Annotated in this window: 48 protein-coding genes and 1 tRNA gene (2 of these 49 running past the window's edge); 31 read left to right on the top strand and 18 right to left on the bottom strand. The window is 65.8% G+C overall.

Going from position 1 to position 57671, the window contains the following annotated elements:
- On the bottom strand, positions 1 to 372 hold the 5' portion of the coding sequence (locus tag RT456_RS02015) for a WYL domain-containing protein (protein ID WP_313341765.1). It extends 609 nt beyond the left edge of the window; the window shows 372 of its 981 coding nt (coding positions 1–372); its start codon is at positions 370 to 372; its stop codon lies off the left edge, out of view.
- 119 nt (positions 373 to 491) lie between these two features.
- On the opposite strand from RT456_RS02015, the gene RT456_RS02010 reads away from it, so the two are divergent.
- From RT456_RS02010 to RT456_RS01970, 9 genes are all read left to right on the top strand, one after another.
- Entirely contained in the window at positions 492 to 1097 is a 606-nt protein-coding gene (locus RT456_RS02010; RefSeq protein WP_313341762.1) for a glutathione S-transferase family protein, read from the top strand.
- Positions 1098 to 1200: 103 nt separating this feature from the next.
- Positions 1201 to 2646 (top strand): amidohydrolase family protein, encoded by a 1446-nt coding sequence (locus RT456_RS02005; RefSeq protein WP_313341759.1) that lies wholly within the window; start codon positions 1201 to 1203, stop codon positions 2644 to 2646.
- 186 nt (positions 2647 to 2832) lie between these two features.
- The gene (locus tag RT456_RS02000; RefSeq protein ID WP_313341756.1) at positions 2833 to 3003 is read left to right on the top strand and encodes a hypothetical protein; all 171 of its coding nucleotides are present in this window, start codon (positions 2833 to 2835) and stop codon (positions 3001 to 3003) included.
- 141 nt (positions 3004 to 3144) lie between these two features.
- The gene (locus RT456_RS01995) at positions 3145 to 3903 is read left to right on the top strand and encodes a hypothetical protein (RefSeq protein WP_313341753.1); all 759 of its coding nucleotides are present in this window, start codon (positions 3145 to 3147) and stop codon (positions 3901 to 3903) included.
- 58 nt (positions 3904 to 3961) lie between these two features.
- Positions 3962 to 4975: an alpha/beta hydrolase-fold protein gene (locus RT456_RS01990; RefSeq protein WP_313341751.1), complete on the top strand. Its 1014-nt coding sequence runs from the start codon at positions 3962 to 3964 to the stop codon at positions 4973 to 4975.
- 119 nt (positions 4976 to 5094) lie between these two features.
- Positions 5095 to 6477, top strand: a complete 1383-nt coding sequence (locus RT456_RS01985) for an ATP-binding protein (protein WP_313341748.1) — start codon at positions 5095 to 5097, stop codon at positions 6475 to 6477.
- A gap of 52 nt (positions 6478 to 6529) precedes the next feature.
- On the top strand, positions 6530 to 7582 hold the full coding sequence (locus tag RT456_RS01980) for an ABC transporter substrate-binding protein (RefSeq protein ID WP_313341745.1): 1053 nt from the start codon (positions 6530 to 6532) through the stop codon (positions 7580 to 7582).
- A 13-nt stretch (positions 7583 to 7595) separates the two neighbouring features.
- A complete protein-coding gene (locus RT456_RS01975) occupies positions 7596 to 8636 on the top strand; it encodes an iron ABC transporter permease (RefSeq protein WP_313341742.1) in 1041 nt (346 codons plus the stop codon).
- On the top strand, positions 8633 to 9406 hold the full coding sequence (locus RT456_RS01970) for a heme ABC transporter ATP-binding protein (RefSeq protein ID WP_313341739.1): 774 nt from the start codon (positions 8633 to 8635) through the stop codon (positions 9404 to 9406). The genes RT456_RS01975 and RT456_RS01970 overlap by 4 nt, the downstream gene beginning before the upstream one ends.
- Before the next feature lie 281 nt (positions 9407 to 9687).
- On the opposite strand, the gene RT456_RS01965 is transcribed toward RT456_RS01970, so the two are convergent.
- On the bottom strand, positions 9688 to 11889 hold the full coding sequence (locus RT456_RS01965; RefSeq protein WP_313341736.1) for a TonB-dependent siderophore receptor: 2202 nt from the start codon (positions 11887 to 11889) through the stop codon (positions 9688 to 9690).
- A gap of 497 nt (positions 11890 to 12386) precedes the next feature.
- Here RT456_RS01965 and fusA point away from each other — a divergent pair, with 497 nt between their 5' ends.
- The 5 genes from fusA (at position 12387) to RT456_RS01940 (ending at position 20779) form a co-directional block, all read left to right on the top strand.
- The gene (fusA, locus tag RT456_RS01960; protein ID WP_313341733.1) at positions 12387 to 14465 is read left to right on the top strand and encodes an elongation factor G; all 2079 of its coding nucleotides are present in this window, start codon (positions 12387 to 12389) and stop codon (positions 14463 to 14465) included.
- A gap of 595 nt (positions 14466 to 15060) precedes the next feature.
- The gene (locus RT456_RS01955; protein ID WP_313341730.1) at positions 15061 to 15981 is read left to right on the top strand and encodes a M14 family metallocarboxypeptidase; all 921 of its coding nucleotides are present in this window, start codon (positions 15061 to 15063) and stop codon (positions 15979 to 15981) included.
- A 90-nt stretch (positions 15982 to 16071) separates the two neighbouring features.
- Positions 16072 to 17583, top strand: coding sequence for a basic amino acid/polyamine antiporter (locus RT456_RS01950; protein ID WP_313341728.1), 1512 nt, complete (start codon positions 16072 to 16074; stop codon positions 17581 to 17583).
- Between the two features lie 47 nt (positions 17584 to 17630).
- Positions 17631 to 19058: a basic amino acid/polyamine antiporter gene (locus tag RT456_RS01945; protein ID WP_313341725.1), complete on the top strand. Its 1428-nt coding sequence runs from the start codon at positions 17631 to 17633 to the stop codon at positions 19056 to 19058.
- On the top strand, positions 19055 to 20779 hold the full coding sequence (locus tag RT456_RS01940; RefSeq protein ID WP_313341722.1) for an alpha/beta-hydrolase family protein: 1725 nt from the start codon (positions 19055 to 19057) through the stop codon (positions 20777 to 20779). The genes RT456_RS01945 and RT456_RS01940 overlap by 4 nt, the downstream gene beginning before the upstream one ends.
- 7 nt (positions 20780 to 20786) lie before the next feature.
- Here RT456_RS01940 and RT456_RS01935 read toward each other — a convergent pair whose 3' ends face one another.
- From RT456_RS01935 to RT456_RS01925, 3 genes are all read right to left on the bottom strand, one after another.
- Positions 20787 to 21338, bottom strand: a complete 552-nt coding sequence (locus tag RT456_RS01935) for a TIGR00645 family protein (RefSeq protein WP_313341719.1) — start codon at positions 21336 to 21338, stop codon at positions 20787 to 20789.
- A 13-nt stretch (positions 21339 to 21351) separates the two neighbouring features.
- Positions 21352 to 21846 (bottom strand): DUF6491 family protein, encoded by a 495-nt coding sequence (locus RT456_RS01930; protein ID WP_313341716.1) that lies wholly within the window; start codon positions 21844 to 21846, stop codon positions 21352 to 21354.
- Positions 21847 to 21924: 78 nt separating this feature from the next.
- Positions 21925 to 22386, bottom strand: a complete 462-nt coding sequence (locus RT456_RS01925) for a glycine zipper 2TM domain-containing protein (protein ID WP_313341713.1) — start codon at positions 22384 to 22386, stop codon at positions 21925 to 21927.
- 311 nt (positions 22387 to 22697) lie between these two features.
- On the opposite strand from RT456_RS01925, the gene arcA reads away from it, so the two are divergent.
- From arcA to RT456_RS01895, 6 genes are all read left to right on the top strand, one after another.
- Entirely contained in the window at positions 22698 to 23948 is a 1251-nt protein-coding gene (arcA, locus tag RT456_RS01920; protein WP_313341711.1) for an arginine deiminase, read from the top strand.
- Positions 23949 to 24027: 79 nt separating this feature from the next.
- Complete coding sequence (locus RT456_RS01915) at positions 24028 to 25188, top strand: efflux RND transporter periplasmic adaptor subunit (RefSeq protein WP_313341709.1); 1161 nt, start codon at positions 24028 to 24030, stop codon at positions 25186 to 25188.
- Positions 25185 to 28340, top strand: coding sequence for a multidrug efflux RND transporter permease subunit (locus RT456_RS01910; RefSeq protein WP_313341706.1), 3156 nt, complete (start codon positions 25185 to 25187; stop codon positions 28338 to 28340). Before RT456_RS01915 ends, RT456_RS01910 begins: the two co-directional genes overlap by 4 nt.
- The gene (locus tag RT456_RS01905) at positions 28333 to 29751 is read left to right on the top strand and encodes an efflux transporter outer membrane subunit (RefSeq protein WP_313341703.1); all 1419 of its coding nucleotides are present in this window, start codon (positions 28333 to 28335) and stop codon (positions 29749 to 29751) included. Before RT456_RS01910 ends, RT456_RS01905 begins: the two co-directional genes overlap by 8 nt.
- A gap of 40 nt (positions 29752 to 29791) precedes the next feature.
- Complete coding sequence (locus tag RT456_RS01900; protein ID WP_313341701.1) at positions 29792 to 31255, top strand: DcaP family trimeric outer membrane transporter; 1464 nt, start codon at positions 29792 to 29794, stop codon at positions 31253 to 31255.
- A 59-nt stretch (positions 31256 to 31314) separates the two neighbouring features.
- Positions 31315 to 32673: a MipA/OmpV family protein gene (locus RT456_RS01895; RefSeq protein WP_313341699.1), complete on the top strand. Its 1359-nt coding sequence runs from the start codon at positions 31315 to 31317 to the stop codon at positions 32671 to 32673.
- Between the two features lie 14 nt (positions 32674 to 32687).
- On the opposite strand, the gene RT456_RS01890 is transcribed toward RT456_RS01895, so the two are convergent.
- Positions 32688 to 33266, bottom strand: coding sequence for a DUF308 domain-containing protein (locus RT456_RS01890; RefSeq protein WP_313341697.1), 579 nt, complete (start codon positions 33264 to 33266; stop codon positions 32688 to 32690).
- 146 nt (positions 33267 to 33412) lie between these two features.
- On the opposite strand from RT456_RS01890, the gene RT456_RS01885 reads away from it, so the two are divergent.
- A complete protein-coding gene (locus RT456_RS01885) occupies positions 33413 to 34804 on the top strand; it encodes an amidohydrolase family protein (RefSeq protein WP_313341695.1) in 1392 nt (463 codons plus the stop codon).
- A gap of 26 nt (positions 34805 to 34830) precedes the next feature.
- Here RT456_RS01885 and RT456_RS01880 read toward each other — a convergent pair whose 3' ends face one another.
- Positions 34831 to 35184, bottom strand: coding sequence for a hypothetical protein (locus tag RT456_RS01880; protein WP_313341693.1), 354 nt, complete (start codon positions 35182 to 35184; stop codon positions 34831 to 34833).
- A gap of 361 nt (positions 35185 to 35545) precedes the next feature.
- On the opposite strand from RT456_RS01880, the gene RT456_RS01875 reads away from it, so the two are divergent.
- From RT456_RS01875 to RT456_RS01865, 3 genes are all read left to right on the top strand, one after another.
- Positions 35546 to 35956, top strand: a complete 411-nt coding sequence (locus RT456_RS01875; protein WP_313341690.1) for a hypothetical protein — start codon at positions 35546 to 35548, stop codon at positions 35954 to 35956.
- 170 nt (positions 35957 to 36126) lie between these two features.
- Positions 36127 to 36921, top strand: a complete 795-nt coding sequence (locus RT456_RS01870) for a hypothetical protein (protein WP_313341687.1) — start codon at positions 36127 to 36129, stop codon at positions 36919 to 36921.
- A 9-nt stretch (positions 36922 to 36930) separates the two neighbouring features.
- Entirely contained in the window at positions 36931 to 37758 is an 828-nt protein-coding gene (locus tag RT456_RS01865) for a transporter (protein ID WP_313341684.1), read from the top strand.
- Between the two features lie 37 nt (positions 37759 to 37795).
- Here RT456_RS01865 and RT456_RS01860 read toward each other — a convergent pair whose 3' ends face one another.
- Complete coding sequence (locus tag RT456_RS01860; RefSeq protein ID WP_313341681.1) at positions 37796 to 38206, bottom strand: DUF202 domain-containing protein; 411 nt, start codon at positions 38204 to 38206, stop codon at positions 37796 to 37798.
- Positions 38207 to 38547: 341 nt separating this feature from the next.
- On the opposite strand from RT456_RS01860, the gene RT456_RS01855 reads away from it, so the two are divergent.
- From RT456_RS01855 to RT456_RS01840, 4 genes are all read left to right on the top strand, one after another.
- Positions 38548 to 39120 (top strand): sugar dehydrogenase complex small subunit, encoded by a 573-nt coding sequence (locus RT456_RS01855; RefSeq protein WP_313341679.1) that lies wholly within the window; start codon positions 38548 to 38550, stop codon positions 39118 to 39120.
- Positions 39121 to 39183: 63 nt separating this feature from the next.
- Complete coding sequence (locus RT456_RS01850) at positions 39184 to 40824, top strand: GMC family oxidoreductase (RefSeq protein ID WP_313341677.1); 1641 nt, start codon at positions 39184 to 39186, stop codon at positions 40822 to 40824.
- Positions 40821 to 42206 carry a cytochrome c gene (locus tag RT456_RS01845; protein ID WP_313341674.1) on the top strand — a complete coding sequence of 462 codons (1386 nt, stop codon included), beginning with the start codon at positions 40821 to 40823 and terminating at the stop codon, positions 42204 to 42206. Before RT456_RS01850 ends, RT456_RS01845 begins: the two co-directional genes overlap by 4 nt.
- Positions 42206 to 43465, top strand: a complete 1260-nt coding sequence (locus tag RT456_RS01840) for a carbohydrate porin (RefSeq protein WP_313341671.1) — start codon at positions 42206 to 42208, stop codon at positions 43463 to 43465. Before RT456_RS01845 ends, RT456_RS01840 begins: the two co-directional genes overlap by 1 nt.
- Positions 43466 to 43579: 114 nt before the next feature.
- Here the strand turns inward: RT456_RS01840 and RT456_RS01835 are convergent, their stop codons facing one another.
- Positions 43580 to 47083, bottom strand: coding sequence for an autotransporter outer membrane beta-barrel domain-containing protein (locus tag RT456_RS01835; protein WP_313341668.1), 3504 nt, complete (start codon positions 47081 to 47083; stop codon positions 43580 to 43582).
- A 411-nt stretch (positions 47084 to 47494) separates the two neighbouring features.
- Between RT456_RS01835 and RT456_RS01830 the strand changes: the two genes are divergently transcribed.
- Entirely contained in the window at positions 47495 to 47662 is a 168-nt protein-coding gene (locus RT456_RS01830) for a hypothetical protein (protein WP_313341665.1), read from the top strand.
- A 356-nt stretch (positions 47663 to 48018) separates the two neighbouring features.
- Here RT456_RS01830 and RT456_RS01825 read toward each other — a convergent pair whose 3' ends face one another.
- The 5 genes from RT456_RS01825 to RT456_RS01805 all read right to left on the bottom strand — a co-directional run bounded on the left by RT456_RS01825 (position 48019) and on the right by RT456_RS01805 (position 53133).
- A complete protein-coding gene (locus RT456_RS01825; protein ID WP_313341663.1) occupies positions 48019 to 48354 on the bottom strand; it encodes a hypothetical protein in 336 nt (111 codons plus the stop codon).
- A gap of 858 nt (positions 48355 to 49212) precedes the next feature.
- Positions 49213 to 49650, bottom strand: a complete 438-nt coding sequence (locus RT456_RS01820) for a hypothetical protein (RefSeq protein WP_312734925.1) — start codon at positions 49648 to 49650, stop codon at positions 49213 to 49215.
- A gap of 407 nt (positions 49651 to 50057) precedes the next feature.
- The gene (locus RT456_RS01815) at positions 50058 to 51611 is read right to left on the bottom strand and encodes an LA2681 family HEPN domain-containing protein (protein ID WP_312734927.1); all 1554 of its coding nucleotides are present in this window, start codon (positions 51609 to 51611) and stop codon (positions 50058 to 50060) included.
- Positions 51612 to 51663: 52 nt separating this feature from the next.
- The gene (locus tag RT456_RS01810) at positions 51664 to 52395 is read right to left on the bottom strand and encodes a hypothetical protein (protein ID WP_312734930.1); all 732 of its coding nucleotides are present in this window, start codon (positions 52393 to 52395) and stop codon (positions 51664 to 51666) included.
- Between the two features lie 66 nt (positions 52396 to 52461).
- Positions 52462 to 53133, bottom strand: coding sequence for a hypothetical protein (locus tag RT456_RS01805; protein WP_312734932.1), 672 nt, complete (start codon positions 53131 to 53133; stop codon positions 52462 to 52464).
- Between the two features lie 370 nt (positions 53134 to 53503).
- On the opposite strand from RT456_RS01805, the gene RT456_RS01800 reads away from it, so the two are divergent.
- Both RT456_RS01800 and RT456_RS01795 read left to right on the top strand, forming a co-directional pair.
- Entirely contained in the window at positions 53504 to 54055 is a 552-nt protein-coding gene (locus tag RT456_RS01800) for a 3'-5' exoribonuclease (protein ID WP_312734935.1), read from the top strand.
- 92 nt (positions 54056 to 54147) lie between these two features.
- Positions 54148 to 54250: transfer RNA gene (locus RT456_RS01795), tRNA-Ile, on the top strand.
- A 284-nt stretch (positions 54251 to 54534) separates the two neighbouring features.
- Here RT456_RS01795 and qatD read toward each other — a convergent pair.
- The 4 genes from qatD to RT456_RS01775 form a co-directional block, all read right to left on the bottom strand.
- Positions 54535 to 55296 carry a Qat anti-phage system TatD family nuclease QatD gene (gene qatD, locus RT456_RS01790; RefSeq protein ID WP_313341658.1) on the bottom strand — a complete coding sequence of 254 codons (762 nt, stop codon included), beginning with the start codon at positions 55294 to 55296 and terminating at the stop codon, positions 54535 to 54537.
- Positions 55293 to 56654, bottom strand: coding sequence for a Qat anti-phage system QueC-like protein QatC (gene qatC, locus RT456_RS01785; RefSeq protein WP_312734939.1), 1362 nt, complete (start codon positions 56652 to 56654; stop codon positions 55293 to 55295). The genes qatD and qatC overlap by 4 nt, the downstream gene beginning before the upstream one ends.
- Positions 56651 to 57229 carry a Qat anti-phage system associated protein QatB gene (gene qatB, locus RT456_RS01780; RefSeq protein ID WP_313341916.1) on the bottom strand — a complete coding sequence of 193 codons (579 nt, stop codon included), beginning with the start codon at positions 57227 to 57229 and terminating at the stop codon, positions 56651 to 56653. Before qatB ends, qatC begins: the two co-directional genes overlap by 4 nt.
- A gap of 284 nt (positions 57230 to 57513) precedes the next feature.
- Positions 57514 to 57671 carry the 3' end of a P-loop NTPase fold protein gene (locus RT456_RS01775; RefSeq protein ID WP_313341655.1) on the bottom strand. 1702 nt of this gene lie beyond the right edge of the window, so 158 of the gene's 1860 nt are visible here — the last part of the coding sequence; its start codon lies off the right edge, out of view; the stop codon is at positions 57514 to 57516.

The raw sequence follows: 57671 nt of genomic DNA, 5'->3' as shown, positions 1-57671 counted from the left end.
GCGCAGGGCATCCAGTCGACGTCGCAGCCGGGCGGGCATCACCTGTTCCAGCTTGACCATGGCGGTGATGGCGGTCTGCTCGATGCCGCTGATGGTGCCGGTCACCGCCATCCGTAGCGCCAGCGCGGCGGCCAACGCCTCTTCGTCGTCGAGCAGCAGCGGGGGCAGCGCGCGTCCGGCGCGGAAAGCGTAGCCGCCGGCCACGCCGCTGCTGGCCTGGATCGGGTAGCCGAGTTCGCGCAGGCGGTCGATATCGCGGCGCAGCGTCCGGGGGTGCACGCCGATGTCGGCGGCCAGGGTCGTGCCGGACCAATGCGGTCGGGATTGCAGCAGCGAGAGCAGGCGCAGCAGTCGGGCGGAGGTGGTGAGCATGGCAGCAGGGTCGCGCCTGTCGAGGACAGGGTCTGTCCGCAATGGTGGCTAGCCTGTGTCCGTGGTGCAAGGCCCTTCGCCGCGCACCGTCCACGCCGACACACAACAAGGAGTTCTGCATGTCCCTCGTCTTCTACTGGCACCCCATGTCCAGTGCCACCCCCATCGCCTGCGCCCTGGCCGAGCTGGGTGTCGCCCACGACCGGGTGAGGATCGACATCCGCAACGGTGAGCAGCGCACCCCGGAATACCTGGCAATCAACCCCAATGGCAAGGTGCCGTGCCTGGTGGTGGACGGCACGCCGATCTTCGAAGGCCTGGCCATCCATCTCTGGCTGGGCGAGCGTTTCGGCGTGGAACGCGGGCTGTGGCCGGCCGCCGACACGCCCGAACGGCTGCAGGCCATGTCGTGGTGCGCCTGGGCCTACGTGACCTACATGGCCGTGATCGGCCGGCTGCGGCTGGCCACGGCCGATGATGCACTTCGCGATGCACGGCAGGCAGCTGCGGCGTCCTCTGACGCCAAGCGCCTGCTGGAGGTGCTCGACGAACGACTGGGCGGCAACGCCTGGATGCTCGGCGCGCATTACTCGCTGGCGGACCTGGTGGTGGCGCAGGTGGTCGGCTACGGCACCTACGTCGGGGCAGGGGTGGACGACTACCCGGCGGTGGCGGCATGGCTGGCGCAGGTGCAGGCCCGGACGGCGATGCAGGGCGAGGTCTGAGCGCGGATTCGAATAACGAATGATGGCCATGCAGAAAGTTAACTGGTGAATGCGGGCCTCCGCGCCGTATGGTGCGGAGGTCTTTACTGCATTGCGCCCCGCCATGAACCTGACCGTGCTGACCGCGTTCCCGCTGCTGCTTGCGCTGACCCCTGCCGCCCTGGCAGCCGAGCAGGCCGATCTGATCATCCGCCACGCCACGGTGGTCGATGTCGAACACGCCACCACCCGCGCCGACCAGGCGGTGGTCGTGCGCGGCGGCGACATCGTGGCGGTCGGCGACGACCGCGTCATTGCCCGGGACTGGAACGCGCCGCGACGGATCGATGGCAAGGGCCGTTTCCTGATTCCCGGGCTGTGGGACATGCACGTGCACTTCGGCGGCGGCCCGGAACTGATTGAAGAGAACAAGGCGTTGCTGCCGCTGTACATCGCACACGGCATCACCACCATCCGCGACTGCTCCGGGGACCTGCCCGAACAAGTGCTGCAATGGCGCGGCGAGATCGCCAACGGCAGCCTGGAGGGTCCGCAGCTGTTCAGCTCCGGCGCCAAGATCGAAGGCATCAAGCCGGTCTGGAAGGGCACGCTGGAAGTCGGCAGCCAAGCCGACCTGGACGCGGCACTGGCGCGACTCAAAACCGACCATGTGGACTTCGTCAAGATCACCGACAGCACGCTGACGCCGGAACTGTTCCTGGCCGCCGTGCGCGGCGCGCGTGCCAACGGCCTGCGCGCCTCCGGCCACATTCCGATGGCACTGACCGTGCAGCAGGCGGTGGACGCGGGGATCAGCTCGATCGAGCACCTCGATTACGCGTACAAGGCAGGCGTCAAAGACGAGGCCAGCATTGCCGCGGACTTCGCCGCCAAGCGCATCGACCGCGCCGAAGCCAATCGCCGGCTGGACGCAGGCGTTGATCGCGACACCGCCATGGCGGCGTACCGTGGCTTCGCCACCAAGGGTGTGTATGTGACGCCCACCCTCAATGGCGGCCGCATCCTCGACTTCCTCGACCAGGACGATCACGCGCAGGATCCGTACCTGGCCTACATCGGCCCGAGGCTCCAGGCGACCTATGCCTGGCGTGTCGAGCGTGCGGCCAAGGCGAGCCCCGCGCAGATCGATGCGCGGCACCGCAACTACCAGCAGGTCGCCGCGGTGCTGCCGATGCTGCAGCAGGCGGGCGTGACGATCATGGCCGGCACCGATGCAGGCTTCCTCAATTCATTCAACTATCCCGGCATCGGCCTGCATGACGAGCTGGGCCTGTTCGTCAAGGAAGGACTGACGCCCGCGCAGGCGTTGTCTTCCGCAACGCGTGCGGGCCCGTCGTGGTTTGGCACGCTGGATCGCTATGGCGGCATCGCCGAAGGCAAGGCGGCAGATCTGGTGTTGCTGGACGCCAACCCCCTGCAGGACATCCAGGCGACCCGCGCGATCCGTGCCGTGGTGCTGCGCGGGCACGTTTATGATCGCAAAGCGCTGGACGCGCTGCTGGCGCAGACGCGGGCCAAGGTGGCGGCGTGGCAGGCGGCCGCGCAGTAATCCGGAGCGCACGTATCCATCCCTGTGCGACAGCAGCGTGACGATGCGGGCACGGCCGTCTGAACTGTTTAGTGACGTGCGCTGCGCGTCGATGACGGGTGGCTTTCAGCGCACGCGGCGGTAACGGGCCATTGCCTAGTGTTGGGTCACCGGCATCACTCTCGACGCCGAATACCGGAGACAGTCATGGGTAACCATAAGAATCCGCAGCAGGGCCAGCAGAATCCGCAGCAGGGTCAGCAGAACCAGAAAGACCAGCAGGGCGACAAGCAGCGCCAGGGTCAGCAGCAACAGCAGGATGCCGACCAGAAGCGCGAGCGCAACCAGCAGGGTGGGCAGCAGGAAGAAGAAGAATAAGCACCTGCCGGAATGGAATGACCGAATCACCGAAGTCCGGCCCCAGGCCGGACTTTTTTTTGCGTGGGGTGGGGCGTGATCGCTGGCGTATGATGCCGTTCCCTGTGGCGCGCCGGCGGCGCCCACTGCAAAGGAATGTTGATGACGCCTGTTTCGCTGTCGTACCTGGTTGCCGCTGCTGCGTTCTCGTCCAGCGCCGTCGCCGCTGATGTGCCTGCCACCCTCGAGGCGCTGATCGAGCGCAGCGCACGCATCACGATTACCCAGGCCTTGCCCTCGGGTGGCGCAGTCGATCATGCGGTGGTCGAGCAGTTCGCCAATAGCGACATGCTGGTGCGGCACGGCGGCGGGGAAGGCGTGCCCATCGTGGTCACGATCTGCACGCGCGCCACGTTCCTCAACACCGCGCCGGACGCCGCAGGTGCTGCGCCGCTGTCGGGCGGCCAACTGCGCGCCATCCGCGGCGCCCAATACATGGGCGCGTTGGCCGGGATGGCGATGGTGACCGGCGTAGCGGGCCGGGAGGCCGAGGTGCCAGCGGCAGGGGCGTCGATCAGCACCGAGAAGACAACCGCCTGGGCGTACGGCAAGGAGCGTTACGTGCTGGCCGTCTCGCGCGACGCGGTCGGCCAGCTCCGGATTCGGGCGACCAAGATTGCCACTGAGACCACCACGCCGGCGTCCGGCCCGGAGGATCGGCTGAGCACCGACGATGATCGCGCGGCGCGCCTGGCCGAACTGGAGCCGGTCGGGACTTGGCGCGAGATGGTGGTGTCCCCGCACGAGCGCACGGAAGCACTGCCGGCGACGACGTCGCTGCGCGGCTGGGTCGATGCCAGCGGCGACACGTACGCGAGCGTGGCCGAGGCGCGCGACGAGAGGTCTGGATGCGGCAAGTGATACCCATTCGCATTTGCGGTACACTGGGGTGATCGCCTTGCCCTGAGTCGTGCCTGCCGTGCTTTCCTGCCTGATTCCGTCGTTCTCTCCTTGGTTGCGCGCCGTCGGCGTCGTCGCTGCGCTGGGCATGGTGGCAGCAGCACCGGCCGCGGCGCAGCAGCGCAACCCGCTGCAGAAGGTCGGCGAGACCGTCCTCGACCAGCCCGCGCAGAGCTATCGCTTCGAACGTTTCGTGATCGAAAGCGGTGCGCCGGCACGTCGCTGGCGCGTCAATGTGGGGGTGCCGACACACACCGCCGCCAAGGCTGCGCCGGTGCTGTACATGCTCGACGGCAATGCTGCTGCCATGGTCTTCGACCAGGCGATGCTCGCCGACCTGGCCGCGCACGCCGCGCCGGTGCTGGTGTTCATCGGCTACGACAACGACCTGCGCATCGATTCCCCGGCGCGCACGATCGACTACACCGCCTGGGTGGATACCGCCGACGATGAGAACGGTGCGCCGCAGTCCAGTGGCGGCGGCGCGCAGGCGTTCCTGGAGATGATCCAGACCCGGATCAAGCCGGAGGTCGAGCGTCGCGCACGCGTGGATGCGGGGCAGCAGTCGCTGTGGGGTCATTCGCTGGGCGGGCTGTTCGTGCTGAGCACGCTGTATACCCAGCCCACGGCGTTCCAGAACTATGTGAGCGCCAGTCCCTCGCTGTGGTGGAGCCAGGGCGCGCCGCAGGGCGTGATGGAGCACCACTTCGTGGCCAAGCCGTCGCCGGCGAATGTGTGGCTGATGCTGGGCGGCGACGAGCGCAGCGGCAACCGCGGCGTGCGTGACCTGACCAATCCCCGCGTGGTCGCCCACCTGCGCCGCATTGCCGGTGCCACGCCGGACGCCGCCTACACGTTGAGCCAGCGCCTGGCGAAGGTGCCCGGCGTGCAGGTGACCTACCGCGAATTCCCCGGGCTCGGCCACGGGCCGATGCTGCCGGCATCGTTGAAGGCGACGCTGGCGGCGCTGTACGGCGCCGCCGACCGCAGCACCGCGCCTGCGGGCACGGCCACCGACGCGACCTCGGATTGATCTTTTTCACCCTTACCCAGGCAATGCGTGGCCATGTGCCACCGCCGCAGCGATGCAGCTACGCCAAGGCAACCCTTGTGACACGCGCCGCTGGCGCGCCCCTACAGAAGGAGTCTGCTATGTCCCGATTCGTTTCCCTTCCGCGCCTTGCCGCCTTGACCGTGGCCCTGTCGCTGGTGACCGGGGCGGTGTCCGCCCAGCCGGTGTTCGACGCGCCGGCCAACGGCTTCCGTGGCAAGGTCAGTGCCCGCAATGAAAACGTCGTGCCGGGCAGCACCGCCGAAGTGACCGGCCGTGCATTCGTGCCCGGTCAGCAGGTGACGCTGCTGCGCGGCGAGACCGTGCTCAACGCCACCCCGTACGTCGTCGACGCGCAGGGCAACTTCAAGGCCAGCGTGGCCATCCCGGCCGATGCGGTGCCCGGTCAGCACCCGGTGGTGGTGCGCGCCAGCCAGCCGGCCGCCGCCGCCGTGGTGGCCCTGCGGGTATCGCCGAGCCTGCCGTTGAGTGGGCAGCAGAACTTCAGCCAGACCTCCGGCAAGCTGGTGCAGGGGCTGTACCAGAGCAGCTACAGCGCGGGCAGCAACGCGCTGTTCGTGACCGCGGCGGTGGGTCGCCCGCCGGTGACCCAGTCGCAGCTGCTCAAGGTGGACCCCGGGACCCTGAAGGTGGTCAAGGCGATCACCCCGGCACAGGTGCCCGATGCCAAGGGGGGCAGCGTGTTCGCGGTCTACGGCGTGGGCGTGGACGACGCCAACGGCACCGTGTGGGTGAGCAATACCCGCCAGGACACCGTGGCGGTGTATCGCCAGTCCGACCTGTCGCTGGTCCACCAGTTCCCGGTGGGCGCGGTGCCGCATGCGCGCGACGTGGTGGTCGACGCCAAGCGCGGCAAGGTGTTTGCGTCCGCCGCCGGTGAAGATCACCTGTCGGTGTTCGATGCGAAGACGTTCAAGGCGCTGGAACCGATCACCCTTGCCTCGGGCGTGGACGACGAGAAGTTCGTGCCGATGAGCCTGGTGCTGGACGAGGCCGGCGGCAAGCTGTTCACCGTGAGCATCGGCACGCCCGAGGCGGCGGTGATCGATGTCGCCAGCGGCAAGGTCGACAAGGTGATCGACCTCGGCAATGCCATCAGCGCCTCGGGCGTTGCATTCGACGCGAAGCACAACCGCCTGTACGTGGCCTCGCAGGGGACCGACAACCTGCTGATCGTCGACGTGGCCAGCGGCAAGGTGCTGCACGACGTGGCCGTCGGTGCGGGCGCGTTGAACGTGGCATTCGAGCCGGTGTCCGGCCTGGCCTACGTCACCAACCGCGGTGCCGGCACCGTGACCGTGGTCGATGGCGAGGGCAAGGTCGTCGGCAACCTGGATGGCGGTACGTTCCCGAACCACGTCCGTGAGGACGGCAAGGGCAATGTGTTCGCCGTCAACAAGTCGCGCGGTGCGGAAGACCCGAAGGGCGACCGCATCACCCGCATCACCCCGATCCGCCGTTGATGTGCCGCGCGCGCAGAGCCAACGTCCTGCGCGCGCCTGACTGGAGAAAACCATGTTGAGCGCTTTGTCCGCACGCCGCCGCGTGCTCGTGCTGGCCCTCGCGGCCGGGCTCACCGCATGCGGTGGAACGCCGGCGGACGCCGTAGCGCCTGCGGCCACACCGGAGGCACCCGCGCGTGCGGACGCGACCACCGCGGCCGCACTGCCGCAGGGCTGGCTGCGCCTTGCTGGCACCGACGTCCCCGCCAGCACGGGCCTGACGCCGGTGTTGCCGGTGACCGTGCAGTCCGACGATGGCGAACAGGTCACGGTGAAGGACACCGCGCGCATCGTGGCCGGTGGCGACGACGTCATCGCGGTGATCGAGGCGCTTGGCATGGGCGGGCAGGTGTATGCCGCGCCATTGCGTTCGGCCACCGAGGCGGGACGCAAGGCGCCGAAGCAGTTCCTGTTCAACCGCACCACTGGCGTGGAAGGCGTGCTCAGCCTGGAAGGGTCGCTGTTCATCGGCAACAGCCTGCGCCGCCATACCGAGCTGGCCAGGAAGCTGCGCGGGGCGGGTGAGGCGGCCATCGTGATCGACGATCTGCAGCCGGCACCGGACAAGGTGCGCAAGGTGGCGGCGGCGCTCGGCGTCGCGGCGGCGGGCGAAGCGCTGGCGGCACAGGTGCAGGCCCAGCTGGATGAGGCCGCGGCGATCGCGGCGGCCAGCACGCACCACCCGCGCGTGATCCATCTCTCGGCCACGGGTGCCGGCGGCGCGCCCACCGTGGCCGGCGCCGACAGTGCCTCGGGCGCGCTGATCGCGCTCGCCGGTGGCCTCAATATCGGTACCGAGGCCGGGGTGGCCAACTACTCCGCGCTGAGCAATGAAGGCGTGGTGGCGGCGGCACCGGACGTCATCCTGGTCACCGAGAATGACCTGCAGCTGTTCGGCGGTGAGGCCGGGCTGTGGAAGGCCTACCCGACGTTGAAGCAGACGCCGGCCGGCGCGGCCAACCGCGTATGGGTGATGCCGGACGTACAGCTCAAGGCGGCCAGCGTTGGTTCGGGCAGCGGCGCCGTGGCGCTGGCCAAGGCGCTGGCGGCGCTGCCGTCACCGTGACTGGCAGTCCGTGATGGAGCGCAGCAGGCGTCGCCGCGCAGGCGGCTGGGTGCTGGCGATGATGGCGCTGGCATTGCTGGGCGCAATCCTGGCCTCGTTCGCGGTGGGTCCGCTGCGGCTGCCGCCGCTGGAGGTGATGCAGGCGATGGCGGTCAAGCTGGGGTTGCTGGACCCGTCGCAGGTGAGCCAGCGTGACATGGCGGTGGTGTGGAACCTGCGCATTCCGCGGGCGCTGCTGGGCGCGCTGGTGGGCGCATCGTTGGCGATGGCCGGCGCCAGTCTGCAGGGCCTGTTCGGCAATCCGCTGGCCGACCCGGGCATCGTCGGGGTGACGCAGGGCGCGGCGCTCGGTGCGGTGGCCGCCATCGTGCTGGGGGCCGGCAGCGTGGGCGGCTGGACGCTGCCGCTGGCGGCATTCGCCGGCGGCGCGGCGGCGATCAGCCTTACCTACGCGCTGGCCCGTCCGGGACGCAACAGCGGCACGGCGACGCTGCTGCTGGTGGGCATCGCGATGGCGGCGTTCTGCTCGGCGGCGATCGGATTCCTGACCTACATTGCCAGCGAAAGCGAGCTGCAGTCGCTGGTGTTCTGGCAGATGGGGTCGCTGGCGCAGGCCGACTGGGCCGACGTCGCCGCGGCGCTGCCGGTGTTCGTGCTGGGCACGGTGGCGCTGCTGCGCCTGTCCACGCCGCTGGACATGCTGGCGCTGGGGGAGCGCCAGGCACAGCACCTTGGGCTGGATGTGCGGCGCACGCGCTTGAAGCTGATTGCGTTCAGCGCGCTGCTGGTGGGCGCGGCCGTCGCGTTCGCCGGCTCGATCGGGTTCGTGGGGCTGGTGGTGCCGCACGTGGTGCGCATGCTGGTGGGGCCGGGGCACCGCTGGCTGCTGCCGGTATCGGCGGTCACCGGCGCGCTGCTGATCGTGGTGGCCGACACGGCGGCACGGACGCTGGATCCGCCGGCCGAGATTCCGCTGGGGCTGTTCTCGGCCGCGCTGGGCGCGCCGTTCTTCCTGTGGCTGGTGCTGCACCAGCGCCGGAGTGGAACGGTATGAGTGCGCCGTTGCTGCAGCTGGACGGGGTAGGGCTGCGGTTGGGTGAGCGCCGCATCCTGCACGACATCCACCTGGCGTTCGCGCCGGGTACGTTGACCGCGCTGGTCGGCCCGAACGGCGCGGGTAAATCGACGCTGCTGGCGGTGGCCAGCGGCGATATCGATGCGGACGAAGGGCGCGTGATCCTGCATGACCGGCCCATCGCGCAGTGGAAGGCGATGGCGCTGGCGCGCGAGCGCGCGGTGATGCCGCAGGACCACGCGGTGCGTTTTGCCTTCACGGTGGAGGAGGTGGTGGCCATGGGGAGGCTGCCGCACCCGGCCGACGCGGTGCGCGATGCGGCGCGGGTCGAACACGCGCTGGGACAGGCCGAAATGCACGCGCTGCGCCAGCGCGAGGTGCAGACTCTGTCCGGTGGCGAGGCGGCGCGTGCGACGTTCGCGCGCGTACTCACCCAGGACACGCCGCTGTTGCTGCTCGACGAGCCCACCGCCGCGCTGGACCTGCGCCACCAGGAGCGGACGCTGCGTGCGGTGCGCGGGCTGGCCGATGCCGGCGCGTGCGTGATCGTGGTGGTGCATGACCTGAATTTGGCCGCCGGCTATGCGGACCGCATCGTGCTGCTGGAGCAGGGCAGGGTGGCGGCCGATGGCACGCCGGACCAGGTATTGACGCGCGAGCACATCGAGCGGGTATACCAGCAGCCGGTGCTGGTGCTGCGGCACCCGCAGCGCAACGTGCCGCTGGTGGTGGTGGCGGACCCGGAGTAGAGCCGACTGCTTGGTTGCCACGCAGGGCGTGGCACTACGCTTGCGTTCGGCACTGCTTGGTTGCCACGCAGGGCGTGGCACTACGTTTGCGTTCGGCACTGCTTGGTTGCCACGCAGGGCGTGGCACTACGTTTGCGTTCGGCACTGCTTGGTTGCCACGCGGGGCGTGGCAGTACGTTTGCGTTCGGCACTGCTTGGTTGCCACGCAGGGCGTGGCACTACGGGTGCCGCCCCGTTCTGGCTTGTAGAGCCACGCCCTGCGTGGCTGCCGTGCGCGCGGCTTACCAGCCGAACGTGGCGGTGGCCGTCACGGTACGGCCGCTGCCGTAGTAACACGACGAAACGCCGGTGCAGGTCGACACATAACGCTTGTCCGCCAGGTTGCTGGCGTTGAGCGCGAGCTGCACGTGGGTGTTGCCGTGCTGGCCAAGGTCATAGCGCAGGGCGGCGTCGAACAGGGTGTAGGACGGAATGCGGTACAGGTTGGCGCTGTCGCCGTAGCTGACGCCGTTGTAGCGTGCACCCGCCGCCAGGCTCAGGCCACGCAGGGCGCCGGCCTGGAAGGTGTAGTCGGCCCAGAACGAGGCACTGACATCGGGCACCATCGCCAGTTGCTTTCCCTTGTACGCTGCAGAGCGCAGCATCTCCGAATCCATGCGCGAGCCGGCGCCGATCAAGCTCAGGCCCTCGATCGGGGTGATGCGGCCTTCCAGTTCAATACCGCGCACGCGGCCCTCATCGCCCTGGATGGAGCAGGTGGCGGTGCCGGTGGCGCCGCAGTTGCGATGGCTGGTGATCGGGTCGTCGACGATCATGTTCTCCTGCCGAAGGTCGTACACGGCGAGGGTCACGAGGCCGTCTACGCTCGCCGGCTGGTACTTCAGGCCGGCCTCCCACTGCGAACCGGTGACCGGGTCGAACGCAGTCTGGGTGAAGCTGTCCAGTGGCGATCTGGTCGAGGGCTGGAACGATTCTGCGTAGCTGACATAGGGCGTCAGGCCGTTCTCGAACACATACAGCAGCCCGCCGCGGCCGGTGAACGCCTCGTTCTTGATCACGTTGTGCGGGCCGGGCTGCGACACGCCCGTGGCGATGTTGCGGGTGGCGCTCAGGGTGTCGTCCTTGGTCCAGTCGTAACGACCGCCCAGGGTCAGCCGCCAGTTGCCCGCGGCCAGCTGGTCCTGCAGGTACACGCCGCTCTGCCGGTTGATGCCGGCGGTGGGCGTTTCGGTGGTGACGGTGGGCTGGTAGGGGTAATAGGCTGGGTCGAAGATGTCGATCGCGCGTGGGTTGGTCATCGCGCTGCGCACGCCTTCCCAGTCGGCACGCTGCCAGTCCCAGCCGAGCAGCACGGTGTGGTCCACGGCGCCGGTGGCGAAGCGCGCCTGCAGGCGGGTGTCGAAGGTATCGCCGTCGGAATCGCCGGTACCCTGCACGCCGCGGCGGTTCTGGGTGCGGCCGTCGGCGTTGAGCGCGCCGAACGTGACCACGCCGCGGTAGAGCGAGTCGACGTGGGTGCGGCGCGCGTTCTGAGTCAGAGTGATATGGTCGTTGAACTGATGTTCGAACATCCAGCCGGCCGTCCACAGCGTGCGGTCGAAGGTGTTCCAGTCCGGCTGGCCGATGAAGGTGCTGTTCTTCATGTAGCCATATGGCGTGGCGTTGAGCGTGCCGGCCATCGGCAGGAACTGGTAGGTCGATCCGCCGTCGTCCTTCTGGTACATGCCCAGCAGGGTGAGCCGGGTGCGGTCGGCGAGCTGCCAGGTGTAGCTCGGTGCCAGGAACCAATGCTGCTGCGCGGTGTGCTTGATCTGCGTGTCGCCGTCGCGGTACAGCCCGACCAGACGCAGCAGATGCTGGTCGTCCGCACTGCCGGCGCCCACGTCGAACGCGGCGCTGTACTGGCCGTCCGCATCCAGGCCGAGCCGCAGCAGCTGCTGCTGATCGGGCGTGGGGGTCTTGCTGACCTGGTTGACCATGCCGCCCGGTGCCATCTGGCCGTACATCACGGCCGACGGTCCCTTGAGCACTTCCACGCGCTCCAGGTTCCAGCTGTCGAACATGCTGCGGTTCCACTGGCTGCCCTGCGGTGCGCGCATGCCATCCAGGGTGACATTGTTGGACCAGCTGCCGGCATCGAAACCGCGGATGCGGAAGTCATCCACGCGGTTGTCGATGCCGCTGCTCTCCAGGCTCACGCCGGCCACGTAGCGCATGGCGTCGTTGAGCGACTGCACGCCGCGGGCGTCCAGTTCAGCGCGTTCGATCACCGACACCGACTGCGACGTTTCGGCGATGGCCGTGCTGGTCTTGGTGGCGCCACTGGTGCTGTTGGCGGCGCGGTAGGCATTGACCTGCACCGCATCCAGTGCGGTGGCGGTCTGCGCCAGCGCTGCAGGCGCGAAGGTGGCGGCTGCGAGGCAGCAGGCGAGGGCGAGCGGGTGGCGTGGCAGCGGACGGGTGTTGGCAGGAGCGGTGATCATGATGGGAACTCGGACGACAGTGCCCGACGCATTCTAGGCAGTTCCGCACAGGATGCAATTGCGACCTATTCGCATATAAGAGACCGGAACGGGTGCGGTTCGTTGTCGAAAGCGCTCTCCAGGGACGTTTCGGTCGCTCAGTGTTCCATGGATGGTTGCAAAACCTGCTTGCATACGGCCAACACAGGACTAGAATGCGCGCAGGTTCCTTCCTTTGCCGCCATGACCCTGATGCCGCTCCTGACGTTTTTTACTCGCACCCGCGCTTTCGCGGGACGGGCGCGTCTGCCTCGCGGCTCCTCAAGCGGTTGACCTGATCCGGTCAGCCGAAGGACCCAGACAGAGCGCCCACCGGGCGCTCTTTTCGTTTCCGCGTTCCACAACTTCATGAAGGAGAACGTGCCATGCACCAGATCGCCGAGCCCCAAACCTGGCCGCACGCCCGTCAGCCAACGGCGGCGTGCGGCTCCCCGAAGTTGGCAGCGAGAACATAGTCCATGAACACCCAGACCCAGACCCAGACCCAGACCCAGACCCAGACCCAGACCCAGACCCAGACCCTCCGGCGCAACCTCGGCATCATTGCCCATATCGACGCCGGCAAGACCACCCTCACCGAACGGCTGCTGTGGAAAACCGGCGAGATCCATCGCGTCGGTGAAGTCCACGATGGCGCGACGACCACCGACTTCTCGGCGATCGAGCGCGAGCGCGGCATCACCATCGGCGCAGCCGCGGTGCAGGCGCATTGGGCGCCGCGCGGCGAGGCCATCCACCACCTGACCCTGATCGACACCCCGGGCCACATCGACTTCGCCATTGAAGTCGAGCGCTCGCTGCGCGTGCTCGACGGTGCGGTGGCGGTGTTTTCGGCCGTGGATGGCGTACAGCCGCAGTCCGAAACGGTGTGGCACCAGGCGCGCCGTCACGGGGTGCCGATGATTGCCTTCGTCAACAAGATGGACCGCATCGGTGCGTCGTTCGACCGCGTGCTGTCGCAACTGCAGGAGAAGCTGCAGGCGCGACCGTGGGCGATCGGCTGGCCGCTGGGCGCCGAGGCGCAGTTCAACGGCTGGGTGGACCTGGTCGATCGCACGACCGTGCGCTGGGACGAGGCCGGTACGCCGACGCGAACGCCGTGGACCGACGACGAACGTGGCGAATGGGAGCCGCGCCGCCTGCAGCTGGTGGAGGCGGTGGGCAGCCATGACGACGCGTTGGCGGAGGCATGGCTCGAAGGCGGCGACATCGATGCGCTGTCGCTGCGCGCGGCGCTGCGCCGGGCCACGCTGGCCGGTGCGGGCGTGCCGGTGCTGGCGGGTGCGGCGTTCAAGAGCAAGGGCATCGAGACGTTGCTGGACGTGATCGTCGACTATCTGCCCGCGCCGGAAGACCGGCCCGCGGTGGTGGCCGGATCTGCGGATGGCGAGGTCACGTTGCCGCCGGATCCGAGCGGTCCGCTGGCGGCACTGCTGTTCAAGATCACGCACCAGAACCACGGTGCGCTGAGCTTCGTGCGGGTCTATTCGGGCACGCTGCGGGTGGGCGATGCGCTGGCCAGTTCGCAGCACGCGCAGGGTCGGCGGGTCAGCCGGCTGGTGCGTGTGCAGGCCGACCAGACCCACGACATCAAGCAGGCGGTGGCCGGCGACATCGTGGCGGTGCTGGGCTGGAAAGATGCGGTGAGCGGCGAAACGCTCAGCGCGCCATCGCGGCCGCTCCTGCTGGACACGATCAAGGCGCAGCAGGCGGTGTTGGCGTGGCGGTTGACGGCGGCGAAGTCGGCCGACCTGATCCGCATCAGCCAGGGCTTGTCCAGTCTGGCCCAGGAAGATCCGTCGTTCCGTATCGAGACCGATGCGGACAGCGGTGAAACGCTGGTCTGGGGCATGGGCGAGCTGCACCTGGAGGTGATGGTGGAGCGGTTGCGTACGGAGTGGAACGTCAATGTGCAGACGGGCGCACCGCGGGTGGCCTACCAGGAAACGCTGCGGCAGGCGCTGCGCGGTGTGGAAGGGAAGGTGGTCAAGCAGACGGGTGGCCAGGGCCAGTTCGCGCGGGTGCTGATCGATGTGGCGCCGCGCGAGGACGGGGAGGTGCACTTCGTCGACCGCACGGTTGGCGGGGTGATCCCACGCGGTTTCGTGGCGGCGGTGGAGAAGGGTGTGCGCACGGCGCTGATGGAAGGCCCGAAGGGCCATCCGGTGGTCGGCATCGAGGTGACGCTGGTCGATGGGCAGACGCACGCAAAAGACTCGTCGGACATGGCCTTCCACCGTGCGGGCAGCGAGGCGGTCAAGGCGGCGTTGCTGCAGGCCGGTACGCGTCTGCTGGAGCCGGTGATGGAGGTGTCCATCCACGTGCCGTCGGTCAATGTCGGCGACGTGGTCGGTGACATCAATCGGCGCAGTGGCCGCATCGCGTCCATCGATGACCAGGGTGGCCGCGCGGAAGTGGTGGGTTACGCGCCGTTGGCGCAGTTGTCCGGCTACACCACTTCATTGCGCTCGCTCACCCAGGGCCGCGCATCGAGCGACATGCGTTTGAACGGCTACGAAGAAGTGCAAGCTGCTTGATGGTGTGTGGAGTGGGGGAGCCGGGTTTCCGGCTCCCCCTTTTTCTTTTGGAGCTAACAGCTTTTGGAGCTAACAGCTTTTGGAGCTAACAGCCTTCGTCTGCTGGGTTCGCCTGGTAAGGGCCGGCGGGTACGGGGGTACGGGACACGCCGTAAATACGTCCATGTAGGCTCGTAGAAAACATCCATGTTTTCTACGGTCCCGTACCCCCGCACCCGCCGACCCTTCGACAGTGTTTCGGTGGCCGAGGGCAGAGCAATGCAGTCCAGGCGCAGGTGACGGTAGCTCGCTTGTCTTGATGTTCCGTCTTGTTTTGATCTTCCGTAGGCCACCGGCCAACTTCAAAGAGGGTCGGCGGGTATGGGGGTACGGGACCGTAGAAAACATGGATGTTTTCTACGAGCCCCCATGGATGGGTTCACGGCGTGTCCCGTACCCCCATGCCCGCCGGCCCTCACACAGTGACCCCGCAAACCAGGTGCTCTGGTTCTTGCTGTGGCTGTGGCTGTAGCTGTGGCTGTAGCTGTAGCTTCGGCTGTGGCTGTACAAAGAAGCCAGTCCGTTACAATGGGCGCATCTGTTTGAGGAGCTTGCCATGACCACCGCCCATTTCTATCCCATCGGTACGCCCGGCCATGCCTGGGGCGATGGTGAGCGGGCTGCATGGCGCGCGCGCCAAGTGCAGCAGCGCAGCTATGCGCGGGATGTGGTGGAAGCCTTGCAGACGCTGCCGGGTTCGCTGGAGGTGGTGCAGTATGGCCAGCTTGAATCGATCACCGACAGCTACCCGCTGCTGCTCGCGATGAGTCGTGACTGGGACCCGGCCCTGCCGACCGCACTGGTGACCGGCGGCGTGCATGGGTATGAGACCAGTGGCGTGCATGGCGCCCTGCAGTTCCTGCGTGGGCACGCACAGGACTACGTGGGACGGCTCAACCTGATCGTCGTGCCGTGCGTGTGCCCGTGGGGCTATGAGCGCATCCAGCGTTGGAACCGCGATGCGTTTGATCCCAACCGCAGCTTCCGTGACGGCGGGTTGATCGTGGAATCGGCCTCGTTGATGAACTGGCTCGCCGCGCGCGATGACACGCTGCTGGTGCACCTCGACCTGCACGAAACCACCGACAGCGATGCAGATGAGTTCGACCCCGCGCTGGCCTCGCGCGATGGCAAGGTCTGGACGCCCGAGACCATTCCGGATGGCTTCTACGTCATCGGCAACAGCGAGAATCCCGAGCCTGCCTTCCAGCAGGCCCTGATTGCCGCCGTGGCCCAGATCACCCACATCGCCCCGGCCGACGCCCAAGGCAACCTGGTGGGCCTGCCGCTGCAGTCGCCGGGGGTGGTGTGGGGTGAATCGCGCTCGATAGGCGCCTGCGCCGGCGTCACCGATGCCCGTTTTGCCACCACCACCGAGGTGTATCCGGACAGCCCGCGCTCCACGCCCGCCCAGTGCAACGACGCCCAGGTGGCCGCAGTCGTGGCCGGGTTGGAGTTTGCGTTGGCCAATCGCTGAACCAGGCCACCGGGCACTGCAGGGCCCGGCTCGCAGGATGAATCGGCGAATGTGACGGATTGCGGATAGCAGCGTCGCGCAGTGCGGAATATGCGCGAAATACTGAGCCGCATCTCACGTCGAATTGACGATTTGCTCTCCATCCTGAATGCTCCAACCTGCATGCGGACGCTGGCCATGTCCTCGAACGTCGTGAAGATGACGCGCACGCAACTGACCGCCATGGTGGTAGGCGGAATGATCGGCGCGGGTATTTTTTCCCTCCCCCGGACGTTCGCCAGTGCCACAGGTCCCCTGGGTGCGGTCGTGGCTTGGACGATCGCCGGCCTCGGCATGTACACGCTGGCGCGGGTCTTCCAGATGCTCGCGGAACGCAAGCCTGATCTGGACGCCGGTGTGTTCGCCTACGCCAAGGAAGGGTTCGGCGACTACCCCGGCTTCCTGTCCGCGTTCGGCTACTGGATCGGCAGCTGCATCGGCAACGTCTCGTACTGGGTGTTGATCAAATCCACCCTCGGCGCGTTCTTCCCGGTCTTCGGCGACGGCAACACCGTCGTGGCCATCCTCGTGGCCTCCGCCGGCATCTGGCTGTTCCACTTCATGATCCTGCGCGGTGTGCAGCAGGCCGCGGCCATCAACAAGATCGTCACCATCGCCAAGGTCATTCCGATCGTGGTGTTCCTGGTGATCATGGCCTTTGCCATGAAGATGGACCTGTTCCGGTTCAACTTCTACGGCGGCGACCTGAGTGGCAGCATCTTCGAACAGGTCCGCGCGACGATGCTGGTCACGGTGTTCGTGTTCCTCGGCATCGAGGGGGCGAGCGTTTACTCGCGTTACGCCAAGGACCGCAAGGACGTGGGTGCGGCGACCATCACCGGCTTCCTGGTGGTGACCACCTTGATGGTGCTGGTGACGCTGCTGCCGTTCGCGGTGCTGCAGCGGGCCGACATCGCCGGCATGCGCCAGCCGTCCATGGCCACGGTGCTGGAAGCGGTGGTGGGCCACTGGGGCGCGATATTCGTGAGCGTGGGCCTGCTGGTGTCCGTGCTGGGTGCCTACCTGACTTGGTCGCTGATCTGCGCCGAGGTGCTCTCGGCCGCCGCGCGAACCAAGGACATGCCGGCGATCTTCGCGCGTGAGAACGCCAACGGCGTGCCTTCGTCGGCGCTGTGGGCGACCAACATCATCATCCAGCTGATCGTGATCAGTACCTACTGGTCGCGGGATGCCTTCTCGCTGATGCTCAACCTGACCAGCGCCATGTCGCTGATTCCGTTCCTGCTGGTGGCTGCCTACGGCCTGCAGCTCACCCTGCGCGGCGAGACCTACAACGAGCGGCCCAACGAGCGTGGGCGCGACCTCACCCTGGCCATCCTGGCCACGATCTACACCGCGTTCCTGTTGTATGCCGGTGGCATCAAGTTCATCGTGCTGTCGGCGGTGCTGTATGCGCCCGGCAGCCTGCTGTACGTCTGGGCACGGCGCGAGCAGGGCGGGAAGATCTTCACCAAGGCGTCGGACCTCATCATCCTGGGCCTCGCCGTGGTGGCCGCCCTGGTCGGCGTGTACTGGATCGCGACGGGCTACATCCAGATCTGAAACGTGCGTGAGCGAGGACCACCCCACCGGACGAGGATCGTGCCGCGATGAGCCCTGCCGTGGGTAGCCGCAAGTTGTCGCTGCTGGAGCTGACCGCACTGGTGGTCGGCTCGATGATCGGCTCGGGCATCTTTGCGTTGCCGGCCGCGTTCGCCGCCAATACCGGGGTGAATGGCGCGTTGGTCGCGTGGGCCATTGCCGGTACCGGCATGCTGATGCTGGCCTTCGTGTTCCAGTCGCTGTCGCGGCTGAAGCCGGAGCTGGACACCGGCATCTACGCATACGCTCGGGCCGGGTTCGGCAACTACGCCGGCTTCCTCTCCGCCGTCGGCTACTGGCTGGGCTGCTGCCTGGCCGATGTGGCCTGCCTGATCCTGATCAAGGCCACGCTGGGGCAGTATTTCCCTGCGCTGGGTGATGGCACCACGGTGGTGGCGATATTGTCGGCGTCGGTACTGTTGTGGGGCTTCCACTTCCTCATCCTGCGCGGCATCAAGGAAGCCGCGTTGATCAACACCATTGCCACGGTCGCCAAGCTGGTGCCGCTGGCGGTGTTCATCGTGTTCCTGTTCATTGGGTTCCGTGCCGACGTGTTCGCCCTGAACCTGTGGGGAGGCGAGCCGCCCGGCGCAGGCACGCTCTGGCACCAGACCCGCGGCACGCTGTTGCTCACGGTGTTCGTGTTCGTGGGCATTGAAGGCGCCAGCGTGTACTCGCGGCACGCGCGCCGCCGCGAGGATGTGGGCATCGCCACCGTCGCCGGCTTCCTTGGCGTGCTGTGCCTGCTGGTGATGGTCACCATCCTGTCCTACGGCGTCCTGCTGCGACCGGAGCTGGCCGCGCTGGCCACGCCGTCGATGGCCGGGGTGATGGAGGCCATTGCCGGGCGTTGGGGTGCACTGTTCATCAGCATTGGGTTGCTGGTCTCCGTGCTGGGCAATTACCTGTCGTGGTCGCTGCTGGCGGCCGAGGTGCTGCATTCGGCCGCGCTCAACGATGCCATGCCCCGCGCGCTCGCCCGCGAGAACCGCGCCGGCGTGCCGGACGCGGCGCTGTGGCTCACCAACGGCGTGATCCAGACCTTCCTGCTGGTCAGCTGGTTTGCCGACTATGCCTTTACGTTGGCACTGAAGATGACCAGCGCGATGACGCTGGTGCCGTACCTGCTGGTGGCCGCGTACCAGCTCAAGCTCTCGCTGGGCGCGGAGGGCGGGGTGGACGCGGCGGCACACGCGCGCATGCGCTGGATCGCCGGTGCGGCCACCGTGTATGCGGCCGCCATGTTGCTGGCCGGTGGCAGCCGGTATCTGCTGTTGTCCAGCCTTCTGTATGTGCCCGGTTCGCTGCTGTTCTGGGCGTGGCAGCGGCACCGCGGCGTGGTGTTCCGCCCGGCTGAGACCGTGGTGTTGCTGCTGCTGTGCGCGATGGCGGTGACGGCCGTGGTCGGGTTTGGCAGCGGCTGGTTGCGGCTGTGACGCGCGCGCGGGCGGCGGCACCGCTGCGAAGCGGACTGGCGCGGTTGATTGCGCCGTATCGCGGCCCGCTGTGCCGCACCGGAGTGCTGTTGGGTGCGTTGTGCTTCATCGCCTCGCTGACGCCCAGTCTGGTACCGCGCGGCTTCGTCGCGCAGGGGGTGCTGTCAGGCGTGTGCTTCGCGGTCGGTTACCTGATCGGCGTGGCGCTGGCGGCCCTGTGGCGACGGCTGATGCTGCCCGAGCTTGGGCACGGCCCGCTGCAGCGTGGCCTGCGCTGGCTGCCCTGGGTAGGCCTGCTGGCGTGTGCACTGACCGTGTGGTGGGTGCGGCCCTGGCAGGACTCGGTGCGCGCGGTGATGGGGCTGCCGCCCATGGACGAGGGCTACTCGCTGCGGCTGCTGCTGATTGCGCTGCTGGTCTTCGCCGTGCTGCTGGTGGTCGGGCGTGCCTTCGCGTGGGTGGCCCGACGGGTGGGGGCGCTGTCGCGCCGGGTGATGCCGGCACCGGTGGCGCGGCTGCTCGGCATCGTGGTGGCCGCGGTGCTGTTCTTCAACATCGCCAACGGTGTGTTGCTGCGCGGTGCGCTGCACACGGCAGACGCCTCGTTCCGCAAGGCCGATGCACTCATTCCGCCCGAGTCCACCGCGCCCACGGTGCCCGGCACGACCGGAGGTCCCGGTTCGCTGGTGGCCTGGGAGCAGATGGGCCGGGCAGGGCGCGACTTCGTCAGTGCCGGACCGGAGGCGGCGGAGATCGCGGCGTTCACTGGCAGGCCCGCGCAACGACCGCTGCGCGTCTATGCCGGCCTGCCGGCGGCGCAGGACGCGCGTGCCCGGGCGCGGCTGGCACTGCGCGAGCTGCAGCGCCAAGGGGGGTTCCAGCGGCGCAACCTGGTGGTGATCACGCCGACCGGCACCGGCTGGGTGGACCCAGCCGCAATCGACAGCGTGGAGTACCTGCTGCACGGAGACGTGGCCAGCGTGGCCGTGCAGTACTCGTACCTGTCCAGCCCGCTGTCGCTGCTGGTCGAGCCCGAGTACGGCGAGGAAACGTCGCGCCTGCTGTTCGCGGAGGTCTATGCCTACTGGCGTACGCTGCCGGTGGAGACGCGGCCACGGTTGTACGTGCACGGGCTGAGCCTGGGCGCGATGAACTCCGAGCGCTCGGTGAACCTGTTCGACATGATCGATACGCCCATCGACGGTGCGCTGTGGAGCGGCCCGCCCTTCGCGACGCGCACCTGGCGACAGACGACCAATCAGCGCAACGCCGGCTCCACCGAGTGGCTGCCCGTATTCCGTGACAGCCGCACCGTGCGCTTCATGAACCAGGGCGGCAGTCCGGTGCCCGCCGATGCGCCATGGGGCCGAATGCGGGTGGTGTACCTGCAGTACGCGAGTGACCCGATCACGTTCTTCACCCCGTACGATGCGTGGCGGGAGCCGGACTGGATGGCCGAGCCGCGTGCGCCGGATGTCTCCCCGGCGGTGCGGTGGTACCCGTTGGTGAGCATGCTGCAGCTGGCGTTGGACATGCTGCTGGCCGACCGCACGCCGATGGGCTACGGCCACGTGTTCGCGCCGTCGCACTACGTGGCCGGTTGGCAGGCGGTGCTGGGCACGAACGACTGGAGCGCCGCTGACCTCCGTCGCCTCGCGTCCCTGCTGGACCCACGGCGACGCCAGCAGATCGAACAGCGGCGCAGCGCGGCCGGCGGCTGAGCGCCGCTCAGGGCTCGCGGGGCGGATGCGGTGTCCGGGTCTGTTGGGACAGGCGTTCGATGATCGCCAGAATCAGTGCCGACAGCAGCAGCATGCCGTGGATGACCGACATCCAGCGCAATACCTCTGGTTCGATCACCAGGCCTTCCTCCAGCTTCATGAAGATCCGCAGCAGCGCAATGGCCGAGATCGCGATGATCGACCCCATCAGCTTGGTCTTCATCGCGCCGAAGTCGACGGTACCCATCCAGACCGGGCGGCGTTCCTGGCCGGAATCGATCCGGGTGACGAAGTTCTCGTAACCGGCCAGGGTGACGATCAGCAGCAGGTTCGCCACCAGCGACATGTCGATCAGCGACAGTGCAAGCAACACCGCGTCGGACGGCCCCAGATCGGCAATGTGCATCACGTAGGTGGCCAGTTGACGCAGGAACACGAACAACAGCAGCAGCAGGGCGACCACCAGTCCGAAATAGAACGGCGCCATGATCCATCGCGCATCGAACAGACTGCGCGAGACGTTGCGGCGGATCAGGCTGCGAAAGTGTCCCATTGGCATGGCCGCTCAGCCTTCAGTCGTCGAACCGATCGGACACATCCGGCCCGGTGTCTTCCACGACGTCGGCAGGGCGGTCACCGTAAAGGGTGTTGCGCATCTCGCGGCGCGCATCGCGTATGGCGGTGCCGTCCAGCGGGCGGATCCGGATGATGCGGCAGGACTGCGGCATGGCCACGCTCATGGTGCGTGGAATCACACTGTCCCAGCGGGCGCTGACGGTGCCGAACGAATTGGTGATCTGTACCGTGTGCGCGATGGACAGGCCCGTGCAACGGCCGCGCAGCTCAAGCAGGTGGCCGCGGCTGGAGCTGGTCCATATCGCCAGGGCGCGGTCGCCCAGCGGTGTCCACTGGGTATGGCGCACGAAGCGGGTGAGCTGGAAGGACTGCACCGGTGGCCCGGCGTGCTGGACGTACAGATTGAAGCGGTCCTGGGTGGTCATGGTGGGCGACGTGGCGCAGCCGCCCAGGGTCGCCACGGCAAGCAGGGACATCAACAGAATGCGCATGACGGTTCCTTCGGCTGGACAGACCGGTGACGTGCCCGTCCGTGGGGGACGGGGCACGTCATCAGGGGCATCCCCGGGTCAGCGGGTGACGCGGGTCGTGGTGCCGTCGCTGGAGACGCGCACGCGGTCGCCCACGCGGTAGTCGGACGGGTTGCCGTCCTGCACCACCGCAACGGTCCGGCCGTTCTCTAGCTGCACGGTGATCTCCACGCCGTTGCGTACACCTCGCGCCAGCGCGTTGCTTGCCGCGCCACCGGCCGCGGCACCGGCGATCGCGCCGATGGTATTGGCGCGGCTGCCGCCACCGATCGAACTGCCGGCCACGCCACCGATGCCGGCGCCGACCAGGGTGGCCACGCCGCGGGAATCATTCTGGATCTGTACCGGACGGATCGACTGGACCGTGCCGGCTTCGACCGTCTGCGCGCGCCCGACCTCGGACCGGTTGAAGGTGCTGGGGGTGGTATGTGTGGCGCAGCCGCCCATGAACAGGGCAGACGCCAACAGCGCCGTTGCGGCGCCTGCATGTCGAAGTTTCATCTTGTGTCTCCATCGGAATAGCACGCGGGACAACGGAAATAGGAACAGCCAGCCTTGACCGTAATCTGCTCCATGCAGCAGCGATTAACTACGCGGCGGGTAACGGCGGCGTGAAAGCGCGCGGGCACCCAGCAGGCGCAGCATATTCAGCAATTCAAGGGGTTTTTGCCGCTATCCAGATTCCGACGCTCACGTGCGCTTTACCTTTCAAGGACTAGTTCTTCGCGCAGCAACGACGTACCTGGCGGCCAACCGCAGCAACGGGCGGGCGGCTTCTTTTCCCGTCATTTCGTGCAACGGAGAGACCCGCAATGTCCACTGCAAACGTCTACGGCGTACATTCCGAAGTCGGCGTCCTCAGGAAGGTGATGGTCTGTGCGCCAGGCATGGCACACAGCCGGCTGACGCCCCGCAACAAGGACGACCTGCTGTTCGATGATGTCATCTGGGTCGACAACGCAAAACGCGACCATTTCGATTTCATGTCCAAGATGCGGGCGCGCGGCGTGGACGTGGTGGAAATGCACGACCTGCTGACCGAAACCCTCGAGAATGTCGAAGCACGCAACTGGATCCTGGACCACCAGATCAACGCCAATGAAGTGGGCGTGGAGTTCATGGCCGAGGTGCGCGCCTACCTGCAGGGCCTGCCGGCACGCCAGTTGGCTGAAACCCTGATCGGCGGCCTGAGCGTCCTCGACCTGCCGGACGACTTCGCCGGGCCTACCCTGCAGGCCGTGCGCGAGGTGCCCGATCTGGTCGGCTACCTGCTGCCACCGCTGCCCAACACGCTGTACACACGCGACACCACCTGCTGGATCTACCAGGGGGTGACGCTGAACCCGCTGTACTGGCCGGCGCGGCATGAGGAAACCATCCTCACCACGGCGATTTACAAGTTCCATCCCGACTTCACGAAGGCGGACTTCCCGATCTGGTTCGGCGACCCCACCGTCGACTACGGAAACGCGACGCTGGAAGGCGGCGACGTGCTCATTCCGGGCAATGGCGTGGTCCTGATCGGCATGAGCGAGCGCTCGTCGCGTACGGCCATCACCCAGGTGGCGCAGTCGCTGTTCAAGAACGGGGCGGCCAAGCGAGTGATCGTGGCGGTGATGCCCAAGCTGCGTTCGGCGATGCATCTGGATACGGTGTTCACGTTCGCCGACCGCGATGTGGTGACCGTGTTCCCGGGCATCGTCGACCAGATCCATACCGTGTCGCTGTATCCCAGCGACAAGGAGCCCGGCCTCGAGATCGTGTTCGAGAAGAAGCCGTTCTGCGATGTGGTCGCCGAGTCGCTGGGCTTCAAGCAGCTGCGCATCGTCGAATCCGGCGGTGACCGCTACGCGGCGGAGCGCTCGCAGTGGGACAGTGGCAACAACCTGGTGGCCATGGCCCCCGGGGTGGTGGTGGCCTACGACCGCAGCACGCAGACCAATACCGACCTGCGCAAGCAGGGCATTGAAGTGATCAGCATCGTCGGGGCCGAGCTGGGGCGTGGCCGGGGTGGCGGCCACTGCATGACCTGTCCGTTGATCCGGGACGCGGTGTCTTTCTAGGCACGGCGCAACCGACACTTCCTCGCAGGGCGGCCGGCGCCGAGCCGTGCCACCCCGCGACACCGCGGAGGCCAGAAGGATGCAATCCCTTGGGTGGATGGCGCGTGCATGGCTGCTGGCGGCGGTTGCGCTGGCGGCTGGCTGTGGGCGCGGCGGTGGAGCGGACGGTGCGGAGCGGCCGCCAACGCTGGTCGCCGTTGAAGTGGTCAAGGCGCAGGCCGTGCCCAACCTGGTGGAGTTGCCCGGGCGGGTGGAGGCCAGTCGTTCCGCCGAAGTGCGCGCGCGTGCCGACGGCATCGTGGAGCGCCAGCTCTATGTGGACGGCACCGAGGTCGCGGCCAACGCGCCGCTGTTCCAGATCGATCCGCGCGACCTGCAGGCCCGCGTGCAGCAGGCACGTGCCTCGCTGGCCTCGGCCAAGGCCGCGCGTGCGCAGACGTCGTCGATGCGGGCGCGGTTGTCGACCCTGGTGCAGCGCAAGGCCGTGAGCGTGCAGGAATACGAATCGGCGCAGGCGTCGTTCCGCCAGGCCGACGCGGCGCTGATGGAGGCGCAGGCCGCGGTGGACCGTGCGGTGCTGCAACTGGATCACGCCACCGTGCGCGCACCGATCCAAGGGCGTACCGGGCGCGCGCAGGTCAGTGAAGGGGCGCTGGTGAGCGCCGCTGCGGCCACGTTGCTCACCCGGATCGACCAGGTGGACCCGGCGTTCGTGATCTTCAATCCGTCCAACATCGCGATGAACGCGCTGGAACGCGGCGTGGCCGAGGGCCGCATCGACGTGGGCGACGACCGCCAGGTGCAGGTGACGATCCTGCTCGACGGCGGCGAGCGCCTCGCCACCCCCGGGGTGGTCGACTTCAGCGAGACCGCGATCGATCCCGCCACCGGCAGCCGCACCCTGCGTGCGCGTTTCGCCAACCCCGACGGGCGGCTGCTGCCGGGGCAGTTCGTGCGCGGTGTCCTGGCCGTGGGCAGCATCCGCAACGGCACCAGCCTGCCCGAACGCGCCATCCAAGTGGGCGAGGACGAGGCCAGCGTGATGCTGGTCAACGATGAAAACATCGCGGTGCGGCGGGTGGTGACGTTGGCCGGCCAGGCCGATGGCCGCTGGGTGGTGCAATCCGGACTCACCCCCGGTGACCGGGTGATCGTCGATGGCTGGCACAAGATCCAGCCCGGCCAGCCGGTGTCCATCCAGACCGCGCCCATTGCCAAAGCGAAGGCCAAGGCCCCATGAGCGGCTACTTCGTCTACCGGCCGGTGCTGGCGTGGGTCATCGCGCTGTTCGCCATCCTGTTTGGCGGCATTGCCTTGAACAGCCTGCCGGTGGAGCAGTACCCGGATGTGGCGCCGCCCTCGCTGAGCATCTCGGCCACCTTCGTCGGCGCCGATGCGCAGACGCTGGACCGCACCGTGACGTCGGTGATCGAGAACGAGCTGAGCGGCGTGGACGATTTCCTGTTCATGACCTCCACCAGCCGCGCCAACGGTACCGCGCAGATCCGGGTGACGTTCCGCAGCGGCACCGACCTGGACATCGCGCGTTCGCAGGTGCAGGACCGCCTGGCCCGTGTCGAACCGCGCTTGCCGGACGAGGTGCGGCAGATGGGCGTGCGGGTCTCCCAGGCCAGCAATGGGTTCCTGATGCTGATCTCGCTGCAGTCGGACACGGGGCGCTACTCGGCGCTGGAGCTGGGCGACTACGCCAACAGCACCATTGCCGACGAACTGCGGCGTGTACACGGTGTGGGCGATGTCACCCTGTTCGGCTCCAGCTATGCGATGCGGATCTGGCTGGATCGCGAGAAGCTGGTGAGCTATGGCATCTCACCGGGTGAGGTGATGGCGGCGGTGCGCGAGCAGAACGCGCAGACCGCCGGAGGTGGACTAGGCCTGCAACCCACCACACCGTCCACCGAAACCACCGCGCAGATCGTGATGCGCGGGCGCTTCAGCACACCCGAGCAGTTCCGCCAGGTGATCATCCGCGCCACGCCGGGCGCCGCCACGGTGCGGCTGGGCGATGTGGCGCGGGTGGAGCTGGGCAACGACAACTATGCGTTCAACCTGCGCCTGAACGGCCAGGAGACCGCCGGCCTGGCGGTATCGCTGGCCACGGGCGCGAACGCCCTGTCCACCGCCACCGCAGTGCGCCAGCGCATGCAGGATCTGGAGACGAGCTTCCCGGACGGCATGCACTGGACGACCCCGTTCGACACCACCCCGTTCATCACCGAATCGGTGAGCGGGGTGGCCGTCACCATGGTGCAGTCGCTGGTGCTGGTCTCCATCGTGGTGCTGCTGTTCCTGCAGAGCTGGCGTGCGGTGTTCGTGCCCACCATCGTGGTGCCGGTCTCGCTGCTCGGCGCGTGTCTCGGCCTGCTGGCGTTCGGGGTCTCGATCAACCTGCTGTCGCTGTTCGCGATGGTGGTGGCGATCGGCATCCTCAACGACGATGCCATCGTGATCGTGGAGAGCGTCGAGCGGATCATGCGCGAGGACGCGCTGCCGCCGCGCGAGGCCACGGCCAAGGCGATGGGTCAGCTCTCCGGGGCGATCATCGCCACCACGCTGGTGCTGCTGGCGGTGTTCATCCCGATGGGTTTCTTCCCCGGCTCGGCCGGCGGCATCTACCGCCAGTTCGCCATCACCCTGAGCGTGTCGCTGGTGGTGTCCACCATCCTCTCGCTGACCCTGGCGCCGGCCATCTGCGGTGCAATGTTGCGCCCGGCAAAGGAACAGGTGGGGAAGGGCGGTCCGCGGCGCCGGTTGTTCAGTGCGATCAACGCCGGCCTGGACCGCAGCACCCGCAGCTACGCCGGGTGGGTGGGCGGCATGCTGCTGCGCCCGTGGCTGTGGATCGGGGTGTTCCTAGTGGTGGTGGCGGTCACCGGCGTGCTGTACGCGCGGCTGCCCGGCGGCTTCCTGCCCACCGAGGACCAGGGCTATATCTTCGTGGCGTACAACGCCGCGCCCGGGGCGACGATGGCCCGCACGCGTGCGGCGGCGGAGCAGGCCGAGGCGATCCTGCACCAGCAGCCCGAAGTGCGCAACGTGGCGACGGTGATAGGTTTCAGCTTCTTCGGCCAGGGCCAGGCGGTGGGCATGTCCTTCGTCGACCTGCATCCGTGGGCGGAACGCAGCGGCGGCGAGCGCAGCGCCATGTCGTTGGCCGCGCGCATGAACGCGGCGTTCTCGCGCATTCCGCAGGCGCAGGTGTTCGCGCTCAACCCACCGGCGATCCAGTCACTGGGCAACGCGTCGGGCTTCAGCATGAAGATCGAGGACCGCAGTGGTGTGGGTGGCGCGGGCTTGAATGCCGCCGCCATGGGCATCACCGCGCGTGCGGCGGCCAGTGAGCGGCTGTCCGGCGTGCGCCCGGAAGGCATGCCGCGTGCCCCGCAGCTGTTCGTGGACATCGACCGCACCCAGGCGCGTGCGCTGGGTGTGCAGCTGTCGCAGGTCAACCAGGCGCTGGGGATCATGTTCGGCTCGGCCTACGTCAACGACTTCGTGCGCCAGGGCAACGTGCTGCGGGTATTCATCCAGGGCGACGCCGACCAGCGCATGCGTGCCGAGGATGTGTCCGACCTGCGGGTGATCGGCAGCAATGGCCAGTCGGTGCCGTTCTCGGCGTTCGCCACCACACGCTGGACGGTGGGCGAGCAGCAGGTGGAGCGCTACAACGGCTTCCTGTCGGCCACGGTGTCGGGGCAGGGCGCGCCCGGCGTGGCCAGCGGCGCCGCCCTGCAGGAAATGGAACGCATCGCCGACGATGTGCTGCCACCGGGCATGCGCCACGAGTGGACCGGTACCGCGCGCGAAGAGCGCGAAGCCTCCGGTCAGGTGGGCATGCTGCTGGGCCTGGCCTTCATCGTGGCTTTCCTGCTGCTCGCGGCGCTGTACGAAAGCTGGGTGACCCCGGTGATCGTGCTGCTGGTGGTGCCGCTGGGCATTCTCGGCGCCGTGGTATTCACCGGGATGCGCGGCATGTCGGCCGATGTCTACTTCACCGTGGGCCTGGTCACCATCATCGGCCTTGCGGCCAAGAACGCGATCATGATCGTGCAGTTCGGCCTGGATGAAGAGGCGCGCGGCGTGCCGACCCAGGACGCGATCATGCAGGCGGCCAGGCAGCGGCTGCGTCCGATCCTGATGACCAGCCTGACCTTCATCGTGGGCATGGTGCCGCTGGTGATCGCCACCGGTGCCGGCGCGGCCAGCCGCCAGGCGGTGGGCACCGGCGTGCTGGGCAGCATGCTCACTGCCACCCTGTTCGGCGTCTTCTTCACCCCGCTGTTCTACTTCCTGCTGCGGCGACGCGCCCGCGCCCGCACGGTCGACCCCGCAGCCGCTGCAGCCGCGCGCAACGGGGATGCCGATGGCTGACCGCATGCTCTGGCGCGTGGGCGTGGTGCTGGCGGTCTCGCCACTGTGCGGCTGCAACCTGGCGCCGGACTATGTGCGCCCGGACGCGCCGGTGCCCGCGCAGTTTCCGCAGCTGCCCGCCGGGGGCGCAGCCGCGCCGGCGATTGCATGGCAGGCCTTCTTCCATGATCCCGTGTTGCGCGATCTGGTCGGCCAGGCGCTGGTCTACAACCGCGATCTGGCCGGCGCCGCGGCCCGTATCGAGCAGGCGCGTGCGCAGTTCCGCATCCAGCGCAGCCAGCGGTTGCCCGGGCTGGATGCGAATGCATCCGGCCAGCGCCTGCGCACGCCCCTCAGCGCCGCCGACGGTGCGCCGCGGGTCACGGTGGACAGCTATGCGGTGCAGGTGGGCATACCGTCATTCGAACTGGACTTCTGGGGCCGCGTCGCCAACCTCAACGAGGTGGCGCGACGCCAGTACCTGGCCACCGTTGAAGCACGCAACACCGCCGAGCTCTCGCTGGTGGCCAACGTGGCCGCCAGCTACTACGCGGTGCGCGCCAGCGAGGAGGGCATCGTGCTGGCCGAGCGTTCGCTGTCCAGCCGCCAGGAGACTCTGGAACTGGCTCAGCTGCGCATGGATGCCGGGCTGACGTCATCCATCGACTTCAACCAGTCCTATGCGCTGGTCACGCAGGCCGAACTGCAGCTGGCGCAGCTGCGGCGCAACCATGGGCAGGCGCTGCAGCTGCTGCAGTTCCTGGTGGGCAACCCGCTGCCGCCGACGTTGCCGGCCGGGCTGCCGCTGGATCCCGACGCGCAGCTGACCCGGCTCGCTCCGGGGCTGCCGTCGGCCCTGCTCGAGGCGCGCCCGGACGTGCGCCTGGCCGAGCACCAGCTGCGCGCGGCGAACGCCAACATCGGCGTGGCGCGGGCCCTGTACTTCCCGATCATCGCCCTGACCGGCGCTGGCGGCTACGCGTCCAGCGACCTGTCCGGGCTGGTTTCGGACAGCAACCGGGTGTGGTCGTTCGGTGCCGGTGCCGTGCTGCCGCTGCTCGACTGGGGTGCGCGCCGCGCGCGCGTGGACGGCGCCAATGCCGGCCGCGACGAACGCGAAGTGGCCTACCAGTCGACCGTGCAGAACGCCTTCCGCGAGGTCGCCAGCGGGCTGATCGCGGCCGAGGAGAACGACCGCCAGATTGCCGCGCAGGTGCGCGCCGTGGACGTACAGCAGGCGCTGGTGGTGACCGCACATGACCGTTACGACGTCGGCCTGACCCCGTACCTGGAGGTGCTCGATGCCGAGCGCAACCACTTCGCCGCCGAACAGAACCTGCTGCAGCTGCGTGCGGCGGCACTGCAGGACGCCGTGAACCTGTACGCCGCACTGGGCGGCGGCCAGGACCAGCGGGAGCAACCCGCCGACTGAGGTTCCCTTTTTCATGACACGCCAGTGAGGGCCGCTTCCCATGCGCATTCCCACCCGCTCGATCTGCCTTGCCGCCGTGCTGCTGCCGGGCGCGGTCGCCGCCCAGACCCGCGACGCCAGCCAGGACGCCGAGATCCAGCGCCTGCGCCAGACCGTGGACCTGCTCACCGCGCGCATCCAGGCGCTGGAGACGGGGCAGGCCAGTGCAACGCCCGTGGCGCCTGCGCCTGCGCCTGCGCAGCCAACCACCGCCGTGGCCGCGACCCCAGGCGCGGTCGTGGTGCCCGCCGCGCCGCTGGTTGCGGCCACGCCTGCATCGTTGCAGGTGCCGCCGTCGCCATTGCCGGCACGCGAACCCTTCGATGAGGATGACCAGGCCAGCGCCCGCGTCGACAATGAAGTGCCCCCGGGTGACGAACTGGACGGCTTCTTCCTGATCCCGGGCACGGGCACCTGGCTGCGCCTCGGCGGCTACGCCAAGCTGGATGCGATGTTCGACAGCGGCGATGCCGGCGACAGCGACCAGTTCATCACCTCCGAGATTCCGGTCGATGGTGGCCGCGACAGCACGCGTTTCAACATGCACGCACGGCAGACCCGGCTGACCCTCGAAGGGCGACGCGATACCGGCGCCGGCCAGCTGCGCTTCCTGATCCAGAACGACTTCTTCGGCTCGGGCGGCAGCTACGGCTACCGGCTGCGGCATGCGTGGGGGCAGCTGGGCAACACCTACGTGGGCTTCGGCTGGTCGGCCTTCATGGACCTGGACTCCGGCCCCGACACGCTGGACTTCGCTGGCCCGGGCGCCTCGCCGTCGGCGCGGCTGGCGAGCATCCGCCAATACTTTCCGCTGGGCGGCGGCAACCAGATCATCCTGGCCGCCGAGCATCGCGCGCCCGAGCTGCAGTTCGGTGGCGCAACGCAGCGCTCGCGCACGGCGGCCCCCAACCTGGTGCTGGCCGCCCGGCATGAAGCGGGCTGGGGCAGCCTGCAGGCGTCCGGCCTGCTGCGCTACCTGGCCTACGATTCGGCGCAGGACAGCAACGAAGGCAGTGACAGCGCCATGGCCGGTGGCGTGGCATTGACCGGCACTTGGGGCGGCGGCGACAACGGCGATTATTTCGTGTTCGGCGCGCTGGGCGGGCAGGGCATCGCGGCGTTCCTGGGTGACCTGGGCGGCTTGAACCTGGATGGCGTGGTCGATCCGCAGGGCGAGCTGCAGGTGATGCAGCAGTACGGCGGGTGGGTGGGCTATACCCACCACTGGACCCAGCGCTGGCGCTCCACCGTGACCTATAGCCGCCTCTATCTGGAGCGCGACACGCTGCTGGATCCGACCACGTTCCGTCGCAGCGACTACGCCGCCGCCAACGTCATCTGGCAGCCCGCACCCAGCTGGAGCTGGGGTGCCGAACTGCTGTACGGCAAGTTGCAGGAGCAGAGCGGCGCCAGCGGCGACGTGTTCCGCCTGCAGACCGCGATCAAGTACGACTTCGTGAAGTAGGAGGCATCATGGCCACATGCTCGAGACATCGCCGCACCGCGCCGCGCCGGCTGCGACCCGTGCTGCTCTCCGTCGCACTGGCCGCCGCCGCACCGCTGGCCGCGCAGGACGCCATGCTGGGCACTATCCTGGAGGAACCCGGCAGCGCCGGTCTCGGTTTCCTCAGCCGCATCGAATCCTCGCCGTACACGGGTGCCGACGACCGCATCGACTTCATGCCGCTCTATCTCTATGAGGGGGAGCGCTTCTTCCTGCGCTCCAACGCAGCCGGCGTTCGCTTCACGCCGCGCGAGGACCAGGGCCTGGAGCTGTTCGTCGAGCGCCGGCTGGAAGGCTATCCCGAAGACGAGACCCCCGACATCCTCGAGGGCATGGAGACGCGCAACAGCGAAGCCGACGTGGGGGCGCGGTATTACCTCAAGCACGGCAGCCATGCGCTGGACCTGAGCGTGCGCCAGGACGTGTCCGGCAGTTCCAACGGCACCGAAGTACGGGCCGCCTACGGTCATACCTGGCGTGGCGACCGCTGGGCGCTGCAGCCGGTGCTGAGCGTGGACTGGCGCAGCGCCAAGCTCAACGACTATTACTTCGGGGTGGAGCCGTGGGAGGTGACGGACCAACGCACGGCCTATTCGGCCGGCAGTGGCGTGGACGTGACCGCCGGCCTGTACGGGCGCTACCGCATCCTGCAGCACTGGAGCCTGCTCGGCGGCGTGTTCGTGAAGCAGTACGCCAGCACCATCCGCAACAGCCCGCTGGTGGACAGCGACATGCAGTGGGGCGCGATGCTGGGTGCAGCGTATGACTTCGGTAATGGCCAGGTCCGGTGGGACAAGGAGGGCACGCCGACCTACGTGAAGGTCTTCTATGGCCGCGACTCGGCCGAAGGCTGCCATCTGGTCAAGATCATGACCTTCAGCTGCACCGACTTGAACGACGACGATCCCACCGACATCTGGGGCGTGCACGTGGGCCGCCCGTTCGTGTCCGGCCTCAACGGCTGGCCACTGGATCTGGTGGGCTATGTCGGCGTGCTGCGTCATGAGGAACGCGGGCACCAGCCCGATGCCTGGCAGATAGACGCGTACATGAAAGGCTTCTACTACGGCTTCCCGTGGTCGCACCGGGTCAAGACCCGGATCGGGTTCGGCTTCGGCGTGTCGTACGCCGAACGCGTGCCCTATGCCGAAGCCCAGGCGCAGGCGCGGCGCGACCGCAATACCTCGAAGGTGCTGAACTATCTGGACCCCAGCATCGACGTCAGCCTGGGGGACATCTTCGGCAGCGAGCGCTGGCACGAACTCTACTTCGGCGTGGGCGTCTCGCACCGCTCCGGCATCTTCGGCTCGGCGCGGCTGCTGGGCACGGTCGACGGCGGCTCCAACTACATCTATGCCTATCTGGAAGGCGCGCTCTAGGGCGCGCCATCGGCCTACGCAGGATCGCGGTCCTGGCGGAACAGCAGGGCGATGGCGATGTACGCCGCCCCCATGGCCAGCAGTGCCAGCCCGACTCCCCACGACGCGGATGCACGGCCCGCCCAGGCCACGCCGCTCACGCACACCACGGCCGCGACCAGCGCGATGAGCCCGGATACCAGCGAGATCCAGCGCTTCCCGCCCGGCCGGAAGCGGAATGCCAGGCTGATCTGCGCGATGGCCTGCACCACCAGCACCGCCGCCACGGTCGTGGCCACCGCATACGCGGCCCACTCGGGGTGGGTATAGATCGCCACGCCGCCGATGATCTGGGCGGCACCCAGCAGGATGGTCATGGCGAAGCTGGGCAGCCCATGCAGCAGGAACGCCTCGGTCAGCTGCAGCGCGCCAGCGATGACCAACAAGCCGGCGACCAATGCGGTCATCGTCCTCACCATCAGCGAGGAGGCATAGATGCCGAAGGCCCCCATCACCAGCAGCAGCACCCCCACGATCAGCAGGCGTGGCCAGCTGGCCTTCATTGCCACGCCGATGGAGCCCGGGTCCTTGCCAAAACGGGAGAGCACGGTCATGACAGACACTCCAGGGTAGACCTTGGAATTACCCTCCCGTGGCCGTTATGCAGCGGTGAAACCAACACCAGTAAATCCCGCAAACACGCGGCACTAACGCGTCCACTCCTATACCAGCGCAATCACCGCTACGGGGGCGCAGCGCCATGTCGCATCGACTGTCCGTGTTGATTCTGGGTGCCGTGGTCTCGATCGGCCTGGCAGCCTCGACCGCCGCGCATTCCGTGATGCAGAACGCACCGGAGGCGGCGGGCGCAGCGCCTGCGACCGGTGCAGCGGCGGTGCCATCGGTATTGTTCACCAACGTGCGCATCTTCGATGGCAGCCACGGACGTCTCTCCGCGCCCAGCAACGTGCTGGTGCAGGGCAACACCATCGCGCGGATAGCCACTGGCGCGATCGATGCGCCCGGCGCACGCCGCATCGACGGGCGCGGTCGCACCCTGATGCCGGGGCTGATCGACATGCACTGGCACAGCATGTTCGCCGGCATCCCCATCCAGTCGTTGATGACCGCCGATACAGGCTATATCAACATCGTGGCCGGCGCGGAGTCGCACAAGACCTTGATGCGTGGCTTCACTACGGTGCGCGACGTCGGCGGTGCCGTGTGGGGGCTCAAAGCGGCCATCGATTCCGGACACGCCGATGGCCCGCGCATCTTCCCCTCCGGTTCGATGATCAGCGTGACCAGCGGGCATGGCGACTTCCGCGAGGCATCCGACCTGCCGCGTGCGCTGGGCCAGCCCGGTTCGCGCCACGACGTGATCGGCGACAGTGCCATCGCCGATACGCCGGATGAAGTGCGCGTGCGCACCCGCGAGCAGCTGATGCGCGGCGCCAGCCAGATCAAGCTCACCGCCGGCGGCGGCGTGTCCTCGCCGCACAGCCCGCTGGACGTGGTCACGTTCACCGAACCGGAAGTGCGCGCCGCCGTCGAAGCGGCTGGAGACTGGGGTACCTATGTCACCGTGCACGCCTACACGCCCGAGGCGATCCAGCGCGCCATCCGTGCGGGCGTGAAGTGCATCGAACACGCCAGCCTGATGGACGACGCCACCGCCCGGCGCATGCGCGATACCGGCACCTGGCTCAGCACGCAGCCCTTCCCGCCGGAGCTGGCCGATGCCTTCCCCACGGGCTCGGAACAGTGGCAGAAGGCGCAGGAAGTGTTCGCCGGCACCGAGCAGACCTACCGGCTGGCCATCAAGTACAAGCTCAAGACCGCCTTCGGCACCGACGTGTTGTTCTCCAGCGCGCTGGCCTCCCAGCAGAACCGTATCCTGGCCAGCCTGACCCGTTGGTACACCCCGGCCGAGGCGCTCATCATGGCCACCGGCACCAACGCGCAGCTGCTGGCGCTGTCGGGCAAGCGCAGCGCCTATGCCGGGCGTCTTGGCGTAGTGGAGGAGGGCGCGTTGGCCGACCTGCTGCTGGTCAACGGCGACCCGCTGGCCGATATCGCGGTGATCACGAATCCGGACGCCAACTTCAACGTGATCATGAAGGACGGGAAGATATTCAAGGACGAGCCGTGAAGCCTGTCAGCCGCCGGTATTCATGCTCATCCCGCCCCGGCCTTGAAGTACAGCACCAGGTACACCACGCGCCAGAAGATGAAGGCGTACGCGCCGCACAGCAATACCTGCAGGATAAGGTGCGACTTCACCCGGCTGAGCCGCCACAGGCCGTCCATCAGGTTCAGCACCAGCAGGATGGCGCCAATGGTGGTGACCACGTAACCCACCAGGGTGGGATTGACCAGGTCAAGGTCGCCCGGCCCGGCACGCACGACCTCCAGCCCGGCCGCCGTGATGAGCGAGGACACCGCCATGTTGCGCGTGTTCTCGAAGATCAGGCGCAGCAGGCCGTTATCGAACAACTGGGTGGCGATACGCCGGAGCGAGTCAGGCAGCATGGCGAACGTCCTTCCGGTGGGAATGGCAGGCTGCGCACAGGGTTGACCCGCGCGCATGAAGGCAATGTCAGCGCTGCCTTGCCGATGCAAACCCTGCGGGACCGTACTTTTACTGACGGTGGCCGCAGCTTCCAGGCGTCTCAGCCCGACGGCATATCAGCGTGGCGACCAGCGCTTCGCCGAAATCACTGTTCGGATCGGGGCGCGTTCCCGATTGTGACGGCCGGTAAGTAAGACTACGCACGCCCGGCACGCGGCTTTACTGATGCGCTCTTGGCGACGTGCGGCCAGACTTTGCCCCGTAGACCGGCACGACAGGTGGGTGGCGATGTCCCGAGTGGCTTCCAACCGAACGTATCCCATGCGTGGCCCGAACCTGGGGCGGTGCCCGGACAACCTGTGCGGCATCTCCGATGTGGCATCGCGGAAATACAGTCGCCTTGCCGCCTCCCGGCGGGTGCGGTTCGGCACCCAGGTGCTGGACCTGCCAACGGGTAGCGATGCCGGGTTTGAGGCGCGGGGTGCAGCTCGACACATCGAACGTGCCTCCGTGGCCAGCGCGACGCTGGATGCGGCGTACCGGCACGTCGACTATCACGTCACCGCGTGGCAGCCGGCGGGCAAGCCGGCCTTTGTTTTCGTGATTACGTTGAAAGACCAGCATTGGATGCAACCCGATGTGGAGGAAGGTGCGGATTTCGATGCGGTGATGCAGAACGCCGTGGAGTTCGTCGAGCGCTTGTTGGATGCGGAGGGTGGAGACGGTGGATGAGGCAAGGGACGGCGCGTCAGCGCACCGGCAAAGGTGGGCGACGCGTGAGTTGCAGTGCCACATGCATCAATCACTGGGTAAGGCTCGGTAGAAGTACCGAAGCAGATGCGGGAGTCATCGGCGATTCTCAACCACACCCCTCGCGCACCCGTTGTTGATGGAGCATGCAAATGCCAGGCAGCGTTTCCTTCGTCCCTTTGTGGCTGCTCACCGTGATCTTCTTCGTCGCGTTGATCGCCGCCCGCGAGCTGGGGTCCTTCCTGCGCAGACGAGAGAACCTGCGGAAGTCCCGGGAGCCGACGGCCACCGATGCCGATGAGGGCGACTCGTTCTCGACCAACACCGTGCTGGGCCTGTTGGCGCTGCTGATCGGCTTCACGTTTTCGCTCGCGCTCGGCCGCTACGACGAGCGCAGATCGCTGGTGCTGCATGAGGCGAACGCGCTGGGTACCACCTGGCTGCGGACGGATCTGCTGGAGACGCCCGACGCCGAACGCGTACGCGCCGTGCTGCGCCGGTACATCGACGCACGCGTGGATTTCGCCAAGGCAAAGACCGCACAGCAGGAGTTGGATCGGTACGCACGCACCACCGCGCTGCAGACGGAGCTGTGGGCTGCCGTGATGTCGGCCACCGACTCCTTCCGTGACACCCCGCGCGCGAGCCTGATGGTGACCACCACCAACGAATCCATCGACCTCGCCGGCGAGCGGTTCGCGGCCCGGCAGGACCACATTCCCCATCGCATCCTGCGGATGCTGTTCCTGTTCGCGCTGTTTGCCGCAGGGCTGCTCGGCTATGAACGCGTTCGCCAGCGGACGTCGACAACGCTGCTGCTCCTGTTGTTCTCGCTCGCCGTGGGCCTGGTACTGGACCTGGACCTGCCCAGTACCGGCGGCATCAACGTGCCACAGGACCCGATGCTCGATCTCCAGCGTTCTGTGGCCCTGCCCACGCCTTCATAGGTCTCCGTCATGCACTGCTCATCCAACGCTGCTCGCCCCCTGCGCCTACGCCCGCTGCTGGCTGCGCTCGCCCTGGTTCCGGCACTCGCAGTACTGTCCGGCCCGGTGTCGGCGCAGGATGCCGACGCCCTGGCGAAGAAGCTCTCCAACCCCGTCGCGGCGCTCATCAGCGTGCCGTTCCAGTACAACTACGACGACGGCTACGCCAATGGTGGTTATCGGCACACGCTGAACATCCAGCCGGTTGCACCGTTTTCGATCTCGCCGGAGTGGAACGTCATCTCCCGCACCATCCTGCCGGTGGCCTACCAGGAGGACGTGATTCCCGGCACCGACCAGGCGGGCCTCGGCGACCTCACCCAGAGCTTCTTCTTCTCGCCCAAGGAAACCGGCCCGTCCGGCATCGTCTGGGGCATCGGCCCGGCGCTGCTGGTACCCACCGGCACCGATGACCTGGGCGCGGACACCTGGGGCGCCGGTCCCACCTTCGTGGTGCTCAGACAGGACGCGAGCTGGACCTTCGGCGCGCTGGTGAACCACCTGTCGGACATCGCCGGCAGTGGCTCCCGTCGCAGGGACATCAGCAACACGTTCGTCCAGCCGTTCGTGGCCAAGGCGTTCACCGGCGGCCGCACCGTGGCGGTGAACATCGAGTCCACCTACGACTGGAAGGCGAGCCAGTGGACCGTGCCGCTCAACCTCCAGTACTCGAAGGTCAGCAAGCTGGGCAGCCAGATGATCAGCTACCAGGGTGGGGTGCGGGCCTACCTGGACGGCCCGCGCGGCGAGCCGGACTGGGGCCTCCGGTTCAGTGTCACCTTGCTCTATCCCCGCTGAGCAGAGGCCCCAGTGAAGAGGGGGGCGGTGGAAGACCTTAGTCGGTGAACAGCCAGACCGCGGTCAGCCCGCCCATCAACAACAAGCCAAGGGTGAATACCGTGGTGGCGCGGTGCCGGGGGTTGATGACCCCCCGCTCGATGTCCCGTGTCACCAGCCGGTACCGCACCAGCGACCAGACCAGCAGCGCCAGCCCCAACAGCACCATGCCGAAACCGGCGTTGCTGGCGTCATGCAGCATCAGGCGGCCGCCCTTGGGCGCTTCATCGTTCTGGATCAGATAGGTGCTGAACCGGTTGATGGTGATCCCGAACCCGATCAGCGACACGGTGGTGCGCAGGTAGGCAAGATGCGTGCGCTCGTTGCCCAGGTGGGTGCGCCCGCGGGCGAGGTCGTTGGCCAGCGAGGCGGTCGGCGCGGCGGCTGGCGGGGCAGGGGCGTGGCTCATGGGTTCTCCGTTGGGGCCGCAGCAGATGCCTGGAAGTGTGTCGTGCAGACGCGTGCCCTGCATGCGTGTCAATGCGGAGACCGTGACAGTAAAACTACTGCGGCTGCGACGCGGTCGCGTCAGGGCGGCGTGAATGTTGGGCCGGACAAAGACAGATCGTTCCATCGTCGGACGTCTGTACGCATCAGGTCGCCGCTGTCGCGTAAGCGGCGGTTTTCATTCACTTAAACACGGCGCCCGAATATTGATTGCATAAGTGAACTATTAGCTTCGTCAATTGATGCTACCTGCGCCGCCTGCAATCATGGGCGTACCCCCCAACGTCACAATTGGAACGCCCCGTGGATGACAGCAACGGTGATGCGGGCCCAGTGCAATCCCATGGATGGTCGCGTCGGAAGTTCCTTCTGGCGTCTGCCTCGATGGCGTTGCTCGCGGCCTGCCGGCGCAGCGATGACCCCGCTGCCGGCACCCAGCCAAGCGCCAACCAGACCCCACGCCGCGATGCGGCAGCAGCGGGCAGCACCGCTGCAGACACCGAATTCCTTGCGCTCTCCGTGGCCTTGACCGGCAAGGCCGATCTGGATCCGTCGGTCGCCGGCCGAATCCGTGCCGCGCTGGCTTCACTGGATCCGGCGACCACCGCCGCACTTCCCGCGCTGAAGCGTGTGGCCGCCACCGCGGACTCCCCGGCGACGATCGTCGCGTCGCCAGGCGTGCGCGATGCGGCATTGGCCATCATTGCCGCGTGGTACACCGGCACGGTAGGGAAGGGCACCGCCGCCGTTACCGTCGCCTACCGTGACGCGCTCATGCAGCGCCCGGTTGCCGACGGGTTGTTCCCGGCGACGTATGCGCTGGGCGGCCCGGCCTGGTGGGTCGCCGCACCGCCGGCCGCCATCGCCCTGCGCTGACCCACCGCCTTCCTGTCGATTGCCGCGTGGCGTGCCAACGCCGCGCTTTCAGAGTGCATTCCCGTGAAAAAACCAACATTCAACAGCGGTGACGTCGATGCAGACGTCATCGTGGTGGGTTCCGGCGTCGTTGGCGCCCTGATTGCCAACCAACTGGCCGCCGCCGGTCGTTCCGTCGTGATTCTGGAAGCCGGTCCCCGCCTGGAGCGGGCCGAAATCGTCCAGAACTGGCGGAATGCCAGCTTCGAGCGCCGCATCGGCAGCGACTTCCAGGGGCCGTACCGTCAGTCGCCACTGGCCACTGCGCCGCTGTACTTTCCGCCCAATGATTACGTGGCCCTTTCCGGGCCGGACGGCAACAGCTTCCGCCAGGGCTTCATCAAGGCCGTCGGCGGCACCACCTGGCATTGGGCTGCCTCGTGCTGGCGCCATCTGCCGGTCGATTTCAAGATGAAGTCCGCCTACGGGGTTGGCCGCGACTGGCCGATTGCCTATTCGGACATCGAGTCGTACTACTGCCGCGCCGAAGAGGCGATGGGCGTCTCCGGACCGAACGATCCCGAACGCCAGAGCCCGCGCGAGCGCTCCAAGCCGTACGTCGCCGACATGATTCCGTGGGGCCATGGCGATACCACCTTCGCCGAGGTGGTCAACCCGCATGGCTACAACCTGGTGCCGATTCCGCAAGGGCGCACCATCCAGCCGTTCAACGAGCGCCCGGCGTGCTGTGGCAACAATAACTGCCAGCCCATCTGTCCGATCGGCGCCATGTACAACGGCGTCCACACGGTGGATGCGGCCGAGAAAAAAGGCGCGGTGGTGCTGGACGAGGCCGTGGTGTACCGCATCGACACCGACCAGAACAACACCGTCACAGCGGTGCACTGGTACGACCGTGAGCGTGTCAGCCACAAGGCGACCGGACGGCAGTTCGTGATCGCATGCAACGCATTGGAAACGCCGCGCCTGCTGCTGTTGGCCGCCAATGCACAGAACCCGAACGGCATCGCCAATTCTTCCGACCAGGTCGGCCGCAACATGATGGATCACTCGGGCTTCCATTGCTCCTTCATCGCCGACCGTCCCATCTGGCTCGGGCGCGGTCCCGCGCAGTCCAGCTGCATGGTCGGCCCGCGCGATGGCAGCTTCCGCTCGGAGTACTCGGCCAACAAGATCATCCTCAACAACATCAGCCGCGTTCCGGTGGCCACCCAGCAGGCGCTCAAGATGGGCCTGGTGGGCGAGGCGCTGGACGCCGAGATCCGCCGGCGCGCGGTGTACGGCGTGGACCTCTCGATCAGCCTCGAGCCGCTGCCGGATCCGAGCAATCGCCTGACGCTGTCGAAATCGCGTGTCGACGGCCTCGGCCTGGCCTGCCCGGACATCCACTATTCGCTGGGCGATTATGCGCGCAAGGGCTACGACAAGGCCTGCGAGCAGCTGCGCCACATCGGCACGTTGTTCAATGCCGACGAGTTCGAGATCACCACTGCGCTCAATGCAAACAACCACATCATGGGCTCCACCATCATGGGCAGCGATCCGCGCGATTCGGTGGTGGATGAGAACTGCCGCGCGCACGACCATGCCAACCTGTGGCTGCCCGGTGGCAGCGCGATGGTGTCGGCAAGCGTGGTCAACAGCACGTTGACCATGGCCGCACTGGGTTTGAAGGCGGCCGATGCCATCGAGCGTGCCCTGTGAAGTGGCTGAGCCTACCGGGCCTGGTCCTGGCACTGATGGCGGCGGCCAACGTCCACGCCGACGACGCGGTCGAGCGTGGGCGTTACCTGGCCACGGCCGGCGACTGCATGGCCTGCCACACCAAGCCGAATGGCGGCAAGGACTATGCAGGCGGTTACTCCATCGCCTCGCCGATGGGCGAGATCTGGGCCAGCAACATCACGCCCTCGGTGAAGTTCGGCATCGGCAGCTACAGCGAGGCGGACTTCGAACGTGCCGTTCGCCAGGGCATCCGCAAGGACGGCGCCCGCCTGTACCCGGCGATGCCGTACACGTCCTACGCCAAGCTGACCGATCGTGACGTGCGCGATCTGTATGCCTACTTCATGGCCGAGGTCAAACCGGTCGAGCAGCTCTCGCCGTCAACCGACCTGCCGTTCCCGTTCAATGTGCGCCTGTCGATGGCCGGCTGGAACCTGCTGTTCCTTGATCGCACGCCGGTGCCATCCGATCCCTCCAAGAGCGCGCAATGGAACCGCGGCGCCTACCTGGTTGAAGGCCTGGAACACTGCGGCAGCTGCCACACGCCGCGCGGCCTGATGATGCAGGAAAAGTCGGGTCAAGCGCTGTCGGGCGGTTCGCTGGGGCTGTGGTACGCCCCCAACATCACCTCGGACAAGGTCAGTGGTATTGGTGCCTGGACCGACCAGGACATCGCCCAGTATCTCAAGACCGGCAAGGTCGCCGGCAAGGCCCAGGCGGGCGGCGGCATGGCCGAGGCCATCACGCACAGCCTGTCCAAGCTCACCGATCAGGACATCGCCTCCATCGTGACCTACCTGAGGGCCGTGCCAGCGGTCGCGGACCCCTCGATGAGCAGGAACGCCTCATCGTGGACGCTGCGCACCGGCGCGGGAGCAGGGGAGGCCCGAATTCGTGGCACCGGTCTGCCACTGTCCGACGGCCACGTGCTCTATGACGGTGTCTGTGCGAGCTGCCATGGCACGCGCGGGGAGGGCAGTGCCGATCAGTACTACCCCTCGCTGGTCAACAACAGCACGGTCGGCGCAGCCACGCCGCAGAACCTGATTGCCACCATTCTCACCGGCGTGGATCGTGAGGTGGCCGGCGAACACACGGTGATGCCGCATTTCTCCACCGGCTCCTACGTACAGCGGTTGAGCGACGAAGAGGTGGCCAGCGTCGCCACGTATGTCCGTGAACAGTTCGGTCCGGGCGACAGCGTTTCTGCAGCGGACGTGCGCCTGGCACGCGCAGGCGGTCCCAGGCCGCTGCTGATGACGTTGACCACCTACGGCCTGCCGCTCGGCGGGCTGGCGATCATTGCATTGGGTATCTGGATCTGGCGGCGCAGGGCGGCCCGGAAGAGGAGGGCGCTGTGATGCGCGCATCTGTAGTGGTGTTGTCGATCAGTTCCGTGCTGGCATGTCAGCCGGCGATGGCCGCTGATGGTGTTCCGGCCAAGCCGGTGGAGTCCGTCAAGCAGGTTCCGTTGAGTACCGGCCTGCCAGTGCGCGACTGGTTGCAGGACCGGGGCGTCACCCCGACGGCGCGGGTGGTGGTGTCGTCGAGTTACGTCGACGGTGGCTACCGTGGCTCGGGCACTGCGACGGCAACCCATGTTGATTTCGGCGCCGTCGTGGACACCGGCAAGGCATTCGGCGTGGATGGCACGTTGCGAGTGGTCTTGTCGGATCGGTTCGGACAAGCGGCGCACGACCGTTACACCGGCAGCTACATCCAGAACCAGGCGTTCTGGGGGCAGGGCCAGAACTTCCGTCTCAATGAGGTCTCTTACGAGCGTGCGCTGCTGGACAAGCGGCTCAGCCTGAAGGGGGGATTCTTCTCGATGGGCAATGATTTCGGCGGGCTGCCTTACACCTGCAATTTCAACAACAACGGGCAGTGTGGTCATCCGCTCGGACCGATCTACAGCTCCGGCTGGCTCGACAATCCGACCGGGCAATGGGGCCTGCGCGTTAAATGGACCGACCCGTCCGGCTGGTACGCGCAGACCGGTGTGTTCGACGTGAATCCGTCCCGCAAGCAGGCCGACAACGGTTTCAAGCTGTCGTTGGATGGCAACACAGGTCTGTTCTTCCCGGTCGAGCTGGGCTACGTGAACGACCCCGGTCAGCGCGGGTACGGCGGTACCTACAAAGCAGGCTACTACTGGGACACCTCGAATGCGGCCGTTCTGGGCAATCCCGGGGCGCGCGAAGCTTCGCATCGCAGCGGCGAGTATGTGCAGCTGGCGCAGCGCATCTGGAAGCCGGAAGAAGAAACGGTGCGCGGCATTTCCGCCTTCGCCATCGGCACGCAGGCCGATGTTCGCACCGGCACGCTGCGCCGTTCGTGGGAGCTGGGCGTCAGTTGGCGCGGTCCATTCCGGGCGCGCGAGGACGACATCCTGAGCGTGGGTTGGACGCGGCTGGATTTCTCACGGCGGCTGCAGGCGTACCAGCAGGCTTCCGGCCAGCAGGTGCAGACCCGGGAAGAAATGCTGGAACTCAACTATGGCGCCCAGGTGGCACCGTGGTTGGTACTTCGACCGGCGCTGCAATATGTGACGCGGCCGTCGGGGTTGTCAGAGCGGCCGGATGCTTGGGTGTTTACGTTGCAGGCGCAGGCTACGCTTTGAACGGTTGTGGTTCGGAGGGTGAATTGGGCGCCAGGTGATAGTTCGGTGGACGATTGCTCGTGGCTGCTGCACAAGGGTTGTTCAACCGATTACCGCATCTGTTCGTGCCATGCCCTACCACTGCCAACGCATCCCCATCTTTCCGTTCCATGACGATTCTTCGCCATCGAAGCTCCACGTGTAGTCAGCATCCGCGAAGAGATAGCCGACGGCACTCACCTGCCAGGTGCCGCCGACGCCAACTTCACCCCAACTGTCGCCGAGGTCGGCGGTGAAAGGTACGTAGCCGCGTGCACTGGAAAACTCAGTGGTTGGCGAACCGCTGAACTGATGCCAGGCGTTGGCGCGGATCCACCAACTTGTCGCTCGATCACCTGAGTCTGCCGCTCGCTGCCCGAGCCGGCTCAGCCGTATTCCCAATCTGCCAACGCTAGCGTCGTCATCCCTGTATCGTACCCGCGCGGTCGAGTCGACAAGGTCGTCCAGCGCGGTCTTCTGCCAGATGACCTGGGCTTGCGGCTCCATGCGCCAGCCTGGCTTCGACATGTCGCCGATTCGTTCCGCGCCCAGCAACCATGGCCAGCCCACTTCCACGGACGCCAGCACGCCGGTCCCGTTGGTGAATACGTCCGGCAGCCGGGTGGATTTGGCTCGCATGTCATACCAGGTGTACTGCGCCACCGAGTCCACATAAGCACCACGGGGCGAGAATGCTGTCCAGTACGCGCCGACGGTGCGCGCGTCGAATTCGTCGGTACCGGCATGGAAATCGTAGTCGAGCAGATTGTGCCGCACCCTCCCACGCGCCTTGCCGTAGGCCAGGTAACCACCGGCATGCTGATGGCTGCCGTCCTCGCTGATGGAGCGGTAGAGGTCTACGCCTACTTGCAGCACATCAAACGCGTAGTCGAACCCAGGCCCTCTGCTTCCATAGATGCCCTGGTTGCCTCCGTCGCGTTCGCCGTCGTGGTGCAGCGCCCTGACCCACGCGCCGCCAAGGCCAGCATCGGGTGAGGAGGCTCCGCGCTGGCTCAGCACGTGCTCATCGCCCACCCGCTCATGCAGCGTGTCAACAACTGCGCGCGCGTAGATGGCCGCCATGGAGGGAAGGGCAGCAGCCAAGGACACTTCTTGCCGATATGCCGGCGGCACGGGGGGCTCGGGCGGTGGCGGTGGCGGCGGCGGAACCGGTGGTGGCACCGGTGGTGGCACCGGCGGCGGCGGCGGCGGAGGCGGAGGCGGAGGAGGAGGGGGCGACGGGCAGGGGGGCGAAGGCGCGCCCGCGGCCCCGCAGTCCAGGGTGGAGCGTAGGTACCAGTTTTCGGCCGAGCTGCCGTCAACGCTGCCCCGCCGCAGTCCATACTCGTATGGCCCGGCCACTACCGGTGTCGTGAGCGCGAACGCTGTACCGCTCGTTAACCCGCCATTGACCGCATCCACCACAAGAATGCCGTTGCCGACGGTGACGTCGCCGAGCCCACCTGCATTACGCGCCACGAGAATCGAGCTACCGGACGCGCCGCCACCGTCTATCACCAGCCGGTCGGACGGTGACCCGTCACCGCCCAGAAGCGTGTTTATCTCCAGTGTGCCGCCGACGCCGGCGTAATTCCGCGTGGTCAGCGTGGTGCCGGGCAGTGCATCTACACCGAAGATGATCCGCCCAGCATTGGCGACGCCAGCGACGGTCTGTGAAAAACCGTTGAGATCAAGCATCGCGGCAGGTGCGACGGTCACATCCGTGTTGTGGCTGAAGGCACCTGCCGCACCGGCCTGCAGTACCCCCGCATTGACGCGGGTGTCCCCACTGTAGGAGTTGGCCGTGCTGCTCAACAGGGTAGTGCCGTTGCCGATCTGGTCGACTCCACCGGTACCCGATATCGCGCCCGCGAATGCGCTCACGTTGGACCGGTTGAAGACAAGCAGCCCATTGTTGGTGATATCGCCCACAAGCGCGCCCGATGTGCCGCCGTTGCCGATCTGCAACGTGCCGGCCGAGATCGTGGTGCCCCCGCTGTATGTACTTCCAGCGGTCAGAACCGTGGTTCCGGTCCCGACTTGATTGACTTTGCCCGTGCCGGAGATGGCGCCGGTGAATGTATGTATGTCGCTCCGGTTGAATGCCAGCGTACCGTTATCGGTGACGTCGCCCACGATGGAGCCGCCCGCACCGCCATTGCCAAGCTGCAATGTGCCCGACGCGATTGTGGTACCGCCGGTGTAGGTGTTATCGGCAGTCAGGATGGTTGTACCCGCCCCTAACTGGTTCACCACACCGATGCCTGAAATCACGCCGCCAAACGTGTAAACGTCACCCCGGTTGAACGCAAGCGTCCCGTTATCGGTAATGTTGCCGACGACCGATCCGGAAGCACCGCCGTTACCCAGCTGCAAGGTGCCACCGGAGATGGTGGTGCCGCCGGTGTAAGCCTTGTCGTTGGCGAAGATGGTCGTCCCCGAAAGAACGCTGACCGCGCCAGGGCCGTTGATGGCGGGGACAAACGTATGGTCGGCTGTGGTGTGGTTGAACACAAGCAGGCCGATGCCAGGGCCAAACTCGACGGAGGTGGCAGCAAGCGTCCCTGGCGCGGCGGCTGCTGCGCCGGCCTGTGCACCAATGTTGACAGTGCCGCGACTTCCGGCGCGCGCAGCCACATAGATGGAGCTGGCGCTGGCAGTTGCGCTGTCAGCAACGGTGAGCGCACCTGTACCGAACAGGCCGACATAGACGCCGCCGCTGTTGTTCCAGTTGGTTTGAGCGCCAATCAGTGTGACCACGCCAGAGCCGGACGCGCTATTGCCAATGAACACGTTCCCATTGTTGTTGACCGTCCCGCCGTTCTCAATCGCGAGCGTGCCCGAACCGGCGGTTCCTACGCGCATGCCGGTCGTCTGCACTACCGAGCCAGAACCATTCACAGTGACTGCGCCCGACCCATTCGCGTTGCTACCTATGTCCAGGAAGCTGGTGGAGACACTTGCGCCGTTCAGGACCGCGAGCGTGCCCCTTCCTGCACTGCCTACCGCGATGCTGGCAGTGTTGGTCCGCCAGAGTGAGCCCGGCCCGTCAATTGTCACTGTGCCTGAGCCAGTGGCGCTATTGCCAACGAGCCCGCCAGCCGTGCTTACGACTTGGGCGCCGCCCTGAATATTAAGTGTGCCCGTTCCAGCATTGCCGACAATGAGGGCATTGCCTGATGAGTTCCACGCGGAGTTGAGGCCGCTTACGGTCACCGCGCCATCCCCGGTCGCCAAGTCTCCAATTGTGTTTCCAATTCCGTTGAAGGAGAATCCACTAACGACTGTAGCGCCTCCCTGGATGTCCAAGGCTCCGTTGCTGGAGTAGCCGATAGTCAGTCCTCCAGCGGAGTCGTTGCCAATTGGCGCTGTTGCTGGAGAATTGCCGAACAGGACCTGGTCGATTCTGCAGCCGCCTGTCTGTCCTGCGCAGGTTGAAACCTGCGCTTGGGCCATATCCGAACTGAAAAATATGGATAGCGCGATGAGTGCTGCAGTAGTGTCCGACCACCGCAACAAGTTACGTCGTGAGGCACAGCCGAAACCGATACGATTTCCCACAATGTTGGAGATCGAGGAGGATGCTCCGTCAATTCTCATTATTGCTCTCTCCGATGAGTGGCTGCCGAACCTTCTCTCCGTCTTGTGTCGTGTGTATCAAACGGTGGCGCGACCGATTGCTCGGTCGGAAAGCCGCTGGCGGGGGAGTGGGCGAGGTGTGAGGCGTGGGTGAGGTGCGACGCCACTATTTTGGAGGCCAAGCTCTGAGGCTTGTCATTGCGAATAGCCATGTAGCCTCTCCAATGAAGAGCAGCGACAGACCGCCGCAGGCCGTATTTCAACTGCGTGCAGGTTGTCACCAGTAATGCGAGTCTGGCGATGCACTTTTTGCTACGCAACCGCAATACTTGCGAGCAGCCGCCAGTAAAACTACTACGCTGCTGAGTAGGGCGCATTGCCTGAATCGCTCAGGCAATGTGTCTTGTCCGGTCCAAGGCACTTGGAGGTGAGATGAACGCTATCCGTGCGAGGTCGGAGGCGGCAATTGCCGCCGAACGGATCGCATGCGCCCGGGCCACCAAGTTGCAGCGATTTGTCGATCAGCTTCAGCTGCAGGCTGCAGAACTGGCCGCTGATACTGATCGCTCTAGACAAGAGAGCAAGGTGGTGCAGGCGTAGCTGGCCAGCGCACTGAAAGGACATACGTCGATTGAAGCAGACCAGCTGGCCAAGCTCCAGAACTTGCCGGCGGATCTAGAGGTTGCGCTCAGGCGAAACCAAGTGACAGGCCTCGGCACATCAAGTAGGAACACCGACATCGGGTGCGGGGCTTGGGAAGCTATCTGCGTTCTTACATAATATACATTATGCGAAATGGTAGATCTGTCCCAGCCACGCTGTTTCAGGTGGCTGGGTCCCGCTTCAACGATCGACTGGATCAGGATGTTCGCTGGCCGGCTCCGGATCCATGACGAAGCAGGTAAATCTGCAACCTAGCGCCACGTAAATCTGCAATTACTTCAAGCAAAGTGCGTTCAAAGACGGCCGCGCCTCGACAGGATCCTCTCGCGACGTGCCAAGTCTGATTCCCAGGCGCTAAGTTGATCAATGACCTGACGCCACGGACTGTCCGCAGGTATTGTGGCTGCCGCCTTTGCCGGCGTACTGAGATCATCCGGCTGGTGCGACGAGGCGTCATCGACCCCTTCAAATCCTGAGCTCGGCGGCGCCACCATCACAGGTCCAAATTGGGCGTAGAAATCGTCGATCCACTGCTTTAGCTTGGCGCCCGAGCCGCGCCCTCCGAGCTCTTGTCGAAGATTGGCTTGAGTAGTCACCTGCCCCTTCTCAAGAAGGGACATCAACGCCAAGAAAGCTTCCTCTTGCGCGATTGGGCCGGGCATTGTCGTCTTCCGGAAGCAGGCGTCCGAGCCTAATTGTGCGCCGATTGCGCCTCCCTTCAAGTACCCTTGCCTATTCATTCGCACGCATCGACACCCTAAGTCTTCGGTGTACGAGTGAGACATTTTCCCCACACGTTACAACGTGGAGACCGTGGCATTCTTACGCCAGTAGCTCAGCAGCAGGCAGACAATGCGCAGTGATTTGCCGCCGGCAACCCCAGCATCTGCTCAAGCCAGAGCGGAGGCTGTGGCAGATTGCCTCGACGCAGCGACGTTCGAATCCCTCTTGGCACCGGATGCCCGTCAAGGCCGCTCGCTGGATCAATGCCTGCACTCTGGCGTCGTCCTCGCCGTGTGGGTCCCCGAAAGTCGTTTGTTTGTGTTCCCACAATGGCAGCTCGATTCGGCTGGGAGACCATCTACCGCCCTTTCCCCAGTGCTGGCGCTACTGCGTGGCCAGTATGGAGTTTCGGGCGGCGAGCGGACGTCAGGTTGGGAGGAGCTTGAGTGGCTGATTGCTCCGCATGCGCGCCTGCACGGGAGCTCGCCATCCGAGATGCTGGTTTTTGCCCCGGATCAGGTACTTGAGGCTGCACGGCAAGATTTTTCGTCTTGGAGCGCGGAAGCAAGGTGGTGAGTGGAAAGCGGCGCTTGAGCTGCGGGGATTGGAATGGTACGGCCTCCTCCACGCTGATTGGGGTCACGCGTTAACCTAGCAGCTGATTTTCATAAAGAACTGCTGTCAACCCAGCACTCCCTTTGAGCCGTTCGTCCCTTTCATGGTCGCACCGCGTCCTGCTGCGCAATGCGGCAGCTTAGTGGCGATCATTGGCCTACGCCAGCTAGACCTGCCTTGGTTGCCGAAGCTTGCTTGCCAATCTCAAAAACCAAGTTGCCCGCGTAGAGGCAGGCGGTGGTGATCACAATGTACTGCGCTACGCGCGCCACCTTATGACGGAGCCTCAAGCCCTGAAGAGTTAGCCTGTGCTGGAAGAACAGGGCCACTGAGCAGTACAGGGTCCAGAAGCCTAGGGTAATACAGATCATCGCCCCGACGATTCGCGCGAGCGGGCTCAACGAGGTCGCCAGCAAGGGGTGGGATGCCGCTATCACTGCCAGACCGAGAGACACGCCCTTGGTCAGCTCTATCTGATCTTTGATGCTGGCAAAGAAGCGCTCGCGCTTTCGCTGCTGATCGGATGCGCTGGCCGCCGTTTGCGGTGCAACTTGATCTGTAGACAATTTGTCCCCGATGCCCTTCATTTGAACACTCCATGCACTCGCTGAGCATCTACTATCGGCGTAGCGTCTATTTGCTTGAGTTCAGTGCGCCCAATGGCTTGGCATGACGCCAACTGGCGCAACGCCCGGGCGAATTCGGGCAGCTTCCCCGGCCAGGACGCTAGATACCGTCTACGGTCCTCCAGCGCGCCCTGTTGCCGAGCGAGACTTCTTACCCTCCAGTAGAGACGAGATCTGGCGTCTCCATGTCCGCGGGCGACTTGATGTCCGTCGTAACCCAGAGGCACCATTCAGCTAAGGCACAACGCGTTCTAAGTAACTCGATGCGGGTCGGCTACTTCCCTCGCGCCCCCGCCCCCTTGAGAAAATGAGATGGCGGCACGGCCGTCCCCGCCCGTCAATGCTGCACCTGGACCCAGTGGCAGAAATCAGCACTTATGCTTATCCTGGAGTGTGGCTACCTCTAATGAAAGTACAGGCTCGTTGCGCTCACGCAACGTCTCACTGCGGTGTAGTGCTAACGACAGGTATACAAGCGCTGAGCGTGCGGTCCTCAACATCCGCAGGGCCTTGGAATCCAGTTCCTGCAGGTCAAGCTCGTAAGCCAACTGATCTTTCAGAATGTCTGGCGTGTGCGGGCCTGACTTGACATCAACAATCTTGACGAACTTGTGCTCGAGGTGATTGCGAAGAATCCTGATGTCGCGGGCATCGGGCGCCGCCACTGCCTGATCGTCGCTGCTGTGAATGTCCAGCGACAGCCGATACAACGCCTGAAGCCAGAGATTCTGCGAGGCCTCCAGTTGGGGCCAGATATCGCCCTTGTGCGGGCCCTTGGGCTGTGTCCAGATCGTGGCGAACTCCACGCGCGTTTCGGGAATGCCCAACGCCCAGCGGTGGTTGATGAAGTAGGCTACCTTGTCGAGCACTGAGTAGGCGGCGCGGAAGCTTGTTTTCACTTGCTCCAATGCCATGGAATAGCGCGCCGAATCACCATTCATTGTCAACATGACTTCTCGGTCGGCGCAGTGGACCTCCTCTGCGGTCGAGCCGGCGTAAAGACACCATCGCGCATAGGTGTACTCCTGTTTCATCTGATTGAAGAACGCCAAGTACGTAATGCCGACGCCTGTTGCCATGTGACTGGGTAAGCCCAGCGGATCGTGCGCGGCGATCGGGGCGATGAAAGCGTCATTCATCGGATTTAGGAACAGCCGACGATCAAGGCACCATTGCCGGTAGTGTCGTTCCTCTTCGGAGTCTCCAAGAGAGAAGTGATGCATGGCCGCATGGTCCAGCTCATCCGGATAGCCGCAGCGGTTCAGGTAGGCCTGGAGTTGTGCGAGTTCGCTCGTAAAGTGGGAAATCGCCTCGGGATACGTCGCTTCATCGCGTCCGACGCCGATCATCACGGCAGCTGTCAGGTGGCGCCTCGCTTCGTCTAAGATCCAGAGCGCATGGCCGTCGTCATAGAGATGACGAGCGTAGTACAGCAAGCCTTTGCCCTGGGAGCCGAAAGCCATCGCAATACCTGGTCGGTCCTGCAGTGCGGCCCTCCATTCGTCCAATGCATCAATGATGCGACCGGCCGAATTGAAGGTATTGGCCAGATTGATCCGTATCTGTGCGCGGCGCGGCAACGGAAGCTCCGACGCCGCGTCGTGTTGCAGGGCAGAGCGAAGGTAGAAAAGCTGATTGACCAGCTCAGGTTGCTGCCAAGACAACGCATGGCCGGGATAGCGTCGAATGGTGTACAGCGCGCTCCAGGCGTTGGCAATGCAGTACAGAACCCAGCAGATCGACCAACCGGAGGATGCTGCCGCTATCTGCGCCCCTAATGCGATCAGGTTAGTCAGTTCGTCTTCGTTGCGCGCATCGCTTGCTGCATCCACAAGCGAGGCATATAGCTCCCAGCTACCCGTATCGAGGGCTCCCCTCGCCGCACCCTCCTCCAGCTCTCGGATTTCTCCGGAAATACTCATACCCTGCCCCTTCTTGCAGTTTCAGCACTTTGTCGATCGCCGCTGGCGGTGACTAAGCTCGTTCGTGCGTCGGCGCCGTGGTCCAGAGGCGATGCCTGATGGTCGCCTCTATCTCGTCCAGCTCCACCCTGCCCTGCTGCTTTACCCAGTCTATATCTGTGGCCAGTCGCTCCGAAGTCCGGGGCTTGGGGCCGATATTGTTGCTCTCGTGCTCGATCAGGGCGCCATTGAGGCGGCGGAGTATTTCCAGAAGCTGCTCCTTCATGGCACTGTCGAGGAAGATCGCATGGCGGCTGATCTTGTTCAGTGCCGAGTGGCGCGCTCGATTTGCATGATGCAGCTGCAGCCAGAACGAATACTGGCGATACTCCGTGTTTGCATCCGAACTTGTACGGAGTTCATCTTTCTGCCACGGCTCAAGCTCACATTTTTCAAGGAAGGCCAGCAGCTGCTGCTCTTTCATGCGATTGAGGTCAGGGTAGGTCTGAAACGAGGAGACCAAGGCGGCGGTCGACCAGAAGGCCTCATGTACCTCGTCCCACACCAGTGGCAGCACCTCGAATTCACGTTGGTGAAGCTTCGTGGCGCGATCAAAGGACGTAGTGAGTTCGCTGCGCAGTCGCTCGATCTCCTTGTTCTGGGTGTGAACCAGCTCCTGCAGGCGGTTCTTGAACTTTTCGTCAAGCCAGTTGTCAGCCAGTTTCTTCAGTGCAAAGTACGTGATCGCGCTGAACCCGCCGCCCACCCCGACTACGCCGAGAATCCATTCGGAAACACTGGCCACCCTCTACTCCCTGTCTAGTTAAGAATGCATCGGCTGCGGATCGCCCGCCGCAGGTGCGTCGGGAGCTTACCTCTTCGTGTTTTTCTTGGAAAAGTAGCTGACGCTGCGGTCGTAGACAGGGCGCACCGCTTTGTCCAGCGCGTCGGGATCCAGCGGGGAGAGGAGCATGGCAACGCTCAGTGCGAGTTGGACGAACACGGATATGTTGTCGATGTTGTGGGCCAGCTCGTCCCAGTTGATTGTCAGATCGCCCCATTCGAGGTGTTGGGTATAGATGCCCAGCACCTCGACTCCACCATGTACTAAGCCAGACAGGCTCTTCTGGTGCGTGTTGACGACCTTCAACAGCGTGGCACTGTCCCAGCCCAGGTGCTCACCAGCCTCCCGGGCAACTTCGGCGATATGGATAACCCGCTTCCCCCGCTTGGGCATTTTACCCGTGCGCCGGAAGCGCATCAGTTCCTCGTGTCCTGCGGCTTTGGCGAAGAATGCTGCCCGCAACACATACTCCATCTGAGTCCGCTGCAGGGTTAGCGCCGCCACCCAGAACTGGGCTAGATCTTGCTCCAATAAGACGAAAATGGCGTCTGCGGTATCCAGTGCGGCCAATGCCAGTGGCATGGCCGTCGCGCTCCTGTCATCGACCCGGACGCCGAGCTCGGCGAACACGGGGCGGGTGAGCTGCACCAGGTCCCGGGCGGCGCGGATGCGAAGCTGCAGTTGATCGGCCGAGGCCATGGGTTGATCCTGCTGAGGAGTGGTCGCCACCCGAATTCTAGCGCTTGCCGGTGACGCTGGTAGAGCGCCTGGTTTTGGGCGCTGGCGTGGCCTGCCCTGCGGTTGGTTTGGTCCCGCGCCTGTGCCAGGGCTGCGTTCTAACGGCGCTGGGACAGCGTCACCACCGCGTCGGGCAGGTCGGGTCGGCCCGTCTCGATGGCGTGCTGGCGCAGTCGTGCGCCCACGCTGGACCACCACGTCTCGAGGGCAGGCAGGGAATCGTTACGAGCACGGCCAGATCTTCGCTAGCCGATTGATGGATCGCTGAATTCTACCCTCGACCGCACTTCCAGGCTCGGCCCTCCCCGGGAAGCTGTGGCACCATTCCATCATGGCCACCACGTACTACTTCTTGGACACCGAGTGGGCCGATGTAACGGGCAGCGAGCTGGTGAGTCTGGCGCTGGTGAACGAAGGTGGAGACCGTCTTTTCTACGCTGAGCGAGCCAGCCTGCCCGAGGCTCCCACCGACTTCGTTCGTCAAAGCGTCTACCCGCTGCTAGACCGCGGCGACGCAGCCCTGCCTGATGCCGCGCTGACTACCAAGCTGCGCGCCTTCCTCAGCGAGGTCGACGCGCCGGCGGTGATGGCGGATTTCCCGAACGATCTCCAGCTGCTGCGGTACGCCCTTGATGGGTTTGAGTTACCCGATGACCAGGTTGCCGCGTGCGGGCCCCGGCCGGTGCCCGTCATGACACGCATGTCGAAGGAAGGTCTTCCGGGATTACTGGTGGAAGATTGGTTCGCGGCCCATCCGGAACATAGGGCCAGGCGCCACCATGCCTTGGTGGACGCGCAGGCCTTGCGGATGGCTTGGCTGGTGGCGACCGACCGCATGCCTGCTCCGGCGTGGGCCCACTCCTACCGCCGCGCCCGGGGATAGCGGCATGGCGTCCATCCCCGGTATGATTGCCCCATGAACCGCCTGAGCCACCTCGACCTTCGAATACCGGCGTGATCGCATCGATCGATCACGTCCCTGTTGCTCATGTTGGTCAGAGCGCCGGCCTTATACCCCGGTGAGAGCACGCGCCAGATAAGCGCGTACACGTCGGTTCGATTCCGACCAGGGGCACCACTCTGATGGAAGCCGCACGGAACAGCGATCAAGGCTATGCGGGTTGATAGCTTCAACGATAGTGATGATCGCTAGCTGGGACCCGTACCCTTCTATGCTCAACAGCCCCAACCGGCGGTTCCCGCGGAAATGCTCTTCCAGCTCGAGCTCTAGCGGGTGTCAGGTCAAGGTTCTGAGCCTGGAAACACCTAGAAGACATCTGTAACGTTTGAGCGTTCCTGGACGGACCTTGTGGCGCTCTATCTCCTCAAAAAATGGGGGCCGTGTTGTGCGAAGCTGGGCCATCATTGGCGCCACACATCCATCGCCAGTCTCCCTACATCTCTTGTTACGTTGGGTACGTCGTCCGCCCAACAGCGCGAAAGCGAAATCAGGGCTGGATGAACATCCGGTATGCCTTCGACTAGCCTATGGCGTTTTGTGAACGGAGCATCGGTCTCAGTAAGCGTCCGTTGCCTGCCCGCGGTCAGCGCAACGGATTTGCCCCGTAAGGTACTCAGCATGTCTGCATTTACGGACATCATGGCGCCAAGGTCGAGCGCGCGCCGAAGCTCCGCCAATGAGCCTGTGAACCAGTGAAATATTAAGGTGTTCCGTTCGTGCACCCGCGACCTTTCGATCAAGTCGAGCACGGCGCCCGTCGCTTGCAAGCTATGCAGTGAGAGAGTTCTCCCCCCCACCTCGCCGCATACGGAGAATATCCGCTGGAGTACTTTTGCCTGTTCCACCATGCTCCCCTTGTGCGCCAGCGAGCCATCGAGACCAACTTCTCCGACGAATGGGCTTTCCGGGATACCGCGCTCGAGCGCGGAAAGTTCCGAAGCGCGATCGCGCACGACCTGGGGATGGAGGCCAATGCCGATCCGAACGTAACGGTAGTCGCGCGCAACTTCCTTCTCGACCTGCCAAGCCCGGGGAGTGGTAGTCACCGCAAAGGTGAATTGCTGCTTTGCCTCGAGGTCCTTTAGAACCTGCTGCCAGTTCGGCAATAGATCAACATGGCAATGGGCATCCACCAGTCCATTAAAGTTGGCTATCCCGGTCATCCTGGTGTCTCCAACCCGACAACATCTGCCACTTCGCGCAGTCCGTTGCGGACGCAGGCCACGAGGCCCTCGACTTGGGTTTCGACATCCGTGAGTGGGGCAACCGTAGCAAGGACCCAACGCAGCTGTTCGTCAGGCAGGCGCAACATGTTCAGGCCGTACTGGAGTGATCGACCAACGTGCCCCGTTGCGCCGGGTTCGGTGGTTAAGTGGTCCAATGCATCTGTCACGTAGGTAGTGGGATCTGAGCGAGCTGGGAATGCGTGCTTGATGGCCGCCCGCCGAATCAGACAAGGCCAGCACGTCCCGCAGTGGCTCGTGCCGAATGCCGCTCGATAGCGCCTCACGAACTTCGGTTTGGAACACGAAACGGTCAAGTCGAGCCCATCCCAAAGCAAGCTTGGGTCATGACATTGCGCCAGCATTTCTCCCTTGGTCTTGCCCTGGAACGGGTTTTCGAGACGTGCCTGCAGCCCGTGCGCCGCAAGGAGATCATTGAACCTTGCAATCACGTATGGGTGAGTGGTACGGGTGGTCAGTGCGCCTAGGCGCCACGGGTCCAGCGGTACATTAAGTGAAATGAATCCGTTCTCGGGCACAAGCACGCGAGCGCTGCCCCACGCAGAAGCAACGACGACGCTCGCGGCGAAGAACAGGAATGATCTTGCCCGCATTGTGAGCTCGCCGTGCCCCGAGAATTCCGGACCAAAGTCTGCGGCGCGTGACGAGACAGCCCATCTCACCACCTCCACCGGTCGTCGGGTGCGAGCAGATAGAAGGTCCACTAGCGCGTCGACGGTTTGGGAATTCCCACCATCGACTTGGCTGACGAATATGGGAGGAATGGTCTCGCGGCCATAGGCGTCGATTGCACCGGTGAAGCTGTCCAGCCCGCCGGAGAAGAGCGCGACCGCCGGGGCGTCAGCATCAAGCGACTCCTCCACACAAACCGTCTCGATATAAGCGCCCATATCGGGCGGCGCCGCCCGGAAGTTGATCGCCCAGATGTCCCCGCTCAGGGTGCCAAGCATACGATTCAGCAACGGCACGCATGACTGCCAGCGCTCGGGGTCGCGTACGGGAATTGAGAGGCGAATATCGCGCGTCCAGTTGTCCTCCGAATACTGCTGCCGTGAGAGGCGAGTATCAGCAAGCCATACACCGAGCGCGACCAGGGCGAGCTCAAACGCCTGCGGGCTCGGTCGTCGACCTGTACGTAGGATCGCCTTCACCAATTGGCCGAGTCCGAAGCGGGGATGTCTCCGACGATCGGCCAGTTGAACGATCAGCGCATCATCACCGACACCATCAGCGGGACGGCTTCCATCCCAGGACAACACTATTTCTGTTTGGCTCATCCTTGGCTCCCCCACTCACCTACCGCAGTGATGGCTTCCTGCAACGTATCGCTGACGATCGCGTCGAAGCTTCGGGAATCGATTTGCTGTGGAAGGAACCGGTTCTGACGGTCAGCCAGGCGCTGGCGCACATGCACCGTGACGAAGGCTCTCAATGTCGACAAGTGCGTAAATGCCGTTGCGGCGGACACGCCATTCTGTTCCAGCAGGCTACCGCCATCCTGGGAAAGCCGCTCCAAGACGCATTCGCCAATAAAGCGCTCGAAGAAAGCGGCAAGTTGCTCGGGATTCGCCTCCAGCAGATCGTCCAGGCCGCTTTCCATCTCTAGGCGCAGGGTCTGAAAAAACGCGACGCGTACGATGGCCTCATCGATTGATGCGCCGTCCGAACAAACGAAGTCCGCAAGCCGGTCCCAGAGCTGGGTAACGGACAGCCCCGCGAGCGAGTCGAGGCGCAGGACGCGTGCAAGCGCCTGCCCGCCACCGGCGGCCAGTGCGCTGAACGCCTGCGCCATGCGCCCGCCGGCGCGCCGAGCGGCCCCCATGCGGCGGGCGCCGCTGGCGCCGCCGCCCATCCCACTACTGGCAAAGTGGCGTGCGGCCGCGCGCAGCGCTCGGTCATCAGAACCGCCTGCTCGCGCAGAGCGGCGTACGGCCTTGCGCAAAGGGATCAGTCGGGTGGGTTCCGGCAAGGGCGCGGCCGGTACGGGGCGCGGCGCGGATTCGTCTTCCGGTCCCAGGGAGCCGGGCTCGGGATCTGTACCGCTCGAGGGCTCACCCGGCAAAGGTAAGTCCGCCCACGTGGGAATCAGTGGGTTACTGCCCTTCGGCCCGGAATAGCTCGCAGAGGTGCCCATCTTCACCCCCCCCGTGGTTGCAGCATGGCCTGGATGACTGAGGCCAGCGGTCGAGGGGCTCCCTCCTCCGTGACCCGTTGCAGCCATGCACGGTAGTTACTCGTCGGCGTGGCCAGAGCGCTGAGCTGCGAGATCCAAGCGCCGGCGGCCGACGTAGGCA

The organism is Stenotrophomonas sp. (assembly GCF_032099025.1).
Classification (GTDB): domain Bacteria; phylum Pseudomonadota; class Gammaproteobacteria; order Xanthomonadales; family Xanthomonadaceae; genus Stenotrophomonas.
This window is presented reverse-complemented; position numbering and strand designations above follow the sequence as displayed.

Coding starts and splice junctions, on each gene's coding strand:
- RT456_RS01815 (WP_312734927.1), bottom strand. CDS start 51,611: ATGAGTATTTCCGGAGAAATCCGAGAGCTGGAGGAGGGTGCGGCGAGG.
- arcA (WP_313341711.1), top strand. CDS start 22,698: ATGTCCACTGCAAACGTCTACGGCGTACATTCCGAAGTCGGCGTCCTC.
- qatB (WP_313341916.1), bottom strand. CDS start 57,229: ATGGGCGGCGGCGCCAGCGGCGCCCGCCGCATGGGGGCCGCTCGGCGC.
- RT456_RS01915 (WP_313341709.1), top strand. CDS start 24,028: ATGCAATCCCTTGGGTGGATGGCGCGTGCATGGCTGCTGGCGGCGGTT.
- RT456_RS01910 (WP_313341706.1), top strand. CDS start 25,185: ATGAGCGGCTACTTCGTCTACCGGCCGGTGCTGGCGTGGGTCATCGCG.
- RT456_RS01975 (WP_313341742.1), top strand. CDS start 7,596: ATGGAGCGCAGCAGGCGTCGCCGCGCAGGCGGCTGGGTGCTGGCGATG.
- RT456_RS01870 (WP_313341687.1), top strand. CDS start 36,127: ATGCCAGGCAGCGTTTCCTTCGTCCCTTTGTGGCTGCTCACCGTGATC.
- RT456_RS01860 (WP_313341681.1), bottom strand. CDS start 38,206: ATGAGCCACGCCCCTGCCCCGCCAGCCGCCGCGCCGACCGCCTCGCTG.
- RT456_RS01945 (WP_313341725.1), top strand. CDS start 17,631: ATGAGCCCTGCCGTGGGTAGCCGCAAGTTGTCGCTGCTGGAGCTGACC.
- RT456_RS01840 (WP_313341671.1), top strand. CDS start 42,206: ATGCGCGCATCTGTAGTGGTGTTGTCGATCAGTTCCGTGCTGGCATGT.
- RT456_RS01905 (WP_313341703.1), top strand. CDS start 28,333: ATGGCTGACCGCATGCTCTGGCGCGTGGGCGTGGTGCTGGCGGTCTCG.
- RT456_RS02010 (WP_313341762.1), top strand. CDS start 492: ATGTCCCTCGTCTTCTACTGGCACCCCATGTCCAGTGCCACCCCCATC.
- RT456_RS01955 (WP_313341730.1), top strand. CDS start 15,061: ATGACCACCGCCCATTTCTATCCCATCGGTACGCCCGGCCATGCCTGG.
- qatD (WP_313341658.1), bottom strand. CDS start 55,296: ATGACCGGGATAGCCAACTTTAATGGACTGGTGGATGCCCATTGCCAT.
- RT456_RS01900 (WP_313341701.1), top strand. CDS start 29,792: ATGCGCATTCCCACCCGCTCGATCTGCCTTGCCGCCGTGCTGCTGCCG.
- RT456_RS01970 (WP_313341739.1), top strand. CDS start 8,633: ATGAGTGCGCCGTTGCTGCAGCTGGACGGGGTAGGGCTGCGGTTGGGT.
- RT456_RS01875 (WP_313341690.1), top strand. CDS start 35,546: ATGCGTGGCCCGAACCTGGGGCGGTGCCCGGACAACCTGTGCGGCATC.
- RT456_RS01925 (WP_313341713.1), bottom strand. CDS start 22,386: ATGAAACTTCGACATGCAGGCGCCGCAACGGCGCTGTTGGCGTCTGCC.
- fusA (WP_313341733.1), top strand. CDS start 12,387: ATGAACACCCAGACCCAGACCCAGACCCAGACCCAGACCCAGACCCAG.
- RT456_RS01950 (WP_313341728.1), top strand. CDS start 16,072: ATGCGCGAAATACTGAGCCGCATCTCACGTCGAATTGACGATTTGCTC.
- RT456_RS01805 (WP_312734932.1), bottom strand. CDS start 53,133: ATGGCCTCGGCCGATCAACTGCAGCTTCGCATCCGCGCCGCCCGGGAC.
- RT456_RS01980 (WP_313341745.1), top strand. CDS start 6,530: ATGTTGAGCGCTTTGTCCGCACGCCGCCGCGTGCTCGTGCTGGCCCTC.
- RT456_RS01965 (WP_313341736.1), bottom strand. CDS start 11,889: ATGATCACCGCTCCTGCCAACACCCGTCCGCTGCCACGCCACCCGCTC.
- RT456_RS02005 (WP_313341759.1), top strand. CDS start 1,201: ATGAACCTGACCGTGCTGACCGCGTTCCCGCTGCTGCTTGCGCTGACC.
- RT456_RS01865 (WP_313341684.1), top strand. CDS start 36,931: ATGCACTGCTCATCCAACGCTGCTCGCCCCCTGCGCCTACGCCCGCTG.
- RT456_RS01985 (WP_313341748.1), top strand. CDS start 5,095: ATGTCCCGATTCGTTTCCCTTCCGCGCCTTGCCGCCTTGACCGTGGCC.
- RT456_RS01820 (WP_312734925.1), bottom strand. CDS start 49,650: ATGAAGGGCATCGGGGACAAATTGTCTACAGATCAAGTTGCACCGCAA.
- RT456_RS01995 (WP_313341753.1), top strand. CDS start 3,145: ATGACGCCTGTTTCGCTGTCGTACCTGGTTGCCGCTGCTGCGTTCTCG.
- RT456_RS01830 (WP_313341665.1), top strand. CDS start 47,495: ATGAACGCTATCCGTGCGAGGTCGGAGGCGGCAATTGCCGCCGAACGG.
- RT456_RS01930 (WP_313341716.1), bottom strand. CDS start 21,846: ATGCGCATTCTGTTGATGTCCCTGCTTGCCGTGGCGACCCTGGGCGGC.
- qatC (WP_312734939.1), bottom strand. CDS start 56,654: ATGAGCCAAACAGAAATAGTGTTGTCCTGGGATGGAAGCCGTCCCGCT.
- RT456_RS02000 (WP_313341756.1), top strand. CDS start 2,833: ATGGGTAACCATAAGAATCCGCAGCAGGGCCAGCAGAATCCGCAGCAG.
- RT456_RS01800 (WP_312734935.1), top strand. CDS start 53,504: ATGGCCACCACGTACTACTTCTTGGACACCGAGTGGGCCGATGTAACG.
- RT456_RS01835 (WP_313341668.1), bottom strand. CDS start 47,083: ATGAGAATTGACGGAGCATCCTCCTCGATCTCCAACATTGTGGGAAAT.
- RT456_RS01935 (WP_313341719.1), bottom strand. CDS start 21,338: ATGCCAATGGGACACTTTCGCAGCCTGATCCGCCGCAACGTCTCGCGC.
- RT456_RS01890 (WP_313341697.1), bottom strand. CDS start 33,266: ATGACCGTGCTCTCCCGTTTTGGCAAGGACCCGGGCTCCATCGGCGTG.
- RT456_RS01880 (WP_313341693.1), bottom strand. CDS start 35,184: ATGCTGCCTGACTCGCTCCGGCGTATCGCCACCCAGTTGTTCGATAAC.
- RT456_RS01885 (WP_313341695.1), top strand. CDS start 33,413: ATGTCGCATCGACTGTCCGTGTTGATTCTGGGTGCCGTGGTCTCGATC.